Annotated in this window: 59 protein-coding genes (1 of these 59 cut by a window edge); 43 read left to right on the top strand and 16 right to left on the bottom strand. The window is 73.1% G+C overall.

Annotation, left to right across the window (positions count from 1 at the left end):
- From QOZ86_RS13010 to QOZ86_RS12860, 31 genes are all read left to right on the top strand, one after another.
- Positions 1-702 carry the 3' portion of a sigma-70 family RNA polymerase sigma factor gene (locus QOZ86_RS13010; RefSeq protein ID WP_284492396.1) on the top strand. The gene continues 285 nt to the left of window position 1, outside the view, so 702 of the gene's 987 nt are visible here — the last part of the coding sequence; its start codon lies beyond the left edge, outside the window; the stop codon is at positions 700-702.
- Positions 703-843: 141 nt separating this feature from the next.
- Entirely contained in the window at positions 844-1,992 is a 1,149-nt protein-coding gene (locus QOZ86_RS13005; RefSeq protein ID WP_284492395.1) for a flagellin N-terminal helical domain-containing protein, read from the top strand.
- 125 nt (positions 1,993-2,117) lie between these two features.
- Positions 2,118-3,482: a flagellar filament capping protein FliD gene (gene fliD, locus QOZ86_RS13000; protein WP_284492394.1), complete on the top strand. Its 1,365-nt coding sequence runs from the start codon at positions 2,118-2,120 to the stop codon at positions 3,480-3,482.
- Positions 3,483-3,526: 44 nt separating this feature from the next.
- The gene (fliS, locus tag QOZ86_RS12995; RefSeq protein WP_284492393.1) at positions 3,527-3,913 is read left to right on the top strand and encodes a flagellar export chaperone FliS; all 387 of its coding nucleotides are present in this window, start codon (positions 3,527-3,529) and stop codon (positions 3,911-3,913) included.
- Positions 3,910-4,329: a hypothetical protein gene (locus QOZ86_RS12990; protein ID WP_284492392.1), complete on the top strand. Its 420-nt coding sequence runs from the start codon at positions 3,910-3,912 to the stop codon at positions 4,327-4,329. Before fliS ends, QOZ86_RS12990 begins: the two co-directional genes overlap by 4 nt.
- A gap of 466 nt (positions 4,330-4,795) precedes the next feature.
- Positions 4,796-5,143: a flagellar basal body rod protein FlgB gene (locus QOZ86_RS12985; protein WP_284492391.1), complete on the top strand. Its 348-nt coding sequence runs from the start codon at positions 4,796-4,798 to the stop codon at positions 5,141-5,143.
- A 2-nt stretch (positions 5,144-5,145) separates the two neighbouring features.
- Positions 5,146-5,550: a flagellar basal body rod protein FlgC gene (flgC, locus tag QOZ86_RS12980; protein WP_284492390.1), complete on the top strand. Its 405-nt coding sequence runs from the start codon at positions 5,146-5,148 to the stop codon at positions 5,548-5,550.
- Positions 5,550-5,864, top strand: coding sequence for a flagellar hook-basal body complex protein FliE (gene fliE / locus QOZ86_RS12975; RefSeq protein ID WP_284492389.1), 315 nt, complete (start codon positions 5,550-5,552; stop codon positions 5,862-5,864). The genes flgC and fliE overlap by 1 nt, the downstream gene beginning before the upstream one ends.
- The gene (fliF, locus tag QOZ86_RS12970) at positions 5,864-7,456 is read left to right on the top strand and encodes a flagellar basal-body MS-ring/collar protein FliF (protein WP_284492388.1); all 1,593 of its coding nucleotides are present in this window, start codon (positions 5,864-5,866) and stop codon (positions 7,454-7,456) included. Before fliE ends, fliF begins: the two co-directional genes overlap by 1 nt.
- On the top strand, positions 7,453-8,511 hold the full coding sequence (gene fliG / locus QOZ86_RS12965) for a flagellar motor switch protein FliG (RefSeq protein WP_284492387.1): 1,059 nt from the start codon (positions 7,453-7,455) through the stop codon (positions 8,509-8,511). The genes fliF and fliG overlap by 4 nt, the downstream gene beginning before the upstream one ends.
- On the top strand, positions 8,495-9,520 hold the full coding sequence (locus QOZ86_RS12960) for a FliH/SctL family protein (RefSeq protein ID WP_284492386.1): 1,026 nt from the start codon (positions 8,495-8,497) through the stop codon (positions 9,518-9,520). The genes fliG and QOZ86_RS12960 overlap by 17 nt, the downstream gene beginning before the upstream one ends.
- A complete protein-coding gene (locus tag QOZ86_RS12955; protein ID WP_284492385.1) occupies positions 9,517-10,827 on the top strand; it encodes a FliI/YscN family ATPase in 1,311 nt (436 codons plus the stop codon). Before QOZ86_RS12960 ends, QOZ86_RS12955 begins: the two co-directional genes overlap by 4 nt.
- Entirely contained in the window at positions 10,824-11,276 is a 453-nt protein-coding gene (locus QOZ86_RS12950; RefSeq protein WP_284492384.1) for a flagellar export protein FliJ, read from the top strand. The genes QOZ86_RS12955 and QOZ86_RS12950 overlap by 4 nt, the downstream gene beginning before the upstream one ends.
- Complete coding sequence (locus tag QOZ86_RS12945; RefSeq protein WP_284492383.1) at positions 11,264-12,220, top strand: transglycosylase SLT domain-containing protein; 957 nt, start codon at positions 11,264-11,266, stop codon at positions 12,218-12,220. The genes QOZ86_RS12950 and QOZ86_RS12945 overlap by 13 nt, the downstream gene beginning before the upstream one ends.
- A 73-nt stretch (positions 12,221-12,293) precedes the next feature.
- A complete protein-coding gene (locus QOZ86_RS12940; protein ID WP_284492382.1) occupies positions 12,294-13,757 on the top strand; it encodes a flagellar hook-length control protein FliK in 1,464 nt (487 codons plus the stop codon).
- 15 nt (positions 13,758-13,772) lie between these two features.
- Positions 13,773-14,195, top strand: coding sequence for a flagellar hook assembly protein FlgD (locus QOZ86_RS12935; protein WP_284492381.1), 423 nt, complete (start codon positions 13,773-13,775; stop codon positions 14,193-14,195).
- 68 nt (positions 14,196-14,263) lie between these two features.
- Entirely contained in the window at positions 14,264-15,496 is a 1,233-nt protein-coding gene (locus tag QOZ86_RS12930; RefSeq protein WP_284492380.1) for a flagellar hook protein FlgE, read from the top strand.
- 285 nt (positions 15,497-15,781) lie between these two features.
- Entirely contained in the window at positions 15,782-16,063 is a 282-nt protein-coding gene (locus tag QOZ86_RS12925; RefSeq protein WP_284492379.1) for a flagellar FlbD family protein, read from the top strand.
- 3 nt (positions 16,064-16,066) lie between these two features.
- The gene (locus QOZ86_RS12920) at positions 16,067-16,837 is read left to right on the top strand and encodes a motility protein A (protein ID WP_284492378.1); all 771 of its coding nucleotides are present in this window, start codon (positions 16,067-16,069) and stop codon (positions 16,835-16,837) included.
- A 28-nt stretch (positions 16,838-16,865) separates the two neighbouring features.
- Entirely contained in the window at positions 16,866-17,765 is a 900-nt protein-coding gene (locus tag QOZ86_RS12915; RefSeq protein WP_284492377.1) for an OmpA/MotB family protein, read from the top strand.
- The gene (locus QOZ86_RS12910) at positions 17,762-18,241 is read left to right on the top strand and encodes a flagellar basal body-associated FliL family protein (RefSeq protein ID WP_284492376.1); all 480 of its coding nucleotides are present in this window, start codon (positions 17,762-17,764) and stop codon (positions 18,239-18,241) included. The genes QOZ86_RS12915 and QOZ86_RS12910 overlap by 4 nt, the downstream gene beginning before the upstream one ends.
- Positions 18,242-18,407: 166 nt before the next feature.
- The gene (locus QOZ86_RS12905; RefSeq protein ID WP_284492375.1) at positions 18,408-19,403 is read left to right on the top strand and encodes a flagellar motor switch protein FliM; all 996 of its coding nucleotides are present in this window, start codon (positions 18,408-18,410) and stop codon (positions 19,401-19,403) included.
- A complete protein-coding gene (fliN, locus tag QOZ86_RS12900; protein WP_284492374.1) occupies positions 19,400-20,140 on the top strand; it encodes a flagellar motor switch protein FliN in 741 nt (246 codons plus the stop codon). Before QOZ86_RS12905 ends, fliN begins: the two co-directional genes overlap by 4 nt.
- A gap of 5 nt (positions 20,141-20,145) precedes the next feature.
- Positions 20,146-20,577 (top strand): FliO/MopB family protein, encoded by a 432-nt coding sequence (locus QOZ86_RS12895; protein ID WP_284492373.1) that lies wholly within the window; start codon positions 20,146-20,148, stop codon positions 20,575-20,577.
- Positions 20,574-21,416: a flagellar type III secretion system pore protein FliP gene (gene fliP / locus QOZ86_RS12890; protein WP_284492372.1), complete on the top strand. Its 843-nt coding sequence runs from the start codon at positions 20,574-20,576 to the stop codon at positions 21,414-21,416. The genes QOZ86_RS12895 and fliP overlap by 4 nt, the downstream gene beginning before the upstream one ends.
- A 163-nt stretch (positions 21,417-21,579) precedes the next feature.
- A complete protein-coding gene (gene fliQ / locus QOZ86_RS12885; protein ID WP_284492371.1) occupies positions 21,580-21,855 on the top strand; it encodes a flagellar biosynthesis protein FliQ in 276 nt (91 codons plus the stop codon).
- Between the two features lie 5 nt (positions 21,856-21,860).
- Positions 21,861-22,625, top strand: a complete 765-nt coding sequence (fliR, locus tag QOZ86_RS12880; RefSeq protein ID WP_284492370.1) for a flagellar biosynthetic protein FliR — start codon at positions 21,861-21,863, stop codon at positions 22,623-22,625.
- 22 nt (positions 22,626-22,647) lie between these two features.
- Positions 22,648-23,796, top strand: a complete 1,149-nt coding sequence (locus QOZ86_RS12875) for an EscU/YscU/HrcU family type III secretion system export apparatus switch protein (RefSeq protein ID WP_284492369.1) — start codon at positions 22,648-22,650, stop codon at positions 23,794-23,796.
- 201 nt (positions 23,797-23,997) lie between these two features.
- The gene (gene flhA / locus QOZ86_RS12870; protein ID WP_284492368.1) at positions 23,998-26,043 is read left to right on the top strand and encodes a flagellar biosynthesis protein FlhA; all 2,046 of its coding nucleotides are present in this window, start codon (positions 23,998-24,000) and stop codon (positions 26,041-26,043) included.
- Positions 26,024-28,912: a hypothetical protein gene (locus tag QOZ86_RS12865; protein ID WP_284492367.1), complete on the top strand. Its 2,889-nt coding sequence runs from the start codon at positions 26,024-26,026 to the stop codon at positions 28,910-28,912. Before flhA ends, QOZ86_RS12865 begins: the two co-directional genes overlap by 20 nt.
- Positions 28,909-29,151: a hypothetical protein gene (locus QOZ86_RS12860; RefSeq protein ID WP_284492366.1), complete on the top strand. Its 243-nt coding sequence runs from the start codon at positions 28,909-28,911 to the stop codon at positions 29,149-29,151. The genes QOZ86_RS12865 and QOZ86_RS12860 overlap by 4 nt, the downstream gene beginning before the upstream one ends.
- An 85-nt stretch (positions 29,152-29,236) precedes the next feature.
- Here QOZ86_RS12860 and QOZ86_RS12855 read toward each other — a convergent pair whose 3' ends face one another.
- The 5 genes from QOZ86_RS12855 to QOZ86_RS12835 form a co-directional block, all read right to left on the bottom strand.
- A complete protein-coding gene (locus QOZ86_RS12855) occupies positions 29,237-30,172 on the bottom strand; it encodes a type IV toxin-antitoxin system AbiEi family antitoxin domain-containing protein (RefSeq protein WP_284492365.1) in 936 nt (311 codons plus the stop codon).
- Between the two features lie 96 nt (positions 30,173-30,268).
- The gene (gene phoH2, locus QOZ86_RS12850; RefSeq protein WP_284492364.1) at positions 30,269-31,564 is read right to left on the bottom strand and encodes an RNA 5'-3' helicase PhoH2; all 1,296 of its coding nucleotides are present in this window, start codon (positions 31,562-31,564) and stop codon (positions 30,269-30,271) included.
- Positions 31,565-31,993: 429 nt separating this feature from the next.
- Positions 31,994-32,374, bottom strand: coding sequence for a hypothetical protein (locus tag QOZ86_RS12845; protein WP_284492363.1), 381 nt, complete (start codon positions 32,372-32,374; stop codon positions 31,994-31,996).
- Positions 32,375-32,377: 3 nt separating this feature from the next.
- A complete protein-coding gene (locus QOZ86_RS12840; RefSeq protein WP_284492362.1) occupies positions 32,378-33,595 on the bottom strand; it encodes a DUF885 domain-containing protein in 1,218 nt (405 codons plus the stop codon).
- A gap of 54 nt (positions 33,596-33,649) precedes the next feature.
- Complete coding sequence (locus tag QOZ86_RS12835; RefSeq protein ID WP_284492361.1) at positions 33,650-34,429, bottom strand: isoprenyl transferase; 780 nt, start codon at positions 34,427-34,429, stop codon at positions 33,650-33,652.
- Positions 34,430-34,567: 138 nt separating this feature from the next.
- On the opposite strand from QOZ86_RS12835, the gene trhA reads away from it, so the two are divergent.
- The gene (gene trhA / locus QOZ86_RS12830) at positions 34,568-35,380 is read left to right on the top strand and encodes a PAQR family membrane homeostasis protein TrhA (protein ID WP_284492360.1); all 813 of its coding nucleotides are present in this window, start codon (positions 34,568-34,570) and stop codon (positions 35,378-35,380) included.
- A 211-nt stretch (positions 35,381-35,591) separates the two neighbouring features.
- Here the strand turns inward: trhA and QOZ86_RS12825 are convergent, their stop codons facing one another.
- The 4 genes from QOZ86_RS12825 to merA all read right to left on the bottom strand — a co-directional run bounded on the left by QOZ86_RS12825 (position 35,592) and on the right by merA (position 40,714).
- On the bottom strand, positions 35,592-36,842 hold the full coding sequence (locus QOZ86_RS12825; RefSeq protein WP_284492359.1) for a geranylgeranyl reductase family protein: 1,251 nt from the start codon (positions 36,840-36,842) through the stop codon (positions 35,592-35,594).
- 165 nt (positions 36,843-37,007) lie between these two features.
- Complete coding sequence (locus QOZ86_RS12820) at positions 37,008-37,781, bottom strand: formate/nitrite transporter family protein (RefSeq protein WP_284492358.1); 774 nt, start codon at positions 37,779-37,781, stop codon at positions 37,008-37,010.
- A 165-nt stretch (positions 37,782-37,946) separates the two neighbouring features.
- Positions 37,947-39,185, bottom strand: coding sequence for an MFS transporter (locus QOZ86_RS12815; protein WP_284492357.1), 1,239 nt, complete (start codon positions 39,183-39,185; stop codon positions 37,947-37,949).
- A gap of 161 nt (positions 39,186-39,346) precedes the next feature.
- Complete coding sequence (merA, locus tag QOZ86_RS12810) at positions 39,347-40,714, bottom strand: mercury(II) reductase (protein ID WP_284492356.1); 1,368 nt, start codon at positions 40,712-40,714, stop codon at positions 39,347-39,349.
- Positions 40,715-40,800: 86 nt separating this feature from the next.
- Here merA and QOZ86_RS12805 point away from each other — a divergent pair, with 86 nt between their 5' ends.
- The 6 genes from QOZ86_RS12805 to QOZ86_RS12780 all read left to right on the top strand — a co-directional run bounded on the left by QOZ86_RS12805 (position 40,801) and on the right by QOZ86_RS12780 (position 45,168).
- Complete coding sequence (locus QOZ86_RS12805; RefSeq protein WP_284492355.1) at positions 40,801-41,274, top strand: heavy metal-responsive transcriptional regulator; 474 nt, start codon at positions 40,801-40,803, stop codon at positions 41,272-41,274.
- 139 nt (positions 41,275-41,413) lie between these two features.
- Complete coding sequence (gene wrbA / locus QOZ86_RS12800; protein WP_284492354.1) at positions 41,414-42,016, top strand: NAD(P)H:quinone oxidoreductase; 603 nt, start codon at positions 41,414-41,416, stop codon at positions 42,014-42,016.
- Between the two features lie 304 nt (positions 42,017-42,320).
- On the top strand, positions 42,321-42,809 hold the full coding sequence (locus QOZ86_RS12795; RefSeq protein ID WP_284492353.1) for a vitamin K epoxide reductase family protein: 489 nt from the start codon (positions 42,321-42,323) through the stop codon (positions 42,807-42,809).
- On the top strand, positions 42,806-43,672 hold the full coding sequence (locus QOZ86_RS12790; RefSeq protein ID WP_284492352.1) for an alpha/beta fold hydrolase: 867 nt from the start codon (positions 42,806-42,808) through the stop codon (positions 43,670-43,672). The genes QOZ86_RS12795 and QOZ86_RS12790 overlap by 4 nt, the downstream gene beginning before the upstream one ends.
- Entirely contained in the window at positions 43,662-44,432 is a 771-nt protein-coding gene (locus tag QOZ86_RS12785; protein ID WP_284492351.1) for a hypothetical protein, read from the top strand. Before QOZ86_RS12790 ends, QOZ86_RS12785 begins: the two co-directional genes overlap by 11 nt.
- 64 nt (positions 44,433-44,496) lie before the next feature.
- Positions 44,497-45,168, top strand: a complete 672-nt coding sequence (locus QOZ86_RS12780) for a haloacid dehalogenase type II (protein WP_284492350.1) — start codon at positions 44,497-44,499, stop codon at positions 45,166-45,168.
- Positions 45,169-45,174: 6 nt separating this feature from the next.
- Here QOZ86_RS12780 and QOZ86_RS12775 read toward each other — a convergent pair whose 3' ends face one another.
- The 7 genes from QOZ86_RS12775 to QOZ86_RS12745 form a co-directional block, all read right to left on the bottom strand.
- Positions 45,175-45,969 carry a DUF427 domain-containing protein gene (locus tag QOZ86_RS12775; RefSeq protein ID WP_284492349.1) on the bottom strand — a complete coding sequence of 265 codons (795 nt, stop codon included), beginning with the start codon at positions 45,967-45,969 and terminating at the stop codon, positions 45,175-45,177.
- Positions 45,970-46,087: 118 nt separating this feature from the next.
- Positions 46,088-46,645, bottom strand: a complete 558-nt coding sequence (locus QOZ86_RS12770) for a hypothetical protein (protein ID WP_284492348.1) — start codon at positions 46,643-46,645, stop codon at positions 46,088-46,090.
- A gap of 322 nt (positions 46,646-46,967) precedes the next feature.
- Positions 46,968-47,573 (bottom strand): TlpA family protein disulfide reductase, encoded by a 606-nt coding sequence (locus QOZ86_RS12765; RefSeq protein WP_284492347.1) that lies wholly within the window; start codon positions 47,571-47,573, stop codon positions 46,968-46,970.
- 3 nt (positions 47,574-47,576) lie between these two features.
- Positions 47,577-47,765, bottom strand: a complete 189-nt coding sequence (locus QOZ86_RS12760) for a thioredoxin domain-containing protein (protein WP_284492346.1) — start codon at positions 47,763-47,765, stop codon at positions 47,577-47,579.
- Between the two features lie 127 nt (positions 47,766-47,892).
- Positions 47,893-48,630: a TVP38/TMEM64 family protein gene (locus tag QOZ86_RS12755; RefSeq protein ID WP_284492345.1), complete on the bottom strand. Its 738-nt coding sequence runs from the start codon at positions 48,628-48,630 to the stop codon at positions 47,893-47,895.
- Between the two features lie 163 nt (positions 48,631-48,793).
- Positions 48,794-49,261 carry a hypothetical protein gene (locus tag QOZ86_RS12750; protein WP_284492344.1) on the bottom strand — a complete coding sequence of 156 codons (468 nt, stop codon included), beginning with the start codon at positions 49,259-49,261 and terminating at the stop codon, positions 48,794-48,796.
- On the bottom strand, positions 49,258-50,265 hold the full coding sequence (locus tag QOZ86_RS12745) for an SDR family oxidoreductase (protein ID WP_284492343.1): 1,008 nt from the start codon (positions 50,263-50,265) through the stop codon (positions 49,258-49,260). Before QOZ86_RS12745 ends, QOZ86_RS12750 begins: the two co-directional genes overlap by 4 nt.
- A gap of 265 nt (positions 50,266-50,530) precedes the next feature.
- Here QOZ86_RS12745 and QOZ86_RS12740 point away from each other — a divergent pair, with 265 nt between their 5' ends.
- The 5 genes from QOZ86_RS12740 (at position 50,531) to QOZ86_RS12720 (ending at position 55,748) form a co-directional block, all read left to right on the top strand.
- Positions 50,531-51,238 (top strand): Crp/Fnr family transcriptional regulator, encoded by a 708-nt coding sequence (locus QOZ86_RS12740; protein ID WP_284492342.1) that lies wholly within the window; start codon positions 50,531-50,533, stop codon positions 51,236-51,238.
- A gap of 120 nt (positions 51,239-51,358) precedes the next feature.
- The gene (locus QOZ86_RS12735; protein ID WP_284492341.1) at positions 51,359-51,814 is read left to right on the top strand and encodes an SRPBCC family protein; all 456 of its coding nucleotides are present in this window, start codon (positions 51,359-51,361) and stop codon (positions 51,812-51,814) included.
- 46 nt (positions 51,815-51,860) lie between these two features.
- Complete coding sequence (locus tag QOZ86_RS12730; RefSeq protein ID WP_284492340.1) at positions 51,861-52,868, top strand: SDR family oxidoreductase; 1,008 nt, start codon at positions 51,861-51,863, stop codon at positions 52,866-52,868.
- A gap of 3 nt (positions 52,869-52,871) precedes the next feature.
- A complete protein-coding gene (locus tag QOZ86_RS12725) occupies positions 52,872-55,052 on the top strand; it encodes a glycogen debranching N-terminal domain-containing protein (RefSeq protein ID WP_284492339.1) in 2,181 nt (726 codons plus the stop codon).
- Positions 55,053-55,208: 156 nt separating this feature from the next.
- Positions 55,209-55,748 (top strand): carboxymuconolactone decarboxylase family protein, encoded by a 540-nt coding sequence (locus QOZ86_RS12720; protein WP_284492338.1) that lies wholly within the window; start codon positions 55,209-55,211, stop codon positions 55,746-55,748.
- The last annotated feature ends 17 nt before the right edge of the window (positions 55,749-55,765 follow it).

The raw sequence follows: 55,765 nt of genomic DNA, 5'->3' as shown, positions 1-55,765 counted from the left end.
GCCGGAGCATCCTTCGCCACCTACGCCCTGGCCCGGCTGCAGGGCGCGGTCCTCGACGAACTGCGCTCCGGTGACTGGGCGAGCCGTTCGGTGCGGGCCGCTGCCCGGCGCACCGACGCCGCCGCCGACGCGCTGACCATCAGCCTGGGCCGGCCGCCCACGCGCGAGGAGCTGGCCACGAGCCTGGGCATCGCCCGCAGCGAGCTCGACCACCTCCAGGTGGACGTCCACCGCGCGGTCATGGTGAGCATCGATGCGGAGGCCGGACCCGACGGCACCTCCCTCGACCTGCCGGACACCGGCGAGTCACCCGAGCGCGCGATGCTCCGCGGCGAGCGGGCCCGGCACCTGCACGAGGCGATCCGGGCGCTGCCCGACCGGATGGACGAGGTCATCGAGCGCAATTTCTTCGGTGATGAATCACTGACCGACATCGCGGAGGACCTCGGGGTCACCCTCTCCCGTGTGTCGCAGATGCGTGCGCGGGCACTGACCCTGCTGCACGCCGCGATGGGTGAGACCTGGGAAGGCACGTCGGTACCGGTAACCGGAGGTGTCCGGGCCCGCAACCAGCAGCGAAGCTACCTGGAGCGGCTCACCGGGCGGACGACGTCGGGGGCGCCGGCCGCTCCCCCGTGTCCGCCGTCGCGAGCCGGCATGTGGGTCACGCCTGACCGCGCGACCGCTGCCCGGCCGGCCTGAACGAGCGCCCAGGAAAAAAGACTCCGCTTCGCCTCAAGTCACGGCGGCGTCAGGCCGTAATCAACTCTGCGACACCAGCACGGCCCGCAGCACGGATGCAGCGGGAACCCCCCAGTACGACCCCGTCCAAGGAGGAACACCATGGGTCTGCGCATCAACCAGAACATCGCGGCTCTCAACGCGCACCGCAACCTGTCCGTCACCGACGGCCAGATGAGCAAGTCGCTGGAGAAGCTCTCCTCCGGCTTCCGCATCAACCGCGCCGCCGACGACGCGGCCGGGCTCGCCATCTCGGAGGGCCTGCGCTCGCAGATCGGTGGCCTGAAGGTCGCCGTCCGCAACACCCAGGACGGCATCTCCGTCGTGCAGACCGCTGAAGGTGCGCTCACCGAGACGCACAGCATCCTCCAGCGCATGCGCGACCTGTCGGTGCAGGCCTCCAGCGGGGGCAGCCTGAACGACGACGCGAAGAAGAACATCCAGTCGGAGATCGGGCAGCTGCAGTCGGAGCTGACCCGCATCGCCGAGACGACGACCTTCAACGGCACGAAGCTCCTGGACGGTTCCTACAAGGGCAACTTCCAGGTCGGCGCCAACGCCGGCGAGTCGATCTCGGTGGTCGTGGGCACCAGCACCAGCGCCCGCGGCCTGGGCGTCAACGCCCTCGACGTGACCGTCGCGGACCCGACCGGCGGCACCACCGGCGCCGTCGTCAACGGTGACGGCGCCGCGGTGCTCGAGTCGGTCACCGCGACCGGCGAGATCGGTGCCGGGACGTTCAACGGCAAGATCACCTGGGAGGGCAAGACGGTCGACCTGACCGGCATCAGCCAGACCGAGACCGACGCCGCCAAGGTCACCGCCATCAAGGAGAAGGTGGCCGACGCCCTCGGCCTGGACGCCGCCCAGGTGACCTACACCGCGGGCAGCGCCACGGCGGCAGGCACCCTGGCGGTCTCCTCGGCCGCGGGTGACTTCGCCAACAAGAACACGGCGTTCACCGCGCAGACCGGCGCGGAGAAGGCGATCGTCTCGCTGGACAAGGCGATCAAGTCCATCTCCACCACCCGCGCCGACCTGGGTGCCATCCAGAACCGGTTCGACCACACCATCAACAACCTGTCGGTGGCCGTGGAGAACCTGTCTGCCTCGGAGAGCCGGATCCGCGACGCCGACATGGCCCAGGAGATGGTGCAGTTCACCCGCAACCAGATCCTGTCGCAGGCCGGCACCGCGATGCTCGCGCAGGCCAACCAGGCCTCGCAGGGCGTCCTCTCCCTGCTCCGCTGATCCCTGGCGAGCAGCTGAGGAAGTAGCACCTCAGCACCACCCGGTGAGGGGGGAGGCCACCCGGCCTCCCCCCTCACTGGCACCCGGACCATCCCACCCAGACCCAGAGCCCGGAGGCACGGAACATGACGATGAGCATCGGCGGCCTGGTCTCCGGGATGGACACCGCGTCCCTGATCAGCCAGCTGATCCAGGCCGAGGCCGCCCCCCAGGCGGCGCTGAAGACCCGGCTGTCCCTCGCCGAAGCCGCCGCGTCGGCCTACCGCTCGGTCAACTCCCGGTTCGACGCCCTCCGCACCGCGGCGGAGGCCGTGCTGAAGCCGGAGACGTGGACCGCGGTGAAGGCAACCAGCACCGCCACGAACGTCGCCGCCTCCGCCACCGCCGGCGCTCCGACGGGCTCGCTCACCTTCGACGTCACGAACACCGCGACGACGCACTCCATCGTCTCCGGTGGCAACTGGACGGCGACGACCGACCTCTACGGGATGACCTCACCGATCGAGGTCCGCGCCACCGACGGCACCGTGAAGGGCACGATCACCGTAGGCGGGGACGGCACCCTGGCCGACGCGGTCACCGCCATCAACGCCAGCGAGTTCGGGCTCGGCGCCACCGCCGTCAAGGGATCCGACGGCAAGTACCGCCTGCAGGTCACCGCCAAGACCACCGGCGCGGCCGCCGGGTTCGACCTGGGGACCGCCGGCACGTTCGCGGTGTCCACCCAGGGACTCGACGCCAAGCTGACGATCGGCAGCGGCACCACCGCCTACGACGTCGTCTCCTCGACCAACACCTTCGCCGACGTGATGAGCGGCGTGACGATCACCGTCAGCAAGCCGGAGACCGCGGTCACCGTGCAGGTCGCCGCCGACCCCGGCGCGGCCGGGAAAGCGATGCAGTCGCTCGTCGACGCCGCCAACCGCGCGCTGAGCGGCATCAAGGCGAACACCGACCCCAAGGGTGGCACCACCTCGACGCTCAAGGGCGACAGCGCGCTCCGGGCCCTCAGCGGCCGGGTCCTCGACGCGGTGTCCTTCGCCGTGGGCGCCGACGGCTCGCCGGCCACGATCGGGCTCCAGCTGAACAAGGACGGCACCATCGCGTTCGATGCGGCGAAGTTCACCGCTGCGCTGGCCGACCAGCCGGCGCTGGCGCAGCGGCTGGGTGCCGGCGGTGCCGCCGGGCCCGGCGCCGACGGCATCAGCGGAAACGCCGACGACGTCGTGCCGGGTGTCGCCCAGCGGCTGCTCGACATCGCCACGACGGCCTCCGACACCACCACCGGCTCGCTCGTCCTGCTCGCCAAGGGCCGCGACAGCCAGGCCGAGGACATCCAGGACAAGATCGAGGCCTGGGACCTGCGCCTGGTCAAGCGCAGGGAGATCCTCACCCGTCAGTTCACCGCCATGGAGACCGCGCTGAGCTCGCTGCAGCAGCAGTCCTCCTGGCTGGCCGGGCAGATCGCCTCGCTGCCGTCCTACTCCTGACCCCCCGCTCCACAGAACCCCTTCCCGCTCCAGGAGACCTCTCGATGAGTGCCGCATCCCTCCGCGCCCGCTACCTCGGCGACGCCGTCGCGACGAGCTCGCCGCAGCAGGTGCTGGTCATGCTCTACGACCGGCTGGCCCTCGACCTGGAGCGGGCTCAGCACGCCGTGGCAACGGGCGACCGGCAAGAAGTCAGCGAGCAGCTGCAGCACGCCCAGGCGATCGTCTACGAGCTGCTCGCCAGCCTGCGGGTCGACGCCTGGGAGGGCGGCCCCCGGCTCGCCTCCCTCTACAACTGGCTGATCAGCGAGCTGGTGCAGGCCAACGTCAAGCTGGACGGCAATCGCATCTCCTCCTGCCGCCAGGTGGTGGAGCCGCTGCGCGACGCGTGGCGCCAGGCGACCACCTCCCTGGCCGGCTCTGTCTCGTGAGCGGCATCCCGCCGGTGGCCGGCTCGGCCACCGCGGGCTTCGGCCACAACCCCCACCCGGACAGCGGCACGGCTGCCGACGGACACGACCGCCGGCGGACGGCGGCGCGCTGGCAGACGACCCTCGACGAGCTCGAGGGCGACGTGCTGGAGGCCCAGACCGCCCTCGCGCGTGGCCGCGCCGAAGAGATCGCCGTGTGGGGTCGACGCACCGGGGACTGGGTGCCGCCGGCGGACCTCGGTCCGATCCCGGCGGACCTGCGGGAGCGCGCCGCCCAGCTGCTGCAGCACCAGCTGGCCGTCGCAGAGCAACTGGTCGAGCGGATCCTGCAGTCGCAACGCCAGCGCGATGTCGCCGCCCGCATGTCCTACGCGCCCAGCCGGCCCGTCGCCTCCTTCGTCGACCGAGCCCTGTAGAGACGTCCCCGGCTCGTGCGCTCCCGGCCCTCCGTCACGGAGGGACCGGGAGCGCTGTCGTTTCCGGCCGGCAGGACCTCGGTGCTCCGACCGAGCCGCCACCTTCGCCCCGGGGTCGCCGTCCTCATGGTGCAGGGCGAGGGCGGCGACCCGACGGTGCGGACGGCGGACGGCGGACGGCGGGCCGGTGCCGGCCGCCCCACCCACAGGGCGCAGCGTGGGCCACCGCCCGTGGAGCCACACGAGTCACAGAAGGCCCATCGGGCACCGGGATGCTCCTCCCGTCCCAGACGTCACCCGTGTGACGGACCGACGGTCAACCGACGATCGCCCGGTGCCGATGGAATACGTGCACGGAGAGCACCACCATCGCCACGGATCGGCGACCCCGCACTCGCTCGCGAGTGCTTCTTCCGCCTATCCGGAGGTCGAACGTGTCCTGCTCCACCTGTCGGCGAGCCGCCCCATGATCAGCGACACCACCATGACGGTCCTGCACTCGGCTCTCGCCGGGCTCGCGCAGCGGCAGCGGGTCACCGCCGACAACATCGCCAACGTCAACACTCCCGGCTTCCTGGCCGGGCGGACGGACTTCGAGACGTCGCTGCGCGGGGCCGTCAGAAGCGGGTCGACGCCGGCGATTACCGGCGGCACCACCGTCCGCTCGCTCGAGCCGACCAACACCAATGGCAACAACGTCAACCTGGACGCGGAGACGGTCATCGCCACCGAGACCGGCCTCCGCTACCAGCTGGCACTCAACGCGCTCGACGGCAAGTACAACTCGATGCGCACGGCCCTGAGGACGTCCTGACCATGAGCGTGTTCCAGGCCCTGAGCATCTCCCAGTCCGGGCTGATGACGCACCGGAAGTGGCTCGACGCCGCTGCCGACAACATCGCGAACATCAACACGGTGCGGCGCACCGACGAGGACGCCTTCCAGGCGCGGCTGGTCGTCGCCCAGGCGGTCGACTACGGCACCGGCGAGGGCGGCGTCCGCGTCGCCCGGGCGGAGTTCGGCGACCCCGAGGGCCGGCTGGTCTACGAGCCGAACCACCCGCTGGCCGACGACGAGGGCTACGTGAAGTACCCCGACATCGACCTCGGCGACCAGATGACCCACATGATGATGGCGCAGCGCGGCTACCAGGCGAACCTCGCCGTCGTCGAGCGGGCCACCAGCGCCTACCAGGCCGCGCTGCAGCTCGGGAAGCGCTGATGACCATCCCGCTCGGCGGCATCCCGCCGGTCGGCATCGGTGCGGTCACCGGAGTCGCCGGCAGCACCCGCGGCACTCCGGCCACCGAGGGAGCCGACGGCTTCGCCGCCGTCCTCGCCGCCACCTTCGACAAGCTCCAGGCCACCCAGTCGGCGACCTCGGACCTGGCCGTCCAGGCCGCCACCGGTGACCTGAAGGACGTGCACGACTACATGATCGCCAGCGCTGAGTCCGGCCTGGCGACCGAGATGGTCGTGACGATCAAGAACCAGGCCGTCGCGGCCTTCAACGAGATCATGAGGATGCAGATCTGATGACGTCGGCACTCGCCGGGACGCTGGAGCGGGCCCGCTCCACGTTCGACACGATCAGCCTGGGGCAGAAGGTCGTCATCGGCCTCCTGCTGGCCGGGCTGACCCTCGGCGGGTTCTTCTTCTACAGCTGGATCACCACGCCGACCCAGGCCCCGCTGTTCTCCAACCTGGCCGCCTCCGACGCCTCCGCGATCGTCGAGGAGCTGAACGCCCAGGGCGTCTCCTACGAGCTCGCCGACGGCGGCAGCACGATCATGGTGGCCAAGGACAAGGTGTACGACCTGAGGCTGGCCATGAGCGGCAAGGGTCTGCCGGCCGGCCAGGACACCGGCTACGCCCTCCTCGACAAGCAGGGCATCACCACCAGCGAGTTCCAGCAGCAGGTGACCTACCAGCGGGCGCTGGAGGGCGAGCTGGCCAACACGCTCGAGTCGCTGGCGGGCGTCAACTCCGCCGTCGTGCACGTGGCGCTGCCCGAGGACGAGGTGTTCGTGACCGACAAGGCCGAACCCACCGCATCGGTGCTGCTCGACCTGACTCCCGGCACGGCGCTGTCCGGCGAGCAGATCCAGGCGGTCACCAACCTGGTCTCGTCCAGCATCCAGGACATGGACCCCGACCAGGTCACCGTCGCGGACGCCACCGGCCAGGTGCTCTCCTCCCCCGGGCAGGGCATCACCGCCGCGGCCGGCGACGCCCGCTCGCAGGTGGAGCAGGAGTACGAGAACCGGCTCGCCGCCAACGCCCAGAAGATCCTCGACCAGGTCGTCGGCACCGGGAACGCCGTCGTGTCGGTCCGTGCCGACGTCGACCTCAACCAGCGCAACACCACCACCGAGACCTACGACTTCCAGGAGGGCACGCCGCCCATCTCGGAGCAGACGACCACCGAGACCTACGAGGGTGGCGGCGCTCCGGTCGGCGGGATCCTCGGCCCGGAGAACATGCCCGACGCCGCCGAGAACGCCGGTGGCGGGGAGTCGAACTACGAGAAGGAGTCCACGACGGCCAACAACGCCGTCGGGAAGACCGTCGAGGTGACCGAGGGGGCCCCGGGGGCGCTGCGACGACTCACCGTCTCGGTCGTCATGGACGACGCCGTCGCCGGCAACCTCAACCAGCAGCAGATGACCGACCTCATGACCAACGCCGTCGGCCTGGACCAGGCGCGGGGTGACGAGATCACCGTCGCCGCGATGCCGTTCGACGACGCCGCGGCCGAGAACGCCGCCGCGGCGATGGAGGCGGCGCGCGAGGCCGAGGCCGCCGAGCAGATGTGGTCGATGATCCGCACCGGCGGCATCGCCGCGGGCATCGCGCTGGTCGTCCTGATCGTCTGGCTGCGCTCGCGCCGCCGGGAGGACGTCGAGGAGGACTACGAGCCGCTCGAGCTCGACGACGACATGCTCGCCGAGCTGGACCGCCTGCGGGTGGCCAGCGTCCGGCAGGAGGTCCCGCTCACCCCATCGGAGCTCGAGCTCGAAGCCGCCGAGAGGGCCAAGGTCCGGGGGGAGATCTCGACGATGGTCAGCGAGCGTCCCGACGAGGTCGCGGCCATGCTGCGCGGCTGGCTGAGCGAGACGAGATCATGACTCTCGCGAGCATCCCGACCATGCCCGGCGCGGTCGTCGCCACTCCCGCGAAGCCCGAGCTGCCCGGCCTGCGAAAGGCAGCCGTCTTCCTCGCCCAGATGAGCAAGGAGGAGGCCGGCGTGCTGCTGGCCCAGCTGCGGCCGCGCGAGGTCGAGGCGATCACCCGCGAGCTGATGAAGCTCGGTTCGGTGGAGCTCGGCGACGTCGACCACGTCATGCGCGAGTTCCACGGCCTGATGACCGCCCAGCAGTTCGTCGGCCGCGGCGGCGTCGACTTCGCCCGCGAGATCCTCGCCGCCGGCCTCGGCCAGGACAAGGCCGAGGGCATCCTGTCCCGGCTCAACGTCGTCTACACCGAGGTGCCGTTCGCCTCGCTGCGCAACGCCGACGTCCGCCAGCTGGTCACCTTCCTCAAGGACGAGCACCCGCAGGTCATCGCGCTCGTGCTCGCCCACCTGACGGCGGCCCAGTCCGCCGAGGTGCTGTCGGGCTTCGCGCCCGAGCAGCAGGCCGAGGTCGCGCACCGCATCGCCACCATGGATCGCACGTCCCCGGAGATGGTGCGCCTCGTCGAGGAGGAGCTCGGCCGCCGGATGGGCTCGATCCTGGCTCACCAGGACATGACCACCGTCGGCGGTGTCGAGACCCTCGTCGAGATCATCAACCGCTCCCCCCGGCCGACGGAGCGCTCGATCCTCGAGTGGCTGGACAGCACCGACCCCGAGCTGGCCGACCAGGTCCGTTCGCAGATGTTCGTCTTCGAGGACATCGTCACCATCGACGACCGTTCGCTGCAGCTCGTGCTGCGCGAGGTGGAGGCCAACGACCTGGCCACCGCGCTCAAGGGTGTGCGCCCCGACGTGCAGGACAAGATCCGCCGCAACCTCTCCGAGCGCGCCGCCGAGAACCTCACCGAGGAGATCGAGCTGCTCGGCCCGGTGCGCACCCGCACCGTCGAGGAGGCGCAGGCGAAGGTGGTCGCGGTCATCCGCACCCTCGAGGAGCAGGGTGTGCTGACCATCAACCGAGGTGGGGACGATGACTTCGTCTCCTGAGCGGTCGCCGCGCGACGACAGCCTCGGGAGCATCGCAGCGAGGAACGAGCGAGGAGCGGACCGAGGCGCGGAGTCGCGCCAGTGGGCGCCGCGCGACGACAGCCTCGGGAGCATCGCAGCGAGGAACGAGCGAGGAGCGGACCGAGGCGCGGAGTCGCGCCAGTGGGCGCCGCGGGAAGGAGCCGTCCTGCGCGGCGGCTCGGCCGCGCAGGCCCGGCCGTACCGGGAGGTCATGGCCGAGCGCGCGCTGACGCCGGCCGCCGCGGTACCGGTGGCCCGCGGGGCCGTCGAGGAGCTGCCGGTCGCGGCGGATCGCGCCGCCCCGTCTCCGGCGGCGTCGGCACCCGTCCCGGCGCAGCCCTCCCCCGTGGAGCGACGCACCTCGGTGCGGCGCGCCGAGGACCGTCCGATCGCCGGGGGCAAGCCCTCGTTCCGGCTCGGCGACGTCTACGCCGAGGAGCTGGCGCGGCTCCGTGCGCAGGCCCGCGCCGAGGGCTTCGCCACCGGCCACGCCGAAGGTCTGCTCGCCGCCGAGGCCGTCGTCGCCGAGGCCGAGCGGGACGCGCAGCAGCGGCTCGCCGAGGTGCAGGCCCGCTGGGAGCGCCGGCTGGTCTCGGCCACCGCTGCCCTGGGCGCGGCCGCGCGGCAGCTCGAGGAGACCGCCCGACCGGTCGCCGACGACATCCGCGAGTCGATCGTCGGCACCGTCGTCACCCTGGTGGAGGACATCCTCGGCCGCGAGCTCGCGCTCGCCGACGACCCGGCCATGGACGCCGTCCGGCGGGCGCTGACCTTCTGCCCCGCCGACGCTCCGGCCCTCGTCCGGCTGCACCCCGACGACCTGGCGGAGGTGCCCGCCGAGGCGCTCGCCGAGCTGCCCGACACCGTGCGCGTCATCGGCGACCCGTCGGTGGAGCGGGCCGGCGCGATCGCCGAGTCCGGGCCGCGCCGCATCGACGCCCAGCTCGGCACCGCCCTCGAGCGCGTCCAGGCGGTGCTGGGTTCATGACCGTTCCCGCCACCGTCCTCGAGCGCGCCCGCGCCGCCGCGCGTCCCCAGGTGACCGGCGTCGTCACCGGCGCCATGGGCCTGACGCTGAGCGTCGACGGCGTGAGCGCCGCCGTCGGTGACCTGGTGGAGGTCAACCCCACCGGGAAGCCGCTGCTGGCCGAGGTCGTCGCGGTGGGCCGGGACCGGCTCACCTGCATGCCGCTCGGCGGCCTGTCCGGCGTGCACGCCGGCGCACCGGTCCGCGCGACGGGGCGCCCGCTGCAGGTCCCCGTGGGCGAGGCACTGCTGGGCCGCGTGCTCGACGGGCTCGGCCGTCCGGTCGACGGCGGACCGCCGCTGGGCGGCCTGGCCTCCTGGGTGGACCTGGAGACACGGACGCCGCACGCCCTCTCGCGCGCCCGGGTGGCCGAGCCGCTGACCTTCGGGGTCCGCGCGCTGGACACCCTGGTGCCCTGCGGCAAGGGGCAGCGCCTGGGCATCTTCGCCGGATCCGGCGTCGGCAAGTCCAGCCTGCTCGCCCAGATCACCCGCGGCACCGACGCCGACGTGCGGGTCATCGGGCTGATCGGCGAGCGTGGTCGCGAGGTGCGCGAGTTCCTCGAGGAGAATCTCGGCGCGGAGGGGATGGCGCGCACCGTCGTCGTCGTCGCCACGTCCGACGAGCCGCCGCTGGTGCGGCTGAAGGCGGCCTTCGTGGCCACCCGCATCGCCGAGTCGTTCCGCGACGAGGGCCGCGACGTCCTGCTGCTCATGGACTCGATCACCCGCACCGCGATGGCCCAGCGCGAGGTCGGCCTGTCGGCGGGCGAGCCGCCGGCGACACGCGGCTACCCGCCGAGCGTCTTCGCGATGATGCCGCAGCTGCTGGAGAAGGCCGGGACCGGCGTCACCGGCTCCATCACCGGCCTGTACACCGTGCTGGTGGAGGGCGACGACCACAACGAGCCGATCGCCGACACCGCCCGCTCGATCCTCGACGGGCACGTCGTGCTCACCCGCAAGCTCGCCACGACCGGCCACTTCCCGGCCATCGACGTGCTGGAGTCCATCTCCCGCGTCGCCGGCGCGGTCGTGCCGCCGGCGCAGATGGCCGACGCGCGCGAGATCCGCCGGCTCATGGGTGCGCTGCGCGACGTCCGGGAGCTGATCGAGATCGGCGCCTACCAGGCCGGCAGCGACCCGCTGGTGGACCGCGCGCGCCTACTGGCCCCGCAGATCGACGCGTTCCTGCAGCAGCCGATGGGTGAGTCGACGTCCGCTCCCGAGGCGTGGGCGTGGCTGCAGCGGATCGTGAGGGCCGCGTGAAGCGCGCGGCCTTCCGGCTGCAGCCGGTCCTCGAGCTGCGCCGCACCGAGGAGCGCGCCGCGGCCGCCGCGGCCGCCGCGGCCGCGAACGCCGCCGCCGACGCCGGCCGGCGGGCCGCCGAGCAGGAGGCGGCGCTGGCCGGCGCGGTGCTGCCGCCGTCGCTGCCCGCGGGCTCGTTCGTGGCGGCGATGGTGCTGCTGCGCACCGCCGCCACCGACGCCGCCGACGCGCGGGCGATGGCCATCGCGTCGGCCGAGCAGGCCGAGGCCGTGCGGGCGGAGTGGACTGCGGCCGCCCAGCGCACCAAGGGACTCGAGCGGCTCGCCGAGCGGCACCGGCATGCACTGCAGCAGGCCGCCGACGTCGCCGAGGAGCGGGCGGCCGACGACCTCGTGACCGGCCGGGCCGTCCGGGCCGCCGGCCTCAGGGGGCCGGCGTGGACGGACTGAGCGCGGTGCAGGCCCGGATCACCGAGATCCAGGCCCGCTTCCAGCCGGTGGCCGCGGCGTCCACCAGTTCGGCGGGCTGGGCCTCGGCCGCCCGCGCCGCCGGTCTGACGGGCAGCGCCTCGGTGGACACCTGGTCGGCCGCCGGTGGCAGCGCGTCGGAGAGCGCGGTGGTCAGCGAGGCGCAGAAGTACCTCGGCGTCCCCTACCTGTGGGGCGGTACCGATCCCAGCAAGGGCCTGGACTGCTCCGGCTTCACGAAGCTGGTCTACGGAAACCTGGGCATCGAGCTGCCCCGCACCTCCTCGCAGCAGGCCACCGCCGGCACGGCCGTGGCCTCCCTCGCCACCGCCCGCCCCGGTGACCTGGTCTTCTTCGACCACTCCTCCTCGCGCGCGGGCATCGATCACGTCGGCATCTACATCGGCAACGGCCAGATGGTCGCCGCTCCGCAGGCCGGCGAGTCGGTGAAGGTGCAGGCGGTGGGCAGCCCGACGCTGATCCGCCGGGTCCTCCCCGAGGCGACCGCCGCGACGACCGCCCCCGCGGTCGGGGGCGGTCGCCTGGCCGGGGTGCCGTACGCGGACCTGTTCACCCGCTCCGCCTCCAAGCACGGGATGGACCCCTCGCTGCTCGCCGCGGTCGCCGAGCAGGAGTCCGGCTTCGACTCCTCGGCGGTCTCCCCGGCCGGCGCGCAGGGCCTCATGCAGTTCATGCCGGCCACCGCGAAGGGCCTGGGCGTCAACGCGCTCGACCCGGGGGCGGCGATCGACGGCGCGGCGAAGTACCTCAGCAGCCTGACCAAGCAGTTCGGCTCGACCGAGCTGGCACTGGCGGCCTACAACGCCGGGCCCGGAACGGTCAGCCGCTACGGGGGCATCCCGCCCTACCCCGAGACCCAGAACTACGTCCGTTCCGTGATGAGCAAGGCAGAGGCCTACAGATGACCGAGCTCGCGAGGTCAGCGAGAGACAGAGCACCGTCGGTCACGGGACCGACGAGTGCCAGCGAGGAGAGATCGTGACCGCTCCCATGACCGCCACCGCTCCGGTTGCGCGTCCCGCGTCGACCGCATCCTCCGACGGCGGGCGGGCCGACAGCGCCGCGCCGTTCGCCGCCGCGCTGGACGGCGCACTCGCCGACGGCCGTGGCCCGGTCGGCGATGCCACCCGTGGCGGGGGCGGCGGCCGGCAGGCGTCCGGGGAGACCGGCACGGGGAACGCCGAGACCGGCGACGAGGCGCCCGCCGTCGTCGACACCACGGCGGCGAGCGTGGCCGCCGCGCTGTGGGCGCTCGCCGTCGGGGGGACGTCCCCGGGTACCGCGGCCACCACGGGTCAGGCCACCGCCGCCCTCGCCACGTCCGGACCGGGGGCCGTCCCCGCCGCCGGCGGACCGGTGCTGCCGGCGACCGCCGCGTCCGCCGTACGGCAGGCCGGGGGCGCTCTCGGCCCCGCCGCGGTCCCGGGCCAGGTGACCGCGGCCACCCCGGCCGTTCCCGGTGCGGTGACCATCCCGCCCACACCGGTCCCCGGCGCTGCGACGCCGGCTGCCGTGCCGGCCGACGTGGCCGCGCAGCCCATCAGCGCGGCACCGGCAGCGGCACCCGCACCCGCACCCGCACCCGCACCCGCACCCGCACCCGGCACATCCTCGGCCGGTCCGGTACCGGCGACGGTCGTGCCCGCGCCCGCCGTCCCGGGGCCCGCGTCCGGCGCTGCCGCCGCCGCACCCGCGCCGCCGCCGCCGGCCGGTGCGGCGACCACCACCGGCACACCCGGCGCCGCGGCGCCCGCCGCCGGCCTCGGAACCGTCCTCGCCGGCTCCGGGCAGCCGGGCGACGGCGGACCCGGAGCCGAGGCCGACCCGCGCGCCACGTCCACGCCCGCCGTCCAGGCGCCCGTGGATGCCCCGACCGACGTCCCCGACGTGGCCCCCACCGCGGCGGCGACGGCACCGGCCGTCCCGGCCACGGGCCCGGCGGCCGCCGTCGGCACGACCGACGCGGCCACCGGGACGGCGGCGTCGCTGCCGGTCTCCGGCCAGGTCGCCCGCCAAGTCGCGGTGCTCAGCGGGACCGGCACCGGCACGCACACCATGACGCTCGTCCTCACCCCGGAGAACCTCGGTCCGGTCGAGGTGCGGGTGACGGTCGGCGAGAGCGGGCTGGACCTCACCCTGCGCGGAGCGCACGAGCTGGGACGCGTAGCCCTGATGGACGCGCTGCCCGAGCTCCGCCGGGACCTGGAGTCCGCCGGCCTCAGCCCCTCGAAGGTGGAGGTCGACGCCGACGCCGGTGGTTCGTGGCTGGCCAAGCACGCCGCCGAGCAGCAGACCCAGCAGGGCTCCGGCGACCGGGGACCGCGGCAGGACCAGGCCGGCGAACGGTCACGGTCATGGGGGCGGCCTGCCGATAGCGGGGAAGGGCGACCGAACGCGCCCACCACCCGATCCACGTCCTCCGGCGTGGACGTCCACGTCTGAGAGGAGGCACCACCGATGCCGGACGCAGTCAGCGGTGCCGTCGGCACCACCGTCCCCCACGCCGCCACTGCCGCCGTGGAACGCGGGAACCAGATGGGCAAGGACATGTTCCTCAAGCTCCTGGTCGCCCAGATGAAGTACCAGGACCCGGGCAGCCCCGCGGACACCAACCAGCTGATGGCCCAGACCGCCACCTTCAGCCAGGTGGAGAAGCTCGAGGAGCTGACCAAGCAGAACGCCTCGCTCCTGGCCCTGCAGCGCTCGAGCAGCGCCGGCGCCATGGTGGGCCAGACCGTCACCTACACCGACGACACGGGTGCTGCGAAGACCGGCGTCGTCAGCTCCGTCCGCCTGGGCACGGACAAGACCGAGGCGGTCGCCACCGTCGGCGGCATCGCGGTGCCCCTCGGCCGGATCACCGACGTCGGCCGCCGCTGACCGTCCGCGCGTCCTTTCGCCGACCCCCGCGACCCCCTAGCCACCCCCCCACCCGGAGGAGATCCCCGATGCTCCGCTCCATGTTCTCCGCCATCTCCGGTCTGCGCGCGCACCAGACCAAGATGGACGTCACCGGCAACAACATCGCCAACGTCAACACCGTCGGCTTCAAGAGCAGCAACACCGTCTTCCAGGACACCCTCTCCCAGGTCGTGCGCGCCGGCGGCCAGCCCGCGGCGGACCGGGGCGGCACGAACCCGGCCCAGATCGGCCTCGGCGTGAAGCTGGCCGGCATCACCACCAACTGGACCAACGGTGCGGCGCAGTCGACCGGGCGGTCGACCGACTTCATGATCGAGGGCGACGGCTTCTTCGTCGTCGAGGGCGCGGGCGGCCAGCAGCTGTTCACCCGGGCCGGCTCGTTCGACTTCGACGCCAACGGCCAGCTGGTCACCCCGGACGGCTCGGTCCTGCAGGGCTGGGTGGCCGGCCCGGACGGCACGGTGAACTCCAACGGTCCGGTCGAGAGCCTGCGGGTGCCCTACGGGCAGATCGTGAACCCGACGGCCACGACGGCCGGCAGCATGGTCGGGAACCTGCCCTCCGACGTCGCCGACGGCACGGCGTTCCAGCTCGGCGCGGACATGTACGACAGCCAGGGCGTGCTGCAGAAGGTGGCCTACAACGTCGTCAAGACCGGCGCCAACACCTGGGACGTCAGCGTCGTCCACGCCGACGGCACCACGCTGATGGCACCCACCGGGATCGTGTTCGACGCGACCGGCGAGCTGACCACCCCCGCCGGCCCCGACCACGAGCTGGCCCCCTTCACGCCGGTCGGCTACCCCAGCTGGACCAACCCGGTGACCATGAGCCTGGCCGGGCTCAGCCAGTTCGGCGGCGCGAACACCCTCGCCGCGCCGAAGCCCGACGGCTACCCGCTCGGCTCGCTGCAGTCGTTCTCCCTGGGCAACGACGGCACGATCATGGGCGTCTACTCGAACGGGCTGCGCCAGCCGCTGGGCCAGCTCGCACTCGCGGCCTTCGACAACCCCAGCGGCCTGGAGAAGGCCGGCAACTCGTCCTTCCGGGTGGGCGTGAACTCCGGCCTGGCGAACATCGGCCTGGCCGGCCTCGGCGGGCGTGGCGAGCTGAGCTCCGGTGCGCTGGAGATGTCGAACGTGGACCTCAGCGAGGAGTTCACCGGGCTGATCGTCGCCCAGCGCGGCTTCCAGGCGAACAGCCGGGTGATCACCGCCTCCGACGAGCTGCTCCAGGACCTGGTCAACCTCAAGCGATAGTTCGTCCGGCCCGCCTGCAGGGCCCCGGCGCGGGCTTGCGAGGGACGGGGGCAGGCGGGTCCTCCAGCTGCCCCCCACGCTTCGCAAGCTCAGCGCAGTGCCCCCTGCAGAGAGGCCGTTCCAGCACGTCACCGACGGCGGCCCGGTCACCCGAAGGGGTGACCGGGCCGTCCGTTCCACGCGCCCGGACAGGGCGCTTCGGCTCAAGGAACTCCGTCCCGGGGCCGATGAGAACAGTGCCGTTCCCGCCCGATCCCGGGCCCCACCGAGCAAGAGGACCGACCCGTGATCCGAGTGACGCGCCTGAACGGCGACCAGTTCGCACTCAACCCCGACCTGATCGAGAAGGTCGAGGGCCACCCGGACACGGTGGCGTTCCTCGTGGACGGCACCAAGTACGTCGTGCGGGAGAGCGTGGAGGAGGTCCTCCAGGAGATCCGCGAGTACCGCGCCGGCATCCTCGCCATCTCCTACGAGATGGACCGGGGCACCTACCGCCCGTCCGTTCCCGACCAGCCGTCCCACGACTCCTCGGTCGTGCCCTTCCCCGTCCGAGAGGAGCGCTGACCCATGGATCCGGCCACCCTGATCGGGTTCGTCGTCTCGATGGTCGCCCTCCTGGCCTTCATGGTCATGGAGGGATCGGACCCGACCTCGCTGCTCTTCCTCCCGGCGATCATCCTCGTCCTCGTCGCCACCTTCGGTGCGGCGATGTCCAGCCAGACGATGGACGACCTCAAGAAGATGCCCGGCTGGTTCACGATGGCGCTGATGCCGGCCAAGGTGCCGCCGCCGACGGACCAGATCCAGATCCTGGTCAGCCTCGCCGAGAAGGCCCGCAAGGAAGGGCTGCTCGCACTCGAGGCCCAGGTCAAGCAGATCGAGGACCCGTTCCTGCGCCGCGGCCTGCAGATGGGCATCGACGGCACCGACCCCGAGGAGCTGCGCGCGGTTCTGGAGAGCGAGATCGCCGCCAAGAAGACCGAGGACAAGGTCGCCGCCAAGTTCATGAACGCCATGGGTGGCTACGCCCCGACCATCGGCATCGTCGGCTGCATCGTCGGCCTGATGAACGTGATGGCCAACCTCAGCAACCCCGAGTCGCTCGGTCCGATGATCGCCGCGGCGTTCGTCGCCACGCTGTGGGGCGTCATGGCCGCGAACTTCTGGTTCCTCCCCATGGGCGCCAAGATCCTCCGCGTCAGCGAGCTCCAGGCGGCCCAGATGGAGCTGTTGGTCGAAGGCATCACCGAGATCCAGGCCGGCACCAGCCCACGCGCCGTCCGGCTGAAGCTGACCTCGCTCGTCCCGCCGGGCGCCGTCGCCAAGCAGGCGGCGTGACCGAGGCCCTGACCCTCGTGGGTGAGCCGTGAGCACCGGGAACGGCCGCCGGAGGGCGAAGAAGCACGAGGAGGAGGAGCACGAGAACCACGAGCGGTGGCTGGTCTCCTACGCGGACATGGTGACGCTGCTGCTCGTGACATTCGTCGTCCTCTACGCGATGAGCCAGGTGGACCAGGCGAAGTTCTCCGCGCTCGCCAAGGGCCTCTCGGCGACCTTCGGTGCCCCCATCTCGGTGACGCCGGCGGCCGCCCCCGAGGGGTCGGTTCTCGACGGGCTGCCCGGGGTCGTCGACATCGCCTCGGCCATCCCGCCGGACCCCACGGTGCAGCAGGCGCAGATCGACCAGGCCGCGGCCCAGGCCGCGATCGAACGGGCCGAGCGCGTCGCCGCCGAGGCGCGGCAGGCCTACGACGACCTGGCGGCTGCCCGCGAGGCGATCCAGGCGGCGCTGGCCGCCGCCGGCTACGCCGGTGCGGCGCGCTACGAGATCGACGAGCGCGGGCTGGTCGTGCACATCGTGGCCGACGAGGTGCTGTTCGACGCCGAGCGCGCCGTCCTGCGCCCCGAGGGCGCCGCCATCCTCGACGCCGTCGCACCCACCCTGATCGGGCTGCCCCACCAGCTGGGCGTCGAAGGGCACGCCAACCACCTGCCGGTGACCCCCGGCGGGATGTGGCCGTCGAACTGGGAGCTCTCGGCCTACCGCGCCACGACCGTCGTCCGTCACCTGGGCGACCAGGGCGTCCCGCAGCCCCGCATGTCGGCCAACGGCCACTCGTCGACCCGGCCGCTGGTACCCGAGTCCGACCCCGACGCGATCTCGGTGAACCGCCGGGTCGACATCGTCGTCCTGTCCACCGCCTCGGCAGAGGCCAACGCGCTGCTGCCGGGGATCGACGCCGCCCACCAGGGAGTGACCGAATGAGCAAGAAGGACAAGAACGCCTCCGCCGAAGGGGACGAGACCGAGGCGAAGGGCGGCAAGGCGAAGCTCCTCATGCTGCTGGCTGTCGCGTTGCTGGCCGGCGCCGGCGCCGCCTACTTCTTCCTGTTCGCCGGCGCCGGCGAGGCGGAGGCCGAGGCGGTGTCCGGCGACACCTTCGTCCCGCTCGCCCCGGTGGCGGTCAACCTGGCGGGCGGCGGCTACCTGAAGATCGGCGTCGCCCTCGAGCTGACCGAGGAGGGTGCTGCCGGGGGCGGTCACGGGGGTGGTGGGCCGGACGGCTCCAAGGCCACCGACCTGATCATCTCCACCTTCTCCCAGGCCCAGCCGGCTGACGTCGTCGGTGCCCGCGAGGCGCTCAAGAAGGCGCTCGAGCAGAAGATCATCGAGGCCTACACCGACCACGACGGCGTCCATCCGGTCGTGGGAAACTCCTACACGGAGTACTTCCGGCTTTAGCAGCAGTAACCGCGACGACCACGGCGGGGCACCCTCCGAGCACGGAGGGTGCCCCGCCGCGTCACATCCGCACCACCCGGCACCCCCGGCCCCACGCTCCCCACCCGGTGGGCGGCATCTCGGGCACCGGTCAGGGTGCCCCCGGTCCCCGCCGATGAGGGGTTGCGTGACCACCCCCGAGACCGGACCGGCCCCGGCCGCCGCCCCGGCCCCGGCCGCGACTCCCACAGCCCCCGCCGGCCACAGCACCCGCAGTCGGCGCGGGGAGCCGCGGACCTACGACTTCCGCCGGCCGACGAAGCTCTCCCGGGAGCACGTGCGGGTCATGCAGATCGCCCAGGAGGCGTTCGCCCGCCAGGCGACCACCATCCTCACGACGTTCCTGCGCGCCGGCGCCCGGCTGGAACTGGACGGCATCGAGCAGTTCTCCTACGACGACTACATCGGGGCGCTGCCGAACCCCTCGTTCATCTCGACGTTCTCCATGGAGCCGCTGGCCGGCAAGGGTCTGCTGGCCTTTCCGCTCGACATCGCGATGGCGATGGTGGACCACATGCTGGGTGGCTCCGGCGTCGCGGCCCAGCCCAACCGGCCGATGACGGCGATGGAGACCACCATCACCAACCACCTGCTGGAGCGGCTGCTCGACGAGTTCGCGAGCTCGCTGTCCTCGGTGACCGAGATCCAGCCGGTGCTCGTCGGGCGGGAGTACAACCCCCAGCTCGCCCAGGCCGCCGCCGGCTCGGACACCGTCATGGTCGCCAGCTTCGCGATGGCCGTCGGCAGCCGGGAGGGCGAGGCGACGGTCGTGCTGCCGTTCTCGTCCTTCGCCCAGGCCCTGAACAACGCGGCCTCCCCCCAGCTGTCGGAATCCGCCCGGCTCAAGCGTCAGCGCGCCCGTGAGGCGCTGATCGAACGACTCAACCTCGTGCCGGTCGACGTGAGCGTCCGCTTCGCGCCGCTCACCGTCTCCTCCTCCGACCTCCTCTCGCTCGCCGTCGACGACGTCCTGCTGCTCCGGCACGCCCGCGACAGCCCGCTGGAGGTCACGACCAACGACGTGACGTTCGCCTACGCGATCGCCACCAACCACCGGCGCCGGCTGGCCGCCTCCATCGTTCCCACCCCGCACGCTCCGCACGCCGCGAAGGACTCCGCATGACCGCGCCCCGCACCGACTCGCAGGACTCCCAGACCGTGACGGAGGTCGTGGCCGCGGCCGCGCGCGCGGCCGCGAACCTGGTCCCCTCCAGTTCCGTGCTGACGGCGGGCGCCCCGGTGAGCGACCCGGACAGGGTCCCGCTCCCCACGTCCGCCGCCGTGGCGGTGACCGCCGGCCTGTCCGGGGAGGTCTCCGGCGACGTCGTGCTGGTCGTCTCCGGCGACGTCGTCGACGCCCTGCAGAACTCCCCCGTCGGTCACCTGGACGTTGCGTCTGCGCTGCGGCCCGCCCTGGAGGCCGCCGCCGCGACCCTGGGCCGGGTGCGCGTCGCCTCCGAGCGCACCGAGGAGCCGGTGGCCGCCCTCGACGGTCTGCGTGACAAGGGCATGTTCGTCGCCGTCCCGCTGCTGGCCGACGGCGAGCACCAGGCGACCTTCGCCCTGCAGGTCACCCTGCCCGCCACCCGCAACCAGCGCGGCAGCCTCGAGCTGCTCCGGCACGTGGCCATGGAGGTCACCGTCGAGATCGGCCGGACCCGGATGACCGTGCAGGAACTGCTCTCCCTGCACCCGGGAGAGGTCGTGGAGCTCGACCGCGCGGCCAGCGCACCGGCCGACCTGCTGGTCAACGGCACGCTGATCGCCCGCGGGGAGGTCGTCGTCGTCGACGAGGACTTCGGGTTGCGGATCAGCGAGATCGTCACCGACGCCGCCGAGCTCGGAGCGCAGGTCTCATGACGTGGATGATCATCCGGCTCTTCCTGTCGCTGGCGCTCATCGGTGGCGTGCTGTGGTTCGCCGCCCGGCTGGCGAAGAAGAAGGGGCTCGGACAGGGCAACGGCCTCATCCAGGTCGTGGCCCGGCAGCGCATGGGCCGCACCAGCTCGGTGAACGTGGTGCGGATCGCCGATCTCGTGCTGGTCATCGGCGCCACCGAGGAGCAGGTCACACTTCTGGCGGAGGTCGACGGCGACGCGGTCGACGCCGTGCTCGGCGAAGGCCGGGCACCGGCGCGGCTGCGTGCCGCCGAGGAGCCGGCCGACGACGCCGCCCCGATCGCGGCCATCCCGGCCGCCCGCTCCGGTGACGGCGTGCTCGCCGGGACGGTGCTGGACCGCCACGGCTGGGGAACCCTGGTGGACGAGCTGCGCGAGCGGACGGTCCGCCGGACATGACCGCCGCCTCCCGCCCGCTGCCGCGGCCGGCGCCGCGCGCGCCCCGCCGCGCCGCTGTCGTCCTGCTGCTGACCCTGCTGGCCACGGTCGCGGCGATCCTGCTGGCCGACCCGGCGTCGGCCGCGCCGACCCCACCCACCGAACCCACCGCACCGACCGCTCCGGCGGTCGACGGCACCGTGGACATCTCGATCGGGGACGGCTCGCCGAGCAGCTCGATCACCCTGATCCTGGCGATCACGGTGCTCTCGGTGGCGCCGTCGGTCCTGCTCCTCGCCACCTCGTTCACCAAGATCATCGTGGTGCTCGGACTCACCCGGAACGCGCTGGGCATGGCGACGTCCCCACCGAACCAGGTGCTCACCGGGATCGCGCTGTTCCTCACGCTGTTCGTGATGGGGCCGGTCCTCTCCGACATCAACGAGCTCGCCGTCCAGCCCTACATGGACGGCACGATGAGCGTCTCGCAGGCCTACGACGCCGGTGTCGGCCCGCTGCGCGAATTCCTCCTCGCCAACACCCGCGAGGACGAGCTGAAGCTGATGATCGGGCTCTCCGGCGAGGAGGCCCCCGCCGACGCCGCCGCGGTGAGCATGACGACGCTGATCCCGGCCTTCGTCCTGTCCGAGCTGAAGAGCGCGTTCATCATCGGGCTGGTCATCTTCATCCCGTTCCTCGTGCTCGACATGCTGGTCAGCGCCGCGCTCATGGCGCTCGGCATGATGATGGTGCCGCCGACCATCGTGTCGCTGCCCTTCAAGCTGCTGCTCTTCGTCGTCGTCGACGGCTGGGCGCTGATCACCACCGCGCTGGTGGGCTCGTACGCGGGAACGGGGTAGCGATGAGCGACGCGAGAACGACGGGCGAGCGAGCATCGCAGGGAGATGCCCGGAGCCGACAGCGACCGAGCATCGCAGCGAGCGCCAGCGAGCGAGGAGCGGAGCGAGCGCGGAGGCGACTGACAGCGTCGAGCGAGGAGCGGAACGAGTCCGGAGTCGAGCGATGAGCGACGCCGACGTCACCCAGATCGCCGCGGACACCATGATGGTCGCCGCCAAGGTCGCGGCACCCATCCTGCTGACCGCTCTGCTGGTCGGTTTCCTGATCTCGTTGTTCCAGGCCGCGACCCAGATCCAGGAGGCCACGCTCTCCTTCGTCCCGAAGATGATCGCCGTCTCGATCGCCATGCTGGTCACCGGGAACTGGGTGCTGTCCGAGCTGGTCAGCTTCACCCACACCCTGTTCGACCAGCTGCCCGCGCTGCTCGACCGGACGTAGCGGCCATGGACCTCTCGGTCCCGGCGGTCACGCTCGCGGCCCTGCTCCTCGGCACGGCGCGGGCCGCCGGCTTCGTCCTGCTCGCCCCGCCGTTCAACTCGCGGGTCATCCCGGGCGCGGTCAAGGGTGCGCTGGCGCTCGCGCTGGCGGTGCTGCTGTCCGCCCAGATCGCGCCGACGCTGCCCACGCCCACCGCGGGCTTCCTGTTCGTCACCGCGATCACCGAGGTGATCATCGGCGCCGGCCTGGGCTTCGTCGTGCAGGTGCTGTTCACCGCGGTGCAGATGGCCGGCGACATCCTCGACGTCGCCGGTGGCTTCTCCCTGCAACCCGGCTACGACCCGATGGCGATGACCCAGAACAGCTCGCTGGGCAAGCTGCACTACCTGCTGGCCACCACCCTGCTGTTCACCAGCGGCGGGCACCTGCTCATGGTCAAGGGCTTCGCCACGTCCTACGAGGGGCTGCCCGTCGGCGGCGACGTCCCCACCGACCAGCTCGCCGCGGTGCTCATCACCGCCTTCTCCATGATGTTCCTGGCCGCGCTGCAGATCGCCGGGCCGATGGTCGCCGTGCTGCTGCTCGCCGACGTCGCGCTGGCCCTGCTGAGCCGGGCCGCCCCCGCGCTCAACGTCTTCACCCTCGGGTTCCCGGTGAAGATCATGCTCACCCTGGCGATGCTCGGGCTGACCTTCCCGCTGCTCCCCCCGGCCCTGGACAGCCTGCTCGAGCACGGCGCCCGGGCCATGATCTCCCTGCGCAGCGGCTGATGGCCGAGCGGACGGCGGCCTGATGGCCAAGGACGGACCGGGCGGTGAGAAGACCGAGAAGCCCACTCCCCAGCGCCTGAAGAAGGCGCGCAAGGACGGGCAGATCCCGCGGACCCAGGAGCTGGGCACCTGGCTGGGCGTGGCCGCCGCCAGCTTCCTGCTGCCCATGCTGGTGGGCAACGCCTTCGAGGCGGTGCAGCAGCTGTTCGTGCACGTGGCCGCGGTGGCCCGGAACCCGGAGATCACCGCCGTCACCGCGCTCCTGGGCACGGCGCTGATCGCGTTCCTGACCACGCTGCTGCCGACCGCGATCGCGCTGATGCTCGTCGGGGTGGCGTCGTCCGCCGCCCAGGGTGGGGTGCACGTCACGGGCAAGCCGATGAAGCCGACGCTGAAGAAGCTCAACCCGTTCCCCGGCATGAAGCGCATGTTCGGCACCCAGGGTCTGTGGGAGACGTCGAAGGCGCTGATCAAGACAGCTGCCCTGGGCACGGTGGTCATCGTGACCAGCGAGCGGGCGCAGGAGCTGGTGTCGTCGGCGGGCGCGCTGCCCCTGTCGGCGGTCGCGGCGACCTTCGCCGACTCCGCCGTCCTCATGTTCCGCGTCGTCGCGGTCACCGGACTCGTCCTCGCCGTCGCCGACTACGTCGTCGTGCGCCACAAGATGATGAAGCAGCTCAAGATGAGCCAGTACGAGATCAAGCAGGAGCACAAGCAGGCCGAGGGCGACCCGTACATGAAGGCGCACCGCCGCGGGGTGCAGATGTCCATGTCCCGCAACCGGATGATGAGCGAGGTGGCCGAGGCCGACGTCCTGCTCGTGAACCCCACGCACGTCGCCGTCGCCCTCAAGTACGACGCCGCCAAGGGCGCACCCCGGGTGGTGGCCAAGGGCGCGGGAGAGGTGGCGGCGAAGCTGCGCGAGCGGGCCACGGAGGCCCGCGTGCCGCTCGTCCAGGACATCCCGCTGGCCCGCGCGCTGCACGCCTCCTGCGACCTCGGCCAGGAGGTGCCACCGCAGCTGTTCACCGCCGTCGCCCGCGTGCTGGCCTTCGTCATGCACCTGGGGGCGCGCGGCGTGCGCGGCGGCTTCCACCGCCCGGGCTTCGAGGCGCCGGACACCTCCGACCTGCCCAAGGCCGGCCGGCGGCGTCCGGCCGTGGCCGCTTGAACAGGGCCGCCGGACCCGGGGCGCCGCGGTGATCAGTAGAAGGACCCCGTCCTCCTCACGCCTCGCAGGCTCGGCGCGAGCCTCTGGACGGGGCCGACGGTGAACCAGGACCGGCAATTCCGGGGAGGTACCGGCCCATCGTCCGACTGCCGATGAGGGAGGGGTGAGCCAGCGTCCGTCGTCCGCGCCCGGAGGAACCTCGTGAAGGGCCTGGGCAAGGCGGCCGTCCCCATCGGCGTCGTCGCCATCGTGCTCATGCTGGTGGTGCCGCTGCCGGCAGCGATGATGGACCTGCTGATCGGGCTGAACCTCGCGGTCTCGCTGCTCATCCTGCTGGTCGCGATGCAGATCCGGAAGCCGCTGGACTTCGCTGTCTTCCCGTCGCTGCTGCTGATCGCGACGCTGTTCCGGCTGGCCCTGAACGTCTCGTCGACCCGGCTGGTGCTGACCGACGGCTACGCCGGCAAGGTGATCGAGGCCTTCGGCCACATCGTGATCGGCGGCTCGCTGATCGTCGGACTGGTGATCTTCCTGATCCTGGTCATCGTCCAGTTCGTCGTGATCACCAACGGTGCCGGCCGCGTCGCCGAGGTCGGCGCCCGCTTCACCCTCGACGCCATGCCCGGCAAGCAGATGGCCATCGACGCCGACCTCAACGCCGGCCTGATCAACGAGGCACAGGCACGCAAGCGCCGCCACGAGGTCACCGCCGAGGCCGACTTCTACGGCTCGATGGACGGTGCGTCGAAGTTCGTCAAGGGCGACGCGATCGCCGGCATCATCGTGACGCTGGTGAACCTGATCGGCGGCTTCGCGATCGGGATGATGCAGCGCGGCCTGGCCCCGGCCGAGGCCGTCACCACGTACTCGCTGCTGACCGTCGGCGACGGCCTGGTGTCGATGATCCCCGCGCTGCTGATGTCCACCGCGACCGGCATCATCGTGACCCGGTCGGCCACCGAGGGCGACATGGGCACGGACCTGCTCGCCCAGCTCGGCCGTTTCAAGCAGCCGGTGCGCATCGCCGGCGGCGCCGCCCTGGCCCTGTGCCTGATCCCCGGGTTGCCGAAGCTGCCCTTCCTGCTCGTCGGCGGGCTCTTCCTCTTCCTCTCCACCCGGATGACCGACGAGCCGGAGGTGGACGAGGAGGCGGAGGCCGCGGCGGCGGCGGCCGAGCTGGAGCCCTCCCCCGACTCCCCCGAGGCCATCGCGGAGAAGATGCGGGTCGACCCGCTCGAGCTCGAGGTCGCGTTCGACCTGGTCGACCTCGTCGACGCCGCCCGGGGCGGCGACCTGCTGGACCGGGTCAAGGCGCTGCGCCGGAAGGTCGCCATGGAGACCGGTCTGGTCATCCCGCTGGTCCGCACCCGCGACAACCTGGACCTGCCCTCGTCCCAGTACGTCATCTGGCTCAACGGCGTCCCGGTCGCCAAGGGCAGCTCCCCCGCCGGCACCGTCCTCGCCATCGGCGACGCGCTCGACGGGCTGCCCGGCAGGCCCACCCGTGAGCCGGTCTTCGGCCTCGCCGCCAAGTGGGTGCCCGCCGAGCTGCAGCGCGCCGCCGAGATGGCCGGCGCCACCGTCGTCGACCGCTCGTCGGTCATCACCACCCACCTCGCCGAGGTCGTCCGGCAGAACGCCGCCGAGCTCCTCGGCCGGGAGGACGTCCGGCTCCTCGTGGAGATGGTGCGCCGCTCGCACCCCGTCGTCGTCGAGGAACTGACCCCCACCCTGCTCACCCTGGGAGAGGTGCAACGCGTGTTGCACGCGTTGCTCGCCGAGGGTGTGTCGATCCGCGACCTGGTCCGCATCTTCGAGGCACTCTCTGTGCGTGCGAAGCACTCGACCGAACTCGACGGTCTCGTCGAGGCGGCCCGCACGGCACTCGGCTCGGCGATCAGCCAGCCCTACGTCACGCCGGACGAGCGGCTGCACGTGTTCACCCTCGAGCCGGGCTTCGAGCAGCGGCTCCTGGAGGCCGTCCGCCACACCGAGCTCGGCGCCGTCCTGGCGCTCGACGCCGGCGCCGTCGACGCCCTCGTCCACGGCTGCAGCGGGATGCTCGAGGACGCCGAACGCGCGGGCCTGTCCCCGGTCCTCGTCTGCTCGCCCCAGGTCCGCGCCGCTCTCGCGCGCCTGATGCGCCAGATCCTGCCCCGGCTTCCGGTCATCTCCTACTCGGAGGTGTCCCGGACAGCCCAGATCGAGTCGCTGGGAGTGGTGAGCGGTGCCGTTGCGATCCGTTGAGGCCGCCACGCGCGACGACGCGATCGCGGCCGCACGCGAGCAGTTCGGTCCGCACGCGCGGGTCGTCGGCGTGCGCCGGGTCCGCTCGGGTGGCGTGCTCGGCTTCTTCGCCACCGAGCGGTACATCGCCGAGGTGGCGCCCGACCAGTTCGTCCGGCCCGGCGTCCCGGCCCGGGCGTCCGATCCCACCCCGGCGTCGTCCTACGACTCCCCGCTGGCGTCGGCCTCGCCCGCCCGCGCCCGGAGCGCGGCGCCGGCCCGCAACGGCGCGGCGGCCTGGGCGGCGGAGGCCGCCCAGGCCGGCTCGGCAGCTCCGTCGTCCGGCGTGCCCGGTCGCAGCCCGTCGGAGTGGGACGTCCCGGCCCGCACGGCGCCGGCCCGTCCGGCCGTGGCCCGACCCGCGGTGGACGACGACCGGCTCGACGAACTCGCCGGCCTGCTCGGCGCCGCGCCGGCCACCATCCCCTCGGCGCCGGCCACCGACTCCTCCGACGGCGGCTCGTTCGCGCGTGCGGTCTTCCCCAAGGCCACCCGGCAGCCGGCCCGCGCCGCGTCCCCGGCCGACGGGGCCCCGGCCACCGCGACGCCGCCGTCCGGCGCCCGTGGCGAGGCAGCCGCTGCCGCCCCCTCACCCTTCACCGCAGCACTGGCTCGCATGGTCTCCAGCGACCGCGAGGTGCGGCAGGCGGTCGCCGACGCGCTGGAGGAGCCGGCCGAGCTCGCGCAGCCGCTGCGCGCGGAACCGGCCGCCGCGAAGTCCACCGCCGAGGTGCCGGACGGGTCGGCGCACCGGCCGTCCCTGGCCGCGGCCATCCGTTCAGCAGTTCCGTCGACGCGGTCGAAGGCCGTGCACCAGGAGGAGACCCCGGTGAGAGACCAGGCCACCACGCCGCCCTCCACGACCACATCCCACGACCCGGGGCCGCCCACCTGGGCCGACACCAGCGAGGTGGCCGCGCCCGCACCGTCGACCCGGCAGGAGGAGGTCGCCGAGGCGCTGCGGGCGGCCCTCGCCCAGGGGCACTCCGACGAGGCGCTGGCCGGGATCCTCCGCAAGATGCTCGCCGGCGACTCCCCGCAGGAGGCGCTGACGGAGCCGGTTGCCGAGCCGGTAGCCGCGGTCCTGTCTGAGCCCGAGCCGGCCGCCGCATTGCTGCCGGTAACCGAGCCGAGCGCCGACGTGCTCACCGTCGCAGCGCTCTCCGCCGAACCCTTCTCCGCCGAGCCCTTCCCCGCCGGACCCTTCTCCGCCGAGCCCTTCTCCGCCGAGCCCTTCTCCGCCGAGCCCTTCCCCGCCGAGCCGGCCGGAGCCGACGTCTGGGCCTCGCCGGTGGCGGCAGCGGCGCCGGAGGCGGTCGTCAGCGCGGTCACGGCACCCGCCTACCCCCTGTTCGACGCCCCCGCCGCCAGCCCCGATCCGGGATGGCTGACCCCGGTCGCGCCGTCCCCGCTGTGGGGCGAGCCGGTCACCGGTGACGCCGCGCCCGAGGTCGCCGTGGACGCCCCCATCTGGGCCGAGGCCGTCTCGAGCCACCTCTCCCGGCCGGTTCTGCCGAGGCTGTTCGCGTCCCCCGCGGACGAGGACCTGGTCACCCACGCGCCTTCGGTCGCCGAGACGCCGGCTCCCGCCGGGCCGGTGGAGTCCCCGGCGCCCGTGGTCGAGGAACCGGTGGCCCCGAGCGCGACGGTCGCGCCGGCGCAGGAGGTCGTCGAGGAGGCGACCGGGATCGCCACCGAGGTCGTCGCCGAAGTGGTGGCCGAGGCCGGCGCCGAGCTGAGCGAGATGGCCCCTCTGCTCGCCCGGACGGCGAGCGACCCGGCTCCGATGCACATGTCGCTCGACGCGACGACGGTCATGCCGCGAATCTCCCTGCTGCCCTCGATCGGCGGCTCCCGCGGCCGCGGGCTGCCGCCGGTCCCGCCGTCCCCGTCCCGCCCGGCGGTCCCGTCGTCGCGGTCCGGTGCCCCCTCCGCTCCCGAGGACACCGTCCAGCACACCGCGGTCGGACCCGACCCGACGCCGGAGGCCCCGGCGCCGGAGGCCGCCGCACCGGTGATGCGCACGCTGGCGACCGTCACCCGTCTACCGGTGGGTCCGCCCATGGTCGGCGAGGAGTTCCCCGAGCTGGAGGACGCGCCGTCCGAGGAGCCGGTGGCCACCGCGCCCGCAGCTCCCGCACCGGACGCTCCGGCAGCGCCAGGGGACGTCGTCGCCCGGCTGGTCGAGCTCGGTGTGCCCCGGGCGCTGCTCGGCGAGGACGCTGCCGAGCGGATCGCCGCCGAGGGAACCTACGCAGCGCTCACCGCTGCGCTGGCGGCCCGGCTGCCCGGGGCGCCCGAGCTGCCCAGCGGCGCCGGCGAGGTGCTGTTCATCGTCGGTCCGGGTGTCGAGACGCTGCGTACCGCCCGTGCGCTGGCGGCCTCCCTGCGACTGGACCCCGAGCGGGTGCAGTGGGCGACCCGGGGCGACCTGGCCGGGCTGGCTCCCAAGGGCAGCCGGATGACCACCATCGACGCCGCGATCGACCGTCGTCAGCAGGCCGCGGGGGCTGGCACGGTCACCATCGTCGCCGTCGACGCACCGCTGCGCAGCGACGTCTACTGGATGGCCCAGATGCTGGCCATCTGGTCGCCGGTCGCGGTGTGGGCCGTGGTCGAGGCCACCCGAAAGCCCGAGGACGTCGAGTTGTGGCTCGAGGGCCTCGCCCGGGTCGACGCCCTCGCCGTCCAGGACACCGACCTGAGCACCGATCCGGCCGCCGTGCTCCAGCGGCTCAGCGTCCCCGTGGCCCTCCTCGACGGCGTCCGAGCGACCCCGCACCGCTGGGCGTCGCTGCTCTGCGAGCGGCTGGACAGCCCGCAGGCATGAACCCGTTCCGCTGGGACGTGCTGCTGGTCGGCTTCGTGCTGGCCGTACCGGTGCTCGCGCTCGGACTGCGGGGGGACTTCACCACCGAGGAGGTGGTCAGCCGGCTGCCGTGGTGTCTGGCCGCGGGCTGGGCTGCCGTCGCGCTGCTGCGCGCGGTGGTCGCGCCGCCGAAGCCGGCGCCCGAGCGCGGGTGCCGACCGGCGGCGCGGCCCGGACCGGTGGACGAGGACGCCGACTGAGACGACCGGCCCTGCTCTGACGGTCGAACTCGCCCTCCACGGGTCCTGCCGGACCCGCACAGCGCGAGTGCGACCCGCAGAGCCGTCACCTCCTGCGGCGGCCGGCCCGTTCGTGGGCTCGCCGGACCTTCGCGGCCAGACGGTGCGGCACGGCCAGCTCCGCCCACACCCAGCGCACGACGTCCCAGCCCTCGTCGCGGACGGCGTCCTCCCGGCGCTTCTCGGCGAACACCGCATCGCCGGCCTCCTGCCCCGGCCGGAGCAGCCGGCCGTACTTCACCCGGCCGTCGAACTCACCGACCAGCCGGACGTCCTCCCACGCGAAGTCCGTCCGGGCGAGCAGCTGCCCGCCGCCGGACCGGATCGGGAACTGCACCGCCGACGGCGCCGGCTTCCAGCGCTGGAGGATGACCCGGCTGCGGCTCTCGCCGACGCTCTCGCTGCGGGCGTCCGCCGCCGCCACCGCGCGAGCCGCGCTGCGTGCGCCAGGGGACCCCACGATGTCGAACAACCGCGCACGCAGCGCGTCATGCGACAGCAGGCCCCGGTGCAGCGCGGCGTCCAGAGCCACCACGGCCGCCTCGTGCGGCAGTGACCGCGCCAGGTCGAGCATCGTGCGGACCGGGTCGGTGACCGGCATGCCGCCGACGTCGACCACGTCGTGGTCGCGGATCCGGGCCACGTGGGTGCACAGCACACCGCTCCGGTCGCTGCGCGAGCCGGGCGGTCGCGTGATGTGGACGCGGTCGAGCGGGACGTCCCAGAGCGGCAGGCCCAGGAGGACGGCCGCCGATTGGTGGCTCACCACCCCCGGGAGGCGCAGCGCCGCCAGGGTGGCCTCCACCAGCAGGGCGTGCCGCGCGGCCGGCTCGGCGGGGAGGACCGCGTCGACGTAGGCGCCTCGGCGTAACCGGGTCAGCTCGCCGGAGCGGACGGCTCGCGCCAGTTCGTCGTCGGACCACCCCTGGGCGACGGCGGTCCGGCGGAGCAGGAGGGGTGGGACGGCGGGTGGTTCGGTCATGCCCCGACCGTCCGGTGCGCGCCCCGTGCGGCCAGGTGCTGGCCGAGTCGGTGGACGGAGACCGGCGTTGTGGACGGCGGGGGTTACGACCTCAGATCAGAGCGGCAGGTCCTCCAACATCTCGGTGACCAGCGCGGCGATCGGTGAGCGCTCGGAGCGCACCAGCGTGGTGTGCGCGAACAGCGGGTGGCCCTTCAGCTTCTCGATCACCGCGGTGATCCCGTCGTGCCGGCCCACCCGGAGGTTGTCCCGCTGCGCGACGTCGTGGGTGAGGACCACCCGCGAGTTGCTGCCCAGCCGGGAGAGCACGGTCAGCAGCACCCCGCGCTCCAGCGACTGCGCCTCGTCGACGATCACGAAGGAGTCGTGCAGCGAGCGGCCCCGGATGTGCGTGAGCGGCAGCACCTCGATGAGATCGCGGGAAGCGATCTCCTCCAGCACCTCGCGGGACACCAGGGCGCCCAGGGTGTCGTAGACCGCCTGGGCCCAGGGCGACATCTTCTCGCCCTCACCGCCGGGGAGGTAGCCCAGCTCCTGCCCGCCGACGGCGTACAGCGGCCGGAAGATGAGCACCTTTTTGTGCGCCCGCCGCTCCATCACCGACTCGAGCCCGGCGCACAGCGCCAGCGCCGACTTGCCGGTCCCGGCCCGCCCGCCGAGCGACACGATGCCGATGGCCGGGTCCAGCAGCAGGTCGAGGGCCACGCGCTGCTCGGCCGACCGCCCGTGCAGCCCGAACGCCTCCCGGTCCCCCCGCACCAGCCGGACCTGCTTGTCCGGCAGCACCCGGCCCAGCGCCGACCCGCGGGAGGACAGCAGCACCAGGCCGGTGTGGGTGGGGAGTTCCGCGGCGGCCGGCACGAAGGCCTCGCCCGCCTCGTAGAGCTCGTCGAGCTCGGCGTCGTCCAGGCTCACCTCGGCCATCCCGGTCCAGCCGGCGTCGACGGCGTCGTGCACCCGGTAGTCGTCGGCCTCCAGTCCTACGGCGGCGGCCTTGACCCGCAAGGGCACGTCCTTGGTGACCAGGCAGACGTCGCGGCCCTCGGCCCGCAGGTTGAGCGCCACCACCATGATGCGGCTGTCGTTGCTGTCGTGGCGGAATCCGGGCGGCAGCACCGCGGGGTCGCTGTGGTTCAGCTCGACGTGCAGCGTGCCTCCGGCCTCCGCCACCGGGACGGGTGCGTCGAGGCGACCGTGGGCGACCCGCAGGTCGTCCAGGATGCGCAGTGCCTGACGGGCGAACCAGCCCAGCTCCGGGTGGTTGCGCTTGTCCTCCAGCTCACCGATGACGACGAGCGGCAGGACCACCTCGGCGTCGCCGAAGCGCAGCAGCGCCCCGGGGTCGGACAGCAGGACCGAGGTGTCGAGGACGAACGTGCGGCGGGTACTCACGCGGCCACCTCGCTGGCGCTCGTCGGACACGTGAGTACCGGTACTACTGTGCTCCTGCATGCCCTCGCACGCTCGGTCATGGTGTCGGCTCCCGTGGAGCGCCACCCTGGATACAAGGCGCGCCCCGGCTCGAAGGTGGCCGGGCCCCGGCGCAGGGGCCGGGTACCGGCCCCCCTGGTCGACGAACGCAGTCGCACCAACCGGGCCTCCCGTGAACGGCGAGGGCAGCTCGCCGTTCACCACGGACGCTAGGCCCGGACGGTGACAACCGCGTGACGTGCACCCCACAAGAGGGAGTGCATGTCCCCCGGACGCATCACCCGCACCATGCCTCCCGGACGTCTCCGGGCGGAGCCCCGGGACGCAGGACGCCCCGGACCGGTGGCGGGTGCCGGCGCTTCCGCGACGACGTCGGGCACAGCCGGCGGGTCAGCGTTTGTCGGGGCCCTCGGAGCGGCGGCGCAGCGCCGGGCGCTCGACGGTGTCGGTGCGCTCCCCCGGCGGCGGCCACGGCACTTCGGGCGCGACCCGCCGGCCCTCGACCGGCTCGTCGCCGGGCCACTCCTCGTCACCCCACTCGTCGTCGCTCCACTCGTCGTCGCTCCACTCGTCCTCGGTCGCGCGGCGCCGTGACCGGGCCGGCCGCCGGGCACGCAGCGCCACGAGTGCCCACAGGAGGGGCACCAGCAGCACCGGCCACTGCAGGGCGGGATCGCCGAAGCGCACCATGCCGAGGACCAGCAGCAGCGCCAGCCAGCCGGCGGTCCACAGACCCAGGAACCGGGCCCGTGCCGGGGAGCGGGCGCGCACGGCTCAGGCGGCCCGGGTCTCGGCGGCGACCCGCTGCGGTGTCAGCGGCTCGTCCAGCAGGCGGACGAAGCGGTCCGCGACCGCCTGGTCGGCCGGGCGGCCGGCCAGCCACCGGGACAGCAGGTCGTAACCCTCCACGTAGGTGGAGATGTAGGCGCGCCACAGCGGATCGGTGAGGAACCGGATCTGCTGACGAGCCCGCTCCGGGCTGACCAGTGCCCAGCGCTGCAGATAGGCGCTCACCTCGTCGGCATCGGCCCCCCGGTCGTGCAGCAGGACGGCGGCGTCCTGGCGGACCCGGTTCAGCGGGGCCGCCGCCTCGGCGATCCGCTCGGCCAGTGCCCCGTCGAACCGCAGCCCCAGATCGCCGAGGATCTCCGCCGACCACGCACCCCAGCCCTCGCCGATCGCGGCCGGGACGCCGAGATCGGCCAGTCCCTCCGCCATCAGGCACTCCGGGGTGTTGACCAGGAATACGGTGTGCTCGACCCGGCCCGACCGCTGGACCAGGCCGGTCTCCTTGCGGCAGTGCTCGGTGTGGTGCCCGGGGTAGGCCTCGTGGGCCACCAGGTGCGGAAGCTGCGACAGCCGGTGCGGCAGGTCGGCGTTGATCGCGACCCGGGACCGGTAACCGCCCTCGTAGTAGTTGAATCCCGACCACGGCTTGTCGGTGACCACCTCGTAGCGCACCGTCTCCACCTCGGGGAGGCCGTACTGGCCGCGCACCCGGTCCCGCAGGGCGCTCGACAGCGCCTGCACCGCCGTCTCCAGCCGGTCGGGCGGGCACTCCTCGCGGCGGCGGTGCGCCGCGTACCGCTCGGCGAGCGAACCGCCGCCGGGCAGCAGCACGTCCAGCTCCCGGTGCGCCGCGGCATAGGCGGCCTCGGAACCCAGTTCGACGTCGACCTGGAAGTAGCCGCGCACCTCCTCGACGAAGCCGACCGGCTCCCCGCTCATCTTCCGGGCGCTGCACTCCAGCCCGGTGAGCTGGCCGCGGAGGAAGTCCGCACGGTCGCTGTCGAACGCCGCGGAGTCGAGTTCGCGCAGCAGCTCACGGGCCCGGTCGCGCAGCTGCCGGGAAGTCGGTGCCGGCTCGTCCAGGACAGCGGCACGGATGCGCGGATCGCCGGTGTAGGCGTCGACGAATCCCGGCTCCAGACGGTCGAACCGCAGCCCGAGGCGCACGTACTCGATGGCGACGTCCACGGCTCCGGCAGTCATGCAGGCAGTTTCCCAGCCGGGGTCACCCGGCGACGCACGGGTGGGGCGGCCCGGCTACTCGCCGAACCGTCGGTGCCGGGCGGAGTAGTCGCGCAGCGCGCGCAGGAAGTCGACCCGCCGGAAGTCCGGCCAGTACACGTCGGTGAAGTGGAACTCCGCGTTCGCCGTCTGCCACAGCAGGAAGCCCGACATGCGCTGCTCGCCGCTGGTCCGGATGACCAGGTCCGGGTCGGGCTGACCGCGGGTGTAGAGGTGATCGGCGATGTGCTCGACGTCGAGCACCTCCACCAGTTCCGCCAGCGAGGTGCCCCGTTCCGCGTGCTCGGCGAGGAGCGAGCGGACGGCGTCGGCGATCTCCCGCCGCCCGCCGTAGCCGACGGCGAGGTTCACCGCCGCACCGGCGCGGTCACGGGTGTCCTCCTCGGCCTGCTTGAGGACGGCGACGGTCTCCGACGGCAGCAGCTCCGGGGCGCCCATCTGCCGCACTCGCCAGCGGCGGCCGGGACGGGACAGGTCGACCGCGACGTCCTCGATGATCCGCAGCAGCGCACTCAGCTCGGGTTCCGGGCGGCGCAGGTTGTCCGTGGACAGCATGAAGAGGGTGACCACGTGCACGCCGGCGTCGTCGCACCAGCTCAGCAGGTCGGCGATCTTGTCCGCGCCGCGGCGGTGACCGTGCGCCACGTCCTCGAGCCCGATGGCCCGGGCCCACCGCCGGTTGCCGTCCATGATCACGCCGACGTGCCGCGGTACGTCCGCGTGGACCAGCGCCCGCGCCAGCCGCCGCTCGTAGACCTGGATCAGCGCGTCCCGGCCCCGCTGACGCACCCCCACGCCGGTCACCCTAGGCCCCGCGCCGCCGGTCGGCCGGGAGCCGCCCGGCCCGTCGCGCCGCCCCACGCGCCGACGCGGGCAGCAAGCTCACAGGTCGCTGCGGATGACGCGCTCCCCACGCCTCCGTAGCCTCGGGACATGAGCGTCCCTCCCTCCGACCGCACGCCCGTCCGGGTGGAGGCCGACGGCGCGGAACTGGAGGCCCCTGCCGCGCAGGCGGTGTCCACCGTCGTCGCCGAGGGCGAGCACGTCGAGCACGCGTGGACCGCCGAGGACTTCGCCGACGACGACTGGGACCACCCCGACACCCGCCCACGGGCGCGCGGCTGGATCCACCTGTTCTCCTTCTTCGGCGCCATCGTCGCCGGTGCGGTCCTCGTCCCGCTGGCCGCCGCGCAAGGGGCGCGGGCCGGCTGGCCGGTGGCGGTCTACTGCCTGACCATCCTCGGCCTGTTCGGCATCAGCGCGCTCTACCACCGCCGCCGCTGGTCACCGCGAGGCTGGAAGATCATGAAGCGGCTCGACCACTCGATGATCTTCCTGTTCATCGCCGGCACGTACACGCCCTTCGCCCTGCTCGCGGTCGACCAACCGACGGGCTCCTGGGTGCTGGCGGGCGTCTGGACCGGCGCCCTGGCCGGAGTCACCCTGAAGATGGCCTGGCCGACGGCGCCGCGCTGGGTCGGCGTCCCGCTCTACATCGGTCTCGGCTGGGTCGCGGTCTTCATCCTCACCGACATCCTGCAGATCGCCGGCGTCGCCTCGCTGGTGCTCCTCGCGGTGGGCGGGGCGCTCTACACCGTCGGGGGGATCGCCTACGCCGTCAAGAAGCCCAACCCGTGGCCCAGCACGTTCGGCTACCACGAGGTCTTCCACGCGATGACCGTCGTCGCGGCGATCTGCCACTACATCGCGGTGTACTTCGCGGTGTACTCGAGTCCATTCGTCTGACTTCGTCAGACACCGCGGCCATGACATCGTCGTCCTCCGGACGACACCGCGGCCAGGAGCCGATCCCCTACTGCGCTGAGCCGCTCCCGTCCTGACTCGGGAGACCCTCCGGGCCTCCGCTCCTCAGGACCGCGGCTACGCCGCGGGTTCCTCCGCACCTCGCGTCACGTCCGCCTTCGGGAGTCCCTCCGGGACCCCGCTCAGGCGAACGTCAGGTGAAGGGTTTGCGGTCGTCGAACCGCACCGACAACCGCCCTGCGGTTCGCCACAACCTGGCGACGAGGTCGCGGTCCTCGTCGGTGACCAGGTTGCCCATGACCCGCAGCGCCACGGTCATCAGGGACCGGGAGCGCATGCCGACGGGCCCGGCGGCCGGGAGGAAGCGGGGCACGGTGAGCAGCCCGGCCAGCCGCCGGGCGATGGAGAACGCCTCTCCGTAGTGCCGCCGCAGAGTGGCCGGCCAGGCCGCCGTCCAGTCGTCCTCGTCGAGCAGCCCGGCGAGGGTTCGCCCCGTCTCCAGGCCGTAGTCGATGCCCTCGCCGTTCAGCGGGTTGACGCAACCGGCCGCGTCCCCGACCAGCGCCCAGTTCCCGCCGGCCACGCCGGACACCGCGCCACCCATGGGCAGTAGTGCCGAGGCGGGGAGCCGGACGTCCCCATCGAGCCGCCACTCCTCGCGCCGGGCTGCGGCGTAGGTCTCCAGCAACGCCTTGAGCTGCACTCCCGCCGGACGACGGGAGGTGGCCAGCGTGCCGACGCCGATGTTGACCTCGCCTGCCTCCGCTCCGAGCGGGAACACCCAGCCGTAGCCCGACAGCAGTTCACCCTCGCCGCCCCGCAGCTCCAGGTGCGAGGAGATCCACTCGTCATCAGCGCGGCCGGAGGACACGTACCCGCGGGCGGCGACCCCGTAGGCGGTGTCGCGGTGCCATTCGCGGCCCAGGACCCGGCCCAGGGGCGAACGGACGCCGTCGGCGACGACGAGCCTCCGGCAGGCGACGGTCGAACGGACCTCGTCGGCGTGCTCGAACACCACACCGGTGACCCGGTCGCCGTCCCGCTCCACGTCGACGGCCCGGACGCCGCCCACCGCCCGTGCCCCCGCGTCGACGGCGGCCTGCCGGATCCGGGCGTCGAGCTCGGTGCGCGGTACGGCGCTGCCGTGGTCGGGGAACGCGCCGCCGGGCCAGGGCAGCTGCCACTCGCGGCCGAATCCGGCGGCGCGCAGGCCGCGGTTGCGCGCCTTCGACCGCGCCCACTCCCCCAGCCCGAGGTGGTCGAGCTCGGCGATCGCCCGGGGCGTCAGCCCGTCGCCGCAGGTCTTGTCGCGCGGGAACGTCGCGGCGTCGGCCAGCACGACGTCGTGGCCGGCGCGTGCCGCCCAGGCGGCCGCGGCCGACCCTGCGGGCCCGGCACCGACCACGAGGACGTCGGTCGCGGGAGGCACGGCAACGGCGGTCACCGGCTCAGTGTCCCTGGTGGCGACGGCGGCTCGCGCACGGCTCGGCGCCGGGACCGGTGGCGGCCCGGGCGGCCCCTCGACCAGGCCGGCGTAGTCCTCCAGGACGCCGCACTCCCGGTGCACCTCGCGAGTGACCGACCGGCGGATCCACGCCTCCGTCGGGCGTCAGCTCTTGACCTGTGCCGTGTGCGTCAGGGTGACGAGCAGCAGACCCCCCAGCAGGTTGCCCAGCGTGGAGAGGCCCAGGTTGGCGGCGAGCGCGGCGTAGCCGACCGCGCCGTCGAGCCAGATCCCGAAGAGCAGGTGCAAGGCGGACACCACGACGTGGTCGAACGGTCCGAGGGCCAGGAAGAAGCCGACCAGGTAGGCCACCAGGATGCGCGCCGCCACGGTGTCGACCGCGTTCAACATGTAGGAGAGCAGGGTGATCAGCGCTCCGGCCAGGACGGCGCGCACCAGGGTCGCGGACCAGCTCTTGCCCGCGATCTCCTCGGCCACCCGCGAGAGCGCGTGCGCCGCCCCCTCGGGCAGCGCACCGTCGACCGTCAGCAGGGCGACGAGGAGCGCCCCACCGACCAGGTTCATCACGAGGGTGATGCCCCACAGGCGCATCAGCCGGCCCCACGTGCGCCGTCCGCGTTTCTCGATGGCGGCGGCGACGGGGTCGAAGAAGTCCTCGGTGAACAGCTCCGACCGCCCCACCACGAGGAACACGACGCCGATGGCGAATGCCAGTGCGCCGGCCAGACCGCCGACGCCCGACCCGAACCGGGGGGCCACCAGGGCCTCGACGGCACCGAGGGCGACGATGCCGAAGATGATCGTCACCCCGGCGATGAACCCGGTCGAGACCTGATCGAGCGTCGAGAGCGACAGTCGGCGGCGCCCCTCGGCGGTCGCCCGCTCGTAGACCTGGTCGGGTGACGGGGCCACGCTCATCGCTCGCACCTCCTGCGGACGGCGCGGCGCCCGCGGTCTGCGGACGCCGTTCTCCCTGTTCGAGGAGCCAGACGAGCGAGGCTACGAGGAGGACCGCGCAGACCGCCAGTGCGGCGGGGTTCGACGGGAGGGCGCCGACCGCGGTCGTCCTGTTCCTTCCGAGGATCACTCCGGCCCCTCGTCGGCGGGCCGGACGGTGGGGTCGCCGGCGCGGCTGGCGGTGAAGCCGATGGCCGCGGCGAGCAGCAGCAGGACGCCGCCGAGGTAGTAGACGGCGCGGATGCCGACGGTGTCGGCGAGCAGCCCGCCGACGCCGAGGCTCGCCAGGCGCCCGCCCTGCCAGAGCAGATCCATCAGAGCGAAGACCCGCCCGCGGGTGCGGTCGGTGACGTGCGACTGCAGCAGGCTGTTGAACGTCACCGCGCCGGTGGACGTGCCGACGCCGTAGACCGCCAGGGTGGCGGCAGCGACCGGCAGCGAGCGGACCGAGGCGAGCACCAGGTCGACCACGCCGCGCAGCACGTACGGGCCGAACACGTACAGCGGCCGGCGCGGGTCGGGGATCAGCCGCAGCAACAGCGTGGGCCCGAGGGCTGCGCCCACTCCGATCGCTCCGACCAGGACGCCGTAGGCGTCCGCCGGCGCCCCCAGGTGCTCGGCGGCCAGGACGACCAGCAGGGCACTGGTCGCGCCGGCGGAGACCGCGGCCAGCAGCTGCCCGATGGCCAGGGCACGCAGCAGGCGGTCGCGGGCCACCAGGGTGATTCCGTCGCGGGCCTCGGCGAGCAGCCTGCGGCGGCCGACCTCGCGCGGCGGCTCGGTCAGCCGCAGACCACGCAGCACCAGGGCTGAGAGCACGAAGCTCGCGGCGTTGAGGCCGAACGCCCAGCCCGGACCGACGACGGCCACCAGCCCTCCCGACAGCGGCGCCAGCACGACCTGCGACAGCACCGCGGCCGTCCACGTGGCGCTGTTGGCGGCGACGATCTCCCGGTCCCCGACGATCGACGGCAGCACGCTGTTGGCGGCGGGGTTGAAGAAGACCGCCCCGGCCGACAGGCCGAACGCGACCGCGTAGACGACCAGCGGGTCGTCGTGCCGGATCACGAGCACGCCGGCGAGGAGGGCGCGGAGCAGGTCGGCGGCGACCATCACGCGGATGCGGGGCAGCCGGTCGACGAGGACGCCGGCCAGCGGGGCGAGCAGCAGCACCGGAACGATCTCGGCGACGACGACGCCCGCGACGCCCAGCCCCGAGCCGGTCAGCCGGTAGACCAGGATGGCCAGCGCGACGAAGCTGAAGATGTCGCCCCACTGGCTGACGGTGCGCGCCGTCCACAGCCGCCGGAAGTCCGGCTGCGAGAGAACCGCACGCATACCCGGCCGTCGCGCCTCGTCGACCACCCCAACTCCCCCCGTCTCCCCGTCGTCACGCGTACCGCACCACCCGATGGTCCGAGCCGCGCCTCACTCAGCCGTCGACCGGCCCGCCCGGAAGCGCGGCGGCGCCGGGCCGGCCGCCTCGGCAGCACGGGCCACCGCAGCGGCGACCCCGAGGGGATCACTCATGCGCAGCAACTGGTCGGCTTGTCGGTGCGGAACAGCCCGGCGGCAATGCGCAGGCCCTCGCTCATCGTCAGGTACGGCGCCCACGTGTCGGCAAGGTCGTCGACGGTGAGCCCGTACTTGATCGCATAGGTGGCGGCCAGCATCACGTCGCCGGCCCCGTCGAGAGCGGCGTGGACACCCAGCACCGTGCCGGTGTCGGCGTCGACGACCAGCTTGAGCGCGCCGCGGGTGTCCCGGTCGGCGAGCGCCCGCGGGATGTCCTGCGCGCCGAGGACCCGGCAGTCGCAGGCGTGTCCGGCGGCCAGGGCCTGATCCTCGCTGAGGCCGGCGCTGCCCAGCTGCGGGGTCGTGAACGTCACCCCGGGCAGCCCGCGGTAGTCCACCGTCGTCGGCTCGCCCAGCGCGCCGGCCCCGGCCGCGTGCCCGGTCTGCGCGGCGACGTAGACGTACTGCGGCGCGCCGGACACATCGCCGGCGGCGAAGATGCGCGGGTTCGTGGTGCGCTGGTGGGCGTCGACGGCGATGAAGCCGCGCTCCCCGGTCGTCACCCCGGCCGCGTCCAGGCCCAGGTCCCCGGTGTCGGCGTACCGGCCGGTGGCCACCAGCAGCCGCTGCCCCGCCAGCTCCCGGCCGCCGCTCGTGGTGACCACGACGCCATCGGCGGTGCCGGCGACGGCCACCCCACGCTCCTCGACCACGGTGATGCCGTCGTCGGCGAACACCTCCCGCAACACCGCCGCGATCTCGGGTTCCGTGCGCGGCGCGAACCGGCCCACAATGGTGACCTGCACGCCCAGGTGCGCGAACAGCTGCGCCTGCTCCAGCCCGACGTAGCCGGCGCCGAGCACGACCAGCGACTCGGGCAGGGAGATCAGCTCCATCGCCGTGGTGGAGGTCAGATGGTCGACGTCGGCCAGGCCGGGCAGGTCAGGTATGCGCGGGGCTGCGCCGGTGGCCACCACGTAGGCCCCGGCGATCAGCGGCTGTCCGTCGACCTCCAGGGTCTGCTCGTCGACGAAGCGCGCGTGCCCGTACCGGACCGGGAAGCCGTGTGCGTCGGCGACATCGGCGTACTTGACCTGCCGCAGCCGGTCGACGAGCTCCTGCTTCTGCTCGATCAGCGCGGCCATGTCCACGCCGTCGGCGCTGGTCGGTACCGCCGGGAACGGGCTGGCCTGTGCCCGGTGCCGCCGCCCGGCGGCGGCGAGCAGGGTCTTGCTCGGCACGCAGCCGATGTTCAAGCAGGTCCCGCCGAGCGGGCCGTGCTCGACCAGCACTACGGACCTGCCGCGTGAGCGCGCCTCGATGCCGGCGGCCATCGCCGCACCCCCGGTTCCGATGACGACGAGGTCCACTGCGTCCATGTGCCTCTCCTCTGCTCCGTTCGACGACCTGGCGGCCGACCGTAGGGCTTCCACTGCACTGGAAGGTCAAGGCGTAGAGTGCGCCGGTGCGCATCGGCGAGCTCGCCGCCCGGAGCGGGCTGACGGCGAAGACGATCCGGTTCTACGAATCCGCCGGCGTACTCCCCGCACCGGCTCGGCGCCCATCCGGGTACCGGGAGTACGAAGAGGGCGCCGTCGACCGGTTGGCGTTCGTGAAGGCCGCCCAGGCCGCCGGGCTCACCCTGGCCGAGATCCGCGACGTCATCATGGTCCGGGACGGCAGCGGCGCGCCGTGCGAGCACGTCGTGGCATTGCTGGACACGCACGCCGCCGACCTCGACCGGCGCATCGCCGAACTCACCGCACTACGGAGACAGGTGCAGCGGCTCCGCTCGCGCGCCCGCACGCTGGATCCGGCCGCGTGCAGCCCCGCCGCCGTCTGCCAGGTGATCCCCACCGACGCCGTCGCTGCCGCCACGCGGACTGCCGGACGCCGGGACGGACAGCAGCGGAGGGGGCGCGGCGCCGCCCACTGCTGACCAGCGCCGCCGACACGCATCTCCTCTCGGCTCGCGGGACCCACCGGCGCGACCTACGGTCGAATTCGCGGTTGAGCGCTCAATGAGGCGCACCGGCTACCGAGCCGCCGTGACCGCGCCACCCGATCAGAGGAGAACCGTGCCCAACATCGCTGTCATCTACTACTCGTCCACCGGGAACGTCCACCAGCTGGCCGCCGCGCTGGCCGACGGCGCCCGCGAGGCCGGCGCCGAGGTGCGCCTGCGCCGGGTGCCGGAGCTGGCTCCGGACGAGGCGATCGACTCCAACCCGCTGTGGCGAGCCCACGTGGACGCCACCGCCGGCGAGGTCGAGGTGGCCACGCCGGCCGACATGGAGTGGGCCGACGGCTACGCCCTCGGTACGCCGACCCGCTTCGGCACGCCCGCGGCCCAGATGAAGCAGTTCATCGACACCCTGGGCGGCCTGTGGTTCACGGGGAAGCTCGCCAACAAGGGCGCGACCGCCTTCACCAGTGCGCAGAACGTCCACGGCGGCAACGAGTCGACGATCCTGACGCTGTTCAACGTCTTCTCCCACTTCGGCGCGGTCATCGTGCCGCCCGGGTACACCGACCCCCTGCTGTTCGCGGCGGGTGGCAATCCCTACGGCGTCTCCAACGCCTCCGGCGGCCAGTCGGCCACCGCCACCGAGGCCGAGCTCGCTGCCGCCCGCTACCAGGGCCGCCGCCTCGCCGAGGTGACCACCAAGCTCGTGGCCTGACCCGCCGCTGCTCCCGGGACGCCCCGCCGCCGGAGGCACGGGGCGTCCCGGGGTGCCGGTCGGCAGGTCGTCGGCAACCGACCTTCCTCTCCGGCTCCCTCACCGGGATCGGTCGCCGAAAGTGTGCCGTCGGGCGCGTTTCCCGGCTGCCGACCGGGCATGGCAGCACGGAGATCCACCGACCAGAGGAGGACCCGCAATGCGAACGACCAGCGTGAGACGGCACCCGGCCGGACCGCCGGCGGCGTCCGTACGCCCCCGGCCAGGAGGGATCGGCCGGTCGAGCTCGCCGGCGGCAGAGCAGGTGAGTGACGACCTGCGGCGGGGCAGCGGCAGCTTCCTGGAGCAGCGTCGCCGGGTGGCGGGGCTGACCTCGCTGGCCTCGGCCGCACTGGGTGTGGTCGGTCTCTACCAGTTCGGGTTGCTGCGCCGGATGCCCGAGCCGTCGCTGCCGTTCCTCGACGCCGACGCCGTCGACGCCGCCGGCGAGGCCTACCAGCGGCTGAAGACCCCGGACGCCGCGATCGGCCTGCTGAGCGCCGGAGCCACCCTGGCGCTGGCCGGCATGGGCGACCGCAACCGCGCCCGGACGATGCCGTGGATACCGCTGGCGCTGGCCGCGAAGACCGCGGCGGACGCCGGCGGCGGCATCTACCTGTTCATCGAGCAGGTGACCAAGCACCGCAAGGTCTGCTCCTGGTGCACCGTCGCCGCGGCGGCCCAGGTCGCCACTCTCCCGCTGGCCCTGCCCGAGGCGCGCGCCGCCCTCCGTCGCCTGCGGAGCCGGTCGTGAACGGGCTCGGCGGGCACCTGCACGAGGACCTCATGGACGGCGAGCCGATCCGTTGGCTCGAGCACGGCGAGGGCTCCCCCGTCGTCCTCCTGCACGGCATCCCGACCTCCCCCCGGCTGTGGCGCCACGTCATGCCGCTGGTCAGCGGCCGTTCCCTCGCGCTGGAGATGGCCGGGTACGGCAGCTCCATCCCCGACGGCGAAGGCCGCGATCTCGGCCTGACCGCCCAGGCCGACCGGCTGCTGCGCTGGCTCGACACGGTCGGCGTCGAGGCACCGGTCCTCGTCGGCCACGACCTCGGCGGCGGAGTGGCGCAGATCGCCGCCACCCGGGCCCCCGGCCGGTTCTCCGGTCTCGTGCTGACCAACGCCGTCTGCTACGACTCCTGGCCGATCCCCAGCGTGAAGGCCATGCGCCAGGCCGCGCCGGTCCTGCGGTACCTGCCGGAGCTCGCCCTCTACCCCTCCTTCGTCCAGCTGATCCACCGCGGTCACGACGACCGGGCACGGGCGCTGGAGTCGATCGGCGTGCACTGGCAGCACTACGTCGCCCATGGCGCCGCGCGCAGCCTGATGCGCCAGGTCAGCGCGCTACACGTGGAGGACACGATCGCCGTCGCCGACCAGCTGCCCAGCCTCGGCCTCCCTGCCCGCGTGGTGTGGGGGGACGCCGACCAGTTCCAGAAGGTCGAGTACGGCCGCCGTCTCGCCGCCGACCTCGGCACTTCGCTGCAGCCGATCCCCGGGGGCAAGCACTTCACGCCCGAGGACCATCCCGAGGTCATCGCGGCAGCCGTCAACGAGCTGCTCACGCCACCCTCGACGGGCACCGCGCCGGGACGGGGCGAGACGTATGGCCGGTGACGACGGGTTCGTGGGTTATCCCATGGTGGAGGAGGCGGAGGCCACGGGCGTCGTCGCCGGGGTGTACGCCGACCTGCTGGACGGGATGCCCTTCGTGCCGAGCCTGTTCAAGTCGCTGGCGCTGTGCCCCGGATATCTCGTGCTGGCCCACGAGCAGGCCGCGCCAATGCTGTCGGACGCCTCGTTCGGCTCCTCCGCCCAGCAGTTGGTCTCCGCGGTGCGGGAGCTCGCGCAGCCGCCTGCCGACGCCGACGTCCGGGCCGGGCTCGCGGAGTTCGCCGGTCCGCTGAGCCGGATGCTGCTCCTGACCGCCGGTCTGCGGCTGGCACTGGACGGCGAGCTGGACGTGCCGTCCGCGCCGGGGGACGCCCCCGCTCCCCGCCCGGTGGAGCCGCGCAGCCCCGCGCCGTCGCCGCAGGACGCCCCGGCCCCCCATCTCTACGGCGAGATCCGCGCCGCCCTGGAGACGCCGATCGTCAACAGCATCTGGCGCACGCTGGCCGGACGGGGCCTGCTGGAACCGGCCTGGGCGGCACTGCGTCCCCAGGTCGCCGCCGGCCGGCCGGCCGCCGACGACCTGCAGCTGCGGGCGTCCGAGGCGGCACGCCGACTCCCGTGGCGGGTCGCCGCCACGCCGGCCGCCCTGGAGCAGGCCGGGCTGACCGATGCGCGCCCCGGCATGGCTGCGGTGCTGGACTCCTATCTCGCCACCCTCCCCCGGGTCCTGGTGCTGGCGGCCTCCAGCACGGACGCCGGATGAGCGCCGGCCCGCGACCCCGATCCGCCGTCCGCCCCTCGCCTCACCGACCCCCAGGAGCCCCGCGTTGAGTGCATCGCCGTCCGTGATCGTCTTCGACGTCAACGAGACCCTCTCCGACATGAGCCCGATGGCCCAGCGGTTCGCCGACATCGGAGCACCCGCCCATCTGTCCAAGCTGTGGTTCGCCTCGCTGCTGCGCGACGGGTTCGCCCTCACCGCCGCCGGCGCCTCCCGTCCCTTCGCCGAGCTCGGGGTCGACGGGCTGCGCACGCTGCTGCGGGACGTGGATCTCGACCGGGACCTGGACACGGCCGTCGACCACGTCATGAGCGGGTTCAGCCAGCTAGCCGTGCACCCCGACGTGCCCGCGGGGGTCCGGGCCCTGCGCGCGTCGGGACGGCGCCTGGTCACCCTGACCAACGGCTCCACCTCGGTGTCGGAGGCGCTGCTCACCGGCGCCGGCATCCGCGGAGAGTTCGAGGCGCTGCTGTCGGTGGAGGACGCCGGCGCCTGGAAGCCGGCGCGCGTCGCCTACGAGTACGCCGCTCGCACCTGCGGCACCGACCCGGCCGAGATGCTCTTGGTGGCCGTCCATCCGTGGGACATCGACGGCGCCGCCCGAGCCGGGCTGGCCACCGCGTGGATCGACCGTGCCGGGACGCCCTACCCGGAGTCCTTCACCCCGCCGTCGCGGCGCGCCACCGGCCTGACCGACCTCGCCGAGCAGCTGGGCTGAGCTGGATCAGGTGCTCACCTGCACCTCCACACCGTCCCCGTCGAACGAGCGGTAGCCGGCCGCCGGCAGAGCCTCGAGCAGCGGCTCCCGGTAGCACCACACCACGTCGTCGTACCGCCGGCCCTCGACGGTCACGTGCTCGTAGCTGGCCACCCCCTTGTACGGGCAGACCGACGTGGTGTCGCTCGGCTGCAGCACGCCGCCGTGCACGTCGGCCTCCGGCACGTACCAGCGCGCCGGCATGCCGGTCTCGAAGATCCCCACCGGGCTGCGGGTCTCGGCGACCACCTGCCCGCCGACGCTGACGACCACGTGGCGGGAGGAGCGCCGGGCGTCGACGCGGTGGAACGGGTCCCGGGGATGGCCGAGCAGCTCCTCTTCCTCGACGTACCAGGCGTCCAGCCGCTCCAGGTAGAAGGAGACCAGCCCGGCAAGCGGTGGGCACCCGGCCACCGGTTCGGGATAGGACCAGGCGGCGTCCTCCACCCGGTGGTCGCCGACCTCCAGGTGCCAGTAGCGGGCCTCACCCTTGAACGGGCACGTCGTGCGGGTGTCGCTGGGGTGCAGCACGCCGGGCGCGACGTCGGCCAGCGGGAGGTACCAGCGCGGGAGCAGCCCGGTCTCGTGCAGCAGCACCGCGCTGGTCGTGTCCACGACGGTGCGCCCGCCGAGTACGCCACGGATGCGCTCCTGCAGGGGGTGCAGGTAGAGCGCGTGCTCCGGCGCCACGGACCAGAGGTCGGCGTTGAGCCGGCCCTCCGAGGGCCGGGCGAGGGGGCCGGTGCCGAGAGTCAGTGACATGACCCGACCGTAGGCGGGGCCGCCGGCATCCGCTCGGCCGTGGCGCGGCCTCCCCCGATGACCGGGCAGCAGGGAAGGACGCCGAGACTCGGCGTCCTTCCCTGCCGCCGGCCGGACGTCACCGGCGGCCGGTGGCGAGGAAGGGCTCGTTCCGACGCACGCCCGAGCTGTAGAAGAAGAAGCTCAGCAGCGTGCCGAAGACGATGTGCGTGAGCACCTCGAACGGCTGGTTGGGCATCTGGAACTGCGGCAGGATCGTGTTGCCGATGATCAGGAAGTTGACCACGTAGAGGAGCGCGCCGTAGACCGTGCCGACCAACGCGGCGATGCCGTTGGTCCGCAGCGCCGGCGCGATGAGCGCGAAGGCCATGCCCAGGAGGGCGGAGAGCACCATGTGCACGGCGACGCCGACCCATGGCTGCGCGGTGCCGGCCTGGAGTGCGTCGGCGCCCAGCACGATCGTCGAGATGAGCTTGAGCGGCGCCAGCCAGCCACCGCCCGTCGTGGAGGTGAACCACATCGTGATCACCGCGAAGGGGATGCCGGCGACGATGCCGCCGATCGCGCCACGCAGCAAGCGGCGGCCCATCGGCTCGGGAGCGGCCGTCACCCCGCCGGCCGTCACCCCGCCGGCCGTCATCGCCGTGTCATGTCGATCGTTCCTGGACCTGGTCATCTCGTGTCCTCGCTGTCGTCGGGTCCCCCAGCTACAGCTCTTCAGCCGGCGGCCTCCCACGAGGAGGACGCCGGGTTCCTCTGCCCTGGCAGCCCGCCCCGTACCGGCGAACGTCACTTGGCGGACATTGTCCGAGCACGCGGCTGCCCAGGATGGTGGCGGCAGCAACCCGCCGCGGCCGGCGCCGCTCGCCACGAGCACCGAGAGATCCGGGACCTCCGGCGGCGCGGAGGCCATCGACGTACGACCTGATCGGCGGCGTCCGGTGAACGGACAGCGGTGGCCCGGCCGACGCCACGGCCGGCCGGGCCACCGCCGACCACTACGTGCGCCGGCGGCGCCGCCAGGCGAGTGCACCACCCATCATGGCGACCATCGGCAGTGCGGTCCCGATCGCTCCACGAGCCAGCGGGGGCAGCGGATGTGCGAGATGCGCCAGCCGGGCCGACAGCCACATCGGCGGCGCCTGCCGGGCCACGTCCCGCAGCGCGACCGGGCCGGCCGCGCTCAGCGTCTGCCACATCATGCCGGTGCCGCGCAGCAGGGCCCGGCCCTTGGCCTCGGACTGCCCGATCGGGCCCGGGTGCCCGTCGGCCGCGGCTTGGAGGGCCGCCCGCAGGTGTTCGTGCTCGTTGGCCCACAGCCCGCGGAACAGCACGCTGCCGTCGGCGCCGATGAGATAGGCGGCATCGGGCTTGTCGTCGAGCCGGCGGTGCAGTGTCCCGTCGACGTCGTCGACGGCCACCGGCCAGCGGATGCCGTCGCGCTCCGCGTAGGCCCGCGCGTGCGCGATCTTGGTCGCCATGTCCCCCGGTTGGACGTAGCGGTCACCCGGATGGGCCTCGCGCACGTAGAGGGTCAGGAAGCGGACCCGGTCCCCGAACTCGTCGTAGAGCTGCTGCAGCGCCGGACCGGCGCTGGCGGTCATGGGCTAGGTGACCGAACCGAAGTAGACCAGCAGGGGCTTCTCGCCGATCAGCTCCCGGCTGGTGGCTCGTTCACCGTTGACCGTGGGCAGGTCGAAGTCCGGGAACCGGCCACCGGGCTCGATCCCGCCCAGGAAGCCACGGTCCTCGACGAGCAGGCCGGCGTGGAAGTGCTGGTACCTGTATTCGCTCATGCTGTCTCCCGGCTCATGACGGGTGTGTCCCCGAAAGGCGGACGGCGACCCGTTACCCGTGTCGGCCGGATGGAACCGATGCTTACCGCGCCGCGGCAGCGGGCCGAGCTCGCCGCCCGCCGAACGGTCAGCGACGACCTCCGGCACGGCGCCGGAGATGTCCTCGCGACTCCGGCACCCTCCCGCGGCGGCGGTAGCGGCGCGCGGCGACCGCACCTCCGGCGGTCAGCACGACGAGGGCCAGGACGGCTACGACGAACGGCCATGATCCGGGTGACGTGCCGTACGCGCCGAGCGCGACGTAGGCGACCGTGCCCGGGATGATCCCGAGGGCGGTGCCGATCACGTAGTCACGGATACGGACGGCGGTCAGCCCGGCGGCGTAGTTGATCGCGGTGAAGGGCAGCACCGGCACCAGTCGGACCCCCAGAACCGCCAGCAGTCCATACCGGCCGAGCAGCGCATCGACGCGGGCCACCCGGGCGCCGGTGAGTCGTTCGACCGCATCCCGGCCCAGCGCCCGTCCCAGCGCGAAGGCGGCCAGCGCACCCAGCAGCGCGCCCAGCAGGACGACCACGAGCCCCTCGACGAGTCCGAACAGCAGACCGGCCGCCGCGCTGAGCACGTTCTTCGGCAGCGGCGCCAGGGTCGCCACGGCGTACAGCAGGATGAACAGCGCAGGCGCCGCCCGCCCCATCGCGGCGACGTCCGCCCGCAACTGCTCCGCATCGGGCAATCCGACCAGCGCCGCGACCACCGCCCCCAGCGTGACCACGAGCACCAGCAGGGTCAGCCGGCCCCACACGAGACGTCGCCCCTCGTCCTCGACGGGCCGGTCCGGTGACGGACCGATGTGGGTGCTCATCGCCGCCAGGACCCGTCCCCGGCGAGTCCGGGATCGACGCGCAGGTCGCGGATGCCGACCGGGACGGGTGCGACCACCCCGACGGTCCGCGCATGGGCGGGCCCGGTCAGGACCGACCGATGTCCGGCCCGGGCGAGGAGGAACACCGCGTTCCCGTGCACCATCACGTGCCGCCCCACCCCTGCGGATCGATGCGCGCCGGGGCACGCATCGCCCGGCGCACGCCGAAGGCCGCGGCCAGCAGGGCTCCTGCTCCTGCGAGGATCGACGACTCGACCAGCGGATCGGCGAAACCCGGGATGGTGGGGCCGCGCAGCAGTCCGGCCGACGCCAGGACCCAGGTGACCAGCACCGAGACGACGAGCCCGGTGACCGCCGCTCCCACCACGCGACGGACCGCCCGTCGGTCACCGGCTCGCGCGTCCTGTGCGACCACCCACGGCGCGACCCCGGCGAGCAGCGCCGGGGCGAGATGCCACGTGGTGGTCGGTCGCCATGCGGCCAGCGTGACCCACACCAGTCCTACTGCCAGCGTCCAGAACACGGGTGTCCACACCGCCGACGGCGAGGACCGCGGCACGTCGCGCGCCCCCGACAGGTCCTCGACGTCATCGTGCTCGTGGCCGATCACCGCCGCCGGGCGAGCGCGGCGGTGGCGGCGGCGCCCAGCAGGCCCAGGCCGGCGGCGACGGCACAGCGGTGCAGGCTCAGCGGTAGCTGGACGCTGCGGGTGTGCGCCCGGTCGTCGAAGGGCCCGTGGGTGCCGTGGTCGCCGGGTACCGGGGAGAACAGGTAGTCCGGCGCGTCGGCGTCGGCCGGCTCGTCGGTCTGCTGCGACGAGTAGCCGGTACGGCCCAGGTAGTGGTCCAGCAGCCCGCCGGCCAGCCGGCTGCCCAGGATCGTGGCCACGGTGGAGGCGCCCACCCACACCTCCCGGCGCCGGTGCTCGCTGGCCCACACCACCGCCTCTGCGGCGACCTCGGGCTGGTAGATCGGTGGTACCGGCTGCGGTTTGCGCGGCATCTTCGCCAGCCCCAGCCGGAACTGCGGAGTGTTCATCGCGGGCATGTGCACGGAGGTGATCTGCACCCGGCTGCCGTCGTGCAGCAGTTCGGCGCGCAGCGAGTCGTAGAGGCCGTTGAGCGCGTGCTTGGACGCGCAGTACACCGACTGCAGCGGGATGCCGCGGAAGGCCAGCGACGAACCGACCTGGATGAGGTGGCCGGCGTCGCGCTGCGTCATGCGGCAGAGCGCCGCCCGGGCGCCGTTGACCGAACCGAGGAAGGTCACCTCCACGCCGCGCCGGTACTCCTCGGCAGTGACCTGCAGGAAGGGGGCGAATACCGCGGCCATGGCGTTGTTGACCCAGACGTCGATGGGCCCCAGCTCGCGCTCCACCTGATCGGCCGCCGCCTCGACCTGGGCGTCGTCGGCGACGTCGACCTCCACCACCAGCGGTGTCCCGCCGCGGGAGCGCACCTCCTCCGCCGCCGCCTCCAGCGCCGCTCTGTTGCGGGCCAGCAGCGCTACTCGGTCCCCGCGGTCGGCGAAGGCGTGCGCGATGGCACGGCCGAGTCCCGCACTGGCGCCGGTGACGACGACGACCTGCGGCTGGGATCGATCCGATCGGGTCATGCTTCTCCTCTCGTCGGGGGCCGGTACCGATGGCGCCTGGTCGCGACCCGCGGTCTCTGGACGTCGTCGACGGTCCTGCCCGGATGTGCATCGGGTCAGTCACCGCGCGGCACTCCTCAGCCCGGCCGACCAGGCGACCCGGGGGGCATGTTCGGCACGGCCGATCGGAAACGGCCACTGCACTCGAGGTGACGGTGTGAGTTCCGCACGGCGGGGACCGGCGGGCACGGGCACGATCATGGCCACCCGGACGGAAGGAGCCCACATGCCGATCGGTCCTCCCGGTCGCTGGATCAGCGGAGTGTCCGCACGGCACGACCTGACGCTCCTGGAGGGGGAGATGCTGGCCCACCTGCGCAAGGCCGGCACTCCGCGGGGGGTTCCTGCCGGGCAGCTCGTTGCCGCGGCCGGCCAGGAGACCCACCGCGTCCTGGTGGTCCTCGACGGTGAGCTGGAACTGCTGGCCCGGCTGCCCAGTGGTGGCCGGGTGGTCATGGCGCTCGTGCGCCGCGGCGGCGTCATCGCCGACATCCCCGTGCTCCTCGGATCGCCGATGCCCTTCGACGCTGTCGCCTCCCGGGGCACCTGGGTCATCGAGATCACCGACAGGGAGTGGATGCACCTGCTGCAGCAGTTCCCCGCGCTCTGCCTGCGCTGGATGGCTTCGATCGCCCGCCGCCTGGATGCCGACCGCCGTCGGCTGGCCGTGATGATGACTCGCCGTCTGGAGGCCCAGGTGGCGTTCATCCTGCTGGAGCAGCAGGAGGACGAGTCCGGCCGGATCACCGTCCGGCTCACGCACGAGGTGATCGCCGACCTGGTCGGCGCGCGGCGGCAGTCGGTCAGCCGGGTCATGCGCACCCTCACCGATGCCGGGCTCATCAAGAGCGGCTACGGCCAGGTGGAGCTGACCGACGTCCCGGGGCTGGAGGCGTTGCTGGGCGGAGACCTGCTGCCGCAACCATCCCGCTGATCGTCACCTGGAGTGCAATGTCCGTTCTGCGGTGCCGGGTACGGGCACGGCGACCACCACGGAGGGCCGCGCAGCCGTCGTTCACCGGGAGTGACGAGTGTCGGCCGTGGAGGTGCCGTGATGGCGAAGATCGACAAGAGCGTCGAGGTCAATGCATCCCGGGAGCAGGTGTTCGAGGCGCTCACCGACCTCGACCTCCTGCCCGTGTGGTCGACGATCACCGTGGAGACCCACGGAACCCCTCGCAAGCCGATCGAGGAGGGCGACACGTTCGTCCAGACCTTGCGGGTCCTCGGGCGGCACCTGGAGAGCACCTGGGAGGTCACCCAGCTCCAGCGGCCGCAGCGGGTGGCCTACGCCTCCGAAGCCCCCGGCGGCGGACTGCTCCGGATGGTGCAGACCGTCGAAGACGCCGACGGCGGAAGCCGGGTGGACGTCGAGCTGGACTACGAACTTCCCGGCGGCTTCATCGGCGAACTCGTCGACTCGGCCTACGCCGAGCGGCGCAACGAGCGCGAGCTGGAGCACTCGCTGCACAACCTCAAGGAACTGGTCGAGGGGCGTGCCTCGCACTGACCCGCCACGCCGCACCGCCCGCCCACCACTGCTGAAAGGTCGATCGATGCCCCGTCCCGTTCCCGACCAGGTCGTCGTGATCACCGGCGCCTCCTCCGGCGTCGGCCGCGAGACCGCGCTGCTGCTGGCCGAACAGGGCGCCACGGTCGTGCTCGCGGCCCGCAACGAGGAAGCGCTACGCACGTTGGACGCCGAGGTGACCCGGCTCGGTGGCACGGCCCTGGTCCGCCCCACCGACGTGGCGGAGTGGGCGCAGGTGGAGGGGCTGGCGCATGACGCCGTCGACCGGTTCGGCCGGATCGACAGCTGGGTGAACTGCGCGGCGACCGCGGTCTACGGCGAGGTCCACCGGCTCAGCATCGAGGAGATCGCCCGCGCCATCCAGGTGATCCTCCTGGGCCAGATCCACGGGATGAAAGCTGCCCTGGAGCAGATGCGCGGTCAGGGCCAGGGCGGCATCGTCAACGTGGCCAGCGCACTCGCCGTCCAGGCCGTACCGCTGCAGGCTCCGTATGTCGCGGCGAAGCACGGGATCCTCGGGTTCGCCGAGTCCTTGCGGATGGAACTCGAGCACGAGGGCAGCCCGGTCACGGTCAGCACGCTGCTGCCGTCGTCGATCAACACGCCGTTGTTCGAGCACGCCCGGTCGAAGCTAGGGGTCCTCCCCCAGCCGGTGCCGCCGATCTACCAGCCCCGGGTGGTCGCCGAGGCGGTGCTCCGGGCCATCTCCCATCCGCAGCCGCGGATGGCCGTCGGCGGGGGCGGCAAGGTGCTGGAACTGGTGCACCGGATCGCCCCCCGGTCGGCCGCGACGCTGTTGCTGCGCGTCGGCAAGACCGTGCAGAAGCAGCAGACGGACAGGCCCGACGTCGGTACCGACAACCTCTTCACCGCGAGCACCGGGCCGGGGGCGGTGGAGGGCAGCTTCGGACAGCGGGCGAAGTCCACCAGCATCTACACCACCGCGCTGGAACAGCACCCCCAGCGCATCCGGGTCCTCCTCGCCGCGGGGGCCGTCCTGGGCGTCGCCGCGCTGCGGCGCGGGGGGCGGTGACCGGTGGAGCTGCGCACCCGCCCGCACCAGCGTTTCGCCTACCGGGACCGCGCGCTGCTGGTCACCAGCCCGCTCGGCCTCTGCACCGGGGAGGGCGCCGAAGGCTTCTACTTCCACAACACCCGGATGCTCTCCCGACTGACCTGGTCCATCGACGGGCAGCAGGTGACCCCGTTCGCCTGGAGCGACGTGGCCCATGACGCGCTGCTCGGCTACGCCGAGGTGCCGGAGCCGCAGGAGCTGCACGAGGCCGAAGCGTTCAGCGAGGTCACCGGTGCTCACCTGGAGCTCGCGGCCTTCGTCGGCGACGGGCTGCGGCTGCGCGCCGAGATCGCCAACTACACCCATCAGGAACGACGACTGGTCCTCGGTCTGCATCTGGCCGCGGACTTCAGCGGCACCGCCGAGGCCGACTCGGGCAAGCCGGAACCGACCGGCCCGGTCCTCACCACCTGGAACGCCGCGGAGCGCCGGCTGGAGCTCCGGCTGGACAGCGACCGGCTCGACCGGGCCGTGCGGGTCCACGTCCTCGGCGACCTGGACGCCGGCTGGGACGACGGCACGCTGACGATCTCGCTGGCGGTGCCGGCCCGCGGCCGGCGCCGGATCGAGGTGGCCGTCTGCCCCGTCGTCGACGGCCGGGAACACCGTCCGGGCCCGGGCTCCTTCACCGTCGGCTCCACCGCCACCCTGGTCGGCCGGCGCCTCGGCGAGGAACCCCCGCTGCTGGAGGTCCCCGACAGCACGGTCCAGCGCACCTGGGACACCGCTCTGGCCGACCTGGCCAGCCTGCCGCTCGGGATCGAGGCCGGGCCGCACGCGCTCATCGCCGGCGTGCCGCTCTACGACCAGTTCTTCGGCCGCGACACCCTCACCACCGGCTGGCAGGCACTTCTCGCGCTGCGCACCCCGCTGCGCGACGCCCTGCGGGTCAACGCCGCTCTGCAGGGCGACCGGATCGACGACTGGCGCGATGAGGAACCCGGCGCGATGATCCACCAGGCCGGCGACGCCCCGGCCTCCGCGCGCGGCGACAACCCCTTCGACCGCTACTACGGCGACTACGCCACCCCGGTCGACTACGTCGCCATGCTCGGCCAGTACTACGCTTGGACCGGCGACCGCGACACCGCCCTCGAGCTGCTGCCGGCCGCCCGCCGGGCGCTGACCTGGCTCGACCGCTACGGCGACCTGGACCGCGACGGGCTGCTGGAGTACCGCCGCCGCTCGGAGAAGGGGGTGCGCAACCAGGGCTGGAAGGACGCGAAGAACGCGATCGTCGACGCCGACGGGCACGTCCGGACCGACCCCCTGGTCACCTGCGAGCTGCAGGGCTACTGGTACTCGGCGCTGCGCAACATCGCCCCCGTCCTCGCCTCCGCCGGCGACCGGCTGCACGCTCGCCGGCTCCTGGCGCAGGCCGGACGGCTGCGCCGGCGGATCAACGACCGGCTCTGGCTGGACGACGAGGGCGTCTACGCCCTGGGCCTGGACTCCGGCGGGCGGCCGCTCACCCCGGTGACCAGCAACGCCGGGCACATGCTGCTCACCGGCGTCGCCACCCCCGAGCAGGGCCGGCGGGTGGCCGCCCGGCTCATGCAGCCGGACATGTTCTCCGGCTGGGGCGTCCGCACCCTGTCCACCGAGAACCCCGCCTACAACCCCTTCAGCTACCACCTGGGCAGCGTCTGGGCCGTCGAGCAGGGCAGCATCGCCGCCGGGTTCGGCCGCTACGGCTGCTGGGAGGAGCTCCACCGCCTGGCGCGGGGGCTGTTCGACACGGCCGAGCTCTTCACCGCCAACCGCATCCCGGAGGCACTCGGTGGCCTCCAGCGTGACCCGGACCACCCGCACCCGGGCGTCTACCCGCAGGCCAACGCCCCGCAGTCCTGGTCGGCCAGCGGGACGGTCCTGATGATCCAGGCGCTGCTGGGCATCCGGCCGTTCGCCCCGGCACGGCTGCTACTCGTCGATCCGCGGCTGCCCGACTGGCTGCCGGAACTGAACCTGCGCCGGCTCCGCGTCGGAGACGCCGTCGTGGACCTGCACGTCTGGCGGCACGGCGACCGGACCCGGTGGCGCGCGCAGCTGCGAACGGGGCGGCTGCTGGTCCGGCAGCGCCCGTCCCTGCGCACCCCCCAGGCACGCACGGCGCGGGCCGTGGAGAGTCTGGTGTCCCGATGAGCGCGCCGACCCAACGCCTTCCCGCTCGCGCACGGCGTGACACGACAGCCCTGACACGGCAACCCAGGTGACCAACCGGGCACAGCCGCGCAACCGGCGGCGCTGTGCCACCGAGGCCTCCGGGCCACTTCCCAACCGCTGACGAAAGGCGACACCATGACCCGCATCCCCGTCCACGCCGTCGACTCCGCCCCCGAGGGCAGCCGTGACGCGCTCAAGGCGCTCGAGGCGAAGTTCGGCAAGGTCCTCAACATCCACGGCGCGATGGCGCACTCCCCCGCCGTGCTGCAGACCTACGTCGCCGTCCAGCAGGTCATGCAGGACACCGGCACGTTCGACGGCCGGACCCGCGAGGCAATCGCGCTCGCCGTGGCCAACGTCGACGAGTGCTCCTACTGCCAGGCCGCGCACACCGCCGGCGGCAAGGCGGCCGGCCTCAGCGAGCAGGAGACGATCGACATCCGCCGCGGCCAGGTCGAGGACCCGAAGCTGGGTGCGCTCCTGGCCCTCGTGCGCGAGCAGACCAGCGAGGTCGGTCACGTCCAGGACAGCACGTGGCAGGCGGCGCTCGACGCCGGCTGGACCGATGCCGAGCTCACCGAGACGTCGGCGCACGTCGCGCTGAACCTGTTCACCAACTACTTCAACCACCTGGTCCAGACCGACCTGGACCTGCCGGCGGCCCCGGCCCTCTGACCCGCAGGTGCCGCCGT

This window comes from Blastococcus capsensis (assembly GCF_030165005.1).
GTDB lineage: Bacteria > Actinomycetota > Actinomycetes > Mycobacteriales > Geodermatophilaceae > Blastococcus > Blastococcus capsensis.
This window is presented reverse-complemented; position numbering and strand designations above follow the sequence as displayed.

What these genes read in the sequence shown, in the direction of transcription:
- QOZ86_RS12730 (WP_284492340.1), top strand. Translation starts at nt 51,861, where the DNA reads ATGCCCCGTCCCGTTCCCGACCAGGTCGTCGTGATCACCGGCGCCTCC.
- QOZ86_RS12820 (WP_284492358.1), bottom strand. Translation starts at nt 37,781, where the DNA reads ATGAGCGTGGCCCCGTCACCCGACCAGGTCTACGAGCGGGCGACCGCC.
- QOZ86_RS13005 (WP_284492395.1), top strand. Translation starts at nt 844, where the DNA reads ATGGGTCTGCGCATCAACCAGAACATCGCGGCTCTCAACGCGCACCGC.
- QOZ86_RS12935 (WP_284492381.1), top strand. Translation starts at nt 13,773, where the DNA reads ATGCCGGACGCAGTCAGCGGTGCCGTCGGCACCACCGTCCCCCACGCC.
- fliP (WP_284492372.1), top strand. Translation starts at nt 20,574, where the DNA reads ATGACCGCCGCCTCCCGCCCGCTGCCGCGGCCGGCGCCGCGCGCGCCC.
- QOZ86_RS12745 (WP_284492343.1), bottom strand. Translation starts at nt 50,265, where the DNA reads ATGACCCGATCGGATCGATCCCAGCCGCAGGTCGTCGTCGTCACCGGC.
- trhA (WP_284492360.1), top strand. Translation starts at nt 34,568, where the DNA reads ATGAGCGTCCCTCCCTCCGACCGCACGCCCGTCCGGGTGGAGGCCGAC.
- fliE (WP_284492389.1), top strand. Translation starts at nt 5,550, where the DNA reads ATGACCATCCCGCTCGGCGGCATCCCGCCGGTCGGCATCGGTGCGGTC.
- QOZ86_RS12720 (WP_284492338.1), top strand. Translation starts at nt 55,209, where the DNA reads ATGACCCGCATCCCCGTCCACGCCGTCGACTCCGCCCCCGAGGGCAGC.
- fliG (WP_284492387.1), top strand. Translation starts at nt 7,453, where the DNA reads ATGACTCTCGCGAGCATCCCGACCATGCCCGGCGCGGTCGTCGCCACT.
- QOZ86_RS12920 (WP_284492378.1), top strand. Translation starts at nt 16,067, where the DNA reads ATGGATCCGGCCACCCTGATCGGGTTCGTCGTCTCGATGGTCGCCCTC.
- QOZ86_RS12875 (WP_284492369.1), top strand. Translation starts at nt 22,648, where the DNA reads ATGGCCAAGGACGGACCGGGCGGTGAGAAGACCGAGAAGCCCACTCCC.
- QOZ86_RS12910 (WP_284492376.1), top strand. Translation starts at nt 17,762, where the DNA reads ATGAGCAAGAAGGACAAGAACGCCTCCGCCGAAGGGGACGAGACCGAG.
- QOZ86_RS12960 (WP_284492386.1), top strand. Translation starts at nt 8,495, where the DNA reads ATGACTTCGTCTCCTGAGCGGTCGCCGCGCGACGACAGCCTCGGGAGC.
- fliS (WP_284492393.1), top strand. Translation starts at nt 3,527, where the DNA reads ATGAGTGCCGCATCCCTCCGCGCCCGCTACCTCGGCGACGCCGTCGCG.
- QOZ86_RS12955 (WP_284492385.1), top strand. Translation starts at nt 9,517, where the DNA reads ATGACCGTTCCCGCCACCGTCCTCGAGCGCGCCCGCGCCGCCGCGCGT.
- fliN (WP_284492374.1), top strand. Translation starts at nt 19,400, where the DNA reads ATGACCGCGCCCCGCACCGACTCGCAGGACTCCCAGACCGTGACGGAG.
- QOZ86_RS12860 (WP_284492366.1), top strand. Translation starts at nt 28,909, where the DNA reads ATGAACCCGTTCCGCTGGGACGTGCTGCTGGTCGGCTTCGTGCTGGCC.
- QOZ86_RS12855 (WP_284492365.1), bottom strand. Translation starts at nt 30,172, where the DNA reads ATGACCGAACCACCCGCCGTCCCACCCCTCCTGCTCCGCCGGACCGCC.
- QOZ86_RS12785 (WP_284492351.1), top strand. Translation starts at nt 43,662, where the DNA reads ATGGCCGGTGACGACGGGTTCGTGGGTTATCCCATGGTGGAGGAGGCG.
- fliD (WP_284492394.1), top strand. Translation starts at nt 2,118, where the DNA reads ATGACGATGAGCATCGGCGGCCTGGTCTCCGGGATGGACACCGCGTCC.
- merA (WP_284492356.1), bottom strand. Translation starts at nt 40,714, where the DNA reads ATGGACGCAGTGGACCTCGTCGTCATCGGAACCGGGGGTGCGGCGATG.
- QOZ86_RS12735 (WP_284492341.1), top strand. Translation starts at nt 51,359, where the DNA reads ATGGCGAAGATCGACAAGAGCGTCGAGGTCAATGCATCCCGGGAGCAG.
- fliR (WP_284492370.1), top strand. Translation starts at nt 21,861, where the DNA reads ATGGACCTCTCGGTCCCGGCGGTCACGCTCGCGGCCCTGCTCCTCGGC.
- QOZ86_RS12765 (WP_284492347.1), bottom strand. Translation starts at nt 47,573, where the DNA reads ATGACCGCCAGCGCCGGTCCGGCGCTGCAGCAGCTCTACGACGAGTTC.
- QOZ86_RS12760 (WP_284492346.1), bottom strand. Translation starts at nt 47,765, where the DNA reads ATGAGCGAATACAGGTACCAGCACTTCCACGCCGGCCTGCTCGTCGAG.
- QOZ86_RS12740 (WP_284492342.1), top strand. Translation starts at nt 50,531, where the DNA reads ATGCCGATCGGTCCTCCCGGTCGCTGGATCAGCGGAGTGTCCGCACGG.
- QOZ86_RS12755 (WP_284492345.1), bottom strand. Translation starts at nt 48,630, where the DNA reads ATGAGCACCCACATCGGTCCGTCACCGGACCGGCCCGTCGAGGACGAG.
- QOZ86_RS12930 (WP_284492380.1), top strand. Translation starts at nt 14,264, where the DNA reads ATGCTCCGCTCCATGTTCTCCGCCATCTCCGGTCTGCGCGCGCACCAG.
- QOZ86_RS12985 (WP_284492391.1), top strand. Translation starts at nt 4,796, where the DNA reads ATGATCAGCGACACCACCATGACGGTCCTGCACTCGGCTCTCGCCGGG.
- QOZ86_RS12840 (WP_284492362.1), bottom strand. Translation starts at nt 33,595, where the DNA reads ATGACTGCCGGAGCCGTGGACGTCGCCATCGAGTACGTGCGCCTCGGG.
- flgC (WP_284492390.1), top strand. Translation starts at nt 5,146, where the DNA reads ATGAGCGTGTTCCAGGCCCTGAGCATCTCCCAGTCCGGGCTGATGACG.
- fliF (WP_284492388.1), top strand. Translation starts at nt 5,864, where the DNA reads ATGACGTCGGCACTCGCCGGGACGCTGGAGCGGGCCCGCTCCACGTTC.
- QOZ86_RS12770 (WP_284492348.1), bottom strand. Translation starts at nt 46,645, where the DNA reads ATGACCAGGTCCAGGAACGATCGACATGACACGGCGATGACGGCCGGC.
- fliQ (WP_284492371.1), top strand. Translation starts at nt 21,580, where the DNA reads ATGAGCGACGCCGACGTCACCCAGATCGCCGCGGACACCATGATGGTC.
- QOZ86_RS12775 (WP_284492349.1), bottom strand. Translation starts at nt 45,969, where the DNA reads ATGTCACTGACTCTCGGCACCGGCCCCCTCGCCCGGCCCTCGGAGGGC.
- QOZ86_RS12895 (WP_284492373.1), top strand. Translation starts at nt 20,146, where the DNA reads ATGATCATCCGGCTCTTCCTGTCGCTGGCGCTCATCGGTGGCGTGCTG.